55 protein-coding genes, 3 tRNA genes, 3 rRNA genes and 1 pseudogene (2 of these 62 running past the window's edge) are annotated in these 57,671 nt (G+C 43.6%); 8 read left to right on the top strand and 54 right to left on the bottom strand.

The window, feature by feature from the left end; all coding sequences use genetic code 11:
• The 9 genes from INT76_RS10135 to rplK form a co-directional block, all read right to left on the bottom strand.
• Nucleotides 1-565: the 5' portion of a 2-dehydropantoate 2-reductase gene (locus INT76_RS10135; protein WP_212570460.1), read on the bottom strand. The gene continues 356 nt to the left of window position 1, outside the view; 565 of the gene's 921 nt are visible here — the first part of the coding sequence; the start codon lies at nucleotides 563-565; the stop codon falls past the left edge of the window.
• Nucleotides 566-573: 8 nt separating this feature from the next.
• The gene (locus tag INT76_RS10130) at nucleotides 574-1,428 is read right to left on the bottom strand and encodes a CvfB family protein (RefSeq protein WP_212570458.1); all 855 of its coding nucleotides are present in this window, start codon (nucleotides 1,426-1,428) and stop codon (nucleotides 574-576) included.
• A gap of 121 nt (nucleotides 1,429-1,549) precedes the next feature.
• The gene (gene frr / locus INT76_RS10125) at nucleotides 1,550-2,107 is read right to left on the bottom strand and encodes a ribosome recycling factor (RefSeq protein WP_212570456.1); all 558 of its coding nucleotides are present in this window, start codon (nucleotides 2,105-2,107) and stop codon (nucleotides 1,550-1,552) included.
• Nucleotides 2,108-2,123: 16 nt separating this feature from the next.
• Entirely contained in the window at nucleotides 2,124-2,855 is a 732-nt protein-coding gene (gene pyrH, locus INT76_RS10120) for a UMP kinase (protein WP_212570454.1), read from the bottom strand.
• 107 nt (nucleotides 2,856-2,962) lie between these two features.
• On the bottom strand, nucleotides 2,963-4,603 hold the full coding sequence (locus tag INT76_RS10115; RefSeq protein ID WP_212573066.1) for a putative polysaccharide biosynthesis protein: 1,641 nt from the start codon (nucleotides 4,601-4,603) through the stop codon (nucleotides 2,963-2,965).
• Between the two features lie 105 nt (nucleotides 4,604-4,708).
• Complete coding sequence (locus INT76_RS10110; protein WP_212570452.1) at nucleotides 4,709-4,993, bottom strand: hypothetical protein; 285 nt, start codon at nucleotides 4,991-4,993, stop codon at nucleotides 4,709-4,711.
• An 86-nt stretch (nucleotides 4,994-5,079) separates the two neighbouring features.
• The gene (locus INT76_RS10105; protein ID WP_249116151.1) at nucleotides 5,080-7,155 is read right to left on the bottom strand and encodes a DUF2079 domain-containing protein; all 2,076 of its coding nucleotides are present in this window, start codon (nucleotides 7,153-7,155) and stop codon (nucleotides 5,080-5,082) included.
• 164 nt (nucleotides 7,156-7,319) lie between these two features.
• On the bottom strand, nucleotides 7,320-8,009 hold the full coding sequence (gene rplA / locus INT76_RS10100; RefSeq protein ID WP_212570450.1) for a 50S ribosomal protein L1: 690 nt from the start codon (nucleotides 8,007-8,009) through the stop codon (nucleotides 7,320-7,322).
• A 95-nt stretch (nucleotides 8,010-8,104) separates the two neighbouring features.
• Complete coding sequence (rplK, locus tag INT76_RS10095) at nucleotides 8,105-8,530, bottom strand: 50S ribosomal protein L11 (RefSeq protein WP_212570448.1); 426 nt, start codon at nucleotides 8,528-8,530, stop codon at nucleotides 8,105-8,107.
• Between the two features lie 152 nt (nucleotides 8,531-8,682).
• Here rplK and INT76_RS10090 point away from each other — a divergent pair, with 152 nt between their 5' ends.
• Nucleotides 8,683-9,039, top strand: coding sequence for a DUF3397 family protein (locus tag INT76_RS10090; RefSeq protein WP_212570446.1), 357 nt, complete (start codon nucleotides 8,683-8,685; stop codon nucleotides 9,037-9,039).
• Nucleotides 9,040-9,081: 42 nt separating this feature from the next.
• Here INT76_RS10090 and gloA2 read toward each other — a convergent pair whose 3' ends face one another.
• From gloA2 to INT76_RS10045, 9 genes are all read right to left on the bottom strand, one after another.
• A complete protein-coding gene (gene gloA2 / locus INT76_RS10085) occupies nucleotides 9,082-9,468 on the bottom strand; it encodes an SMU1112c/YaeR family gloxylase I-like metalloprotein (protein WP_212573064.1) in 387 nt (128 codons plus the stop codon).
• Nucleotides 9,468-11,816 (bottom strand): DNA translocase FtsK, encoded by a 2,349-nt coding sequence (locus INT76_RS10080; RefSeq protein ID WP_212570444.1) that lies wholly within the window; start codon nucleotides 11,814-11,816, stop codon nucleotides 9,468-9,470. Before INT76_RS10080 ends, gloA2 begins: the two co-directional genes overlap by 1 nt.
• 214 nt (nucleotides 11,817-12,030) lie before the next feature.
• Nucleotides 12,031-13,389, bottom strand: a complete 1,359-nt coding sequence (locus tag INT76_RS10075) for a glycoside hydrolase family 32 protein (protein WP_212570442.1) — start codon at nucleotides 13,387-13,389, stop codon at nucleotides 12,031-12,033.
• A gap of 18 nt (nucleotides 13,390-13,407) precedes the next feature.
• Entirely contained in the window at nucleotides 13,408-15,018 is a 1,611-nt protein-coding gene (locus INT76_RS10070; protein WP_212570440.1) for an ABC transporter substrate-binding protein, read from the bottom strand.
• A 253-nt stretch (nucleotides 15,019-15,271) separates the two neighbouring features.
• The gene (locus INT76_RS10065; protein WP_212570438.1) at nucleotides 15,272-16,159 is read right to left on the bottom strand and encodes a carbohydrate ABC transporter permease; all 888 of its coding nucleotides are present in this window, start codon (nucleotides 16,157-16,159) and stop codon (nucleotides 15,272-15,274) included.
• 9 nt (nucleotides 16,160-16,168) lie between these two features.
• Nucleotides 16,169-17,089 carry an ABC transporter permease gene (locus tag INT76_RS10060; RefSeq protein WP_212570436.1) on the bottom strand — a complete coding sequence of 307 codons (921 nt, stop codon included), beginning with the start codon at nucleotides 17,087-17,089 and terminating at the stop codon, nucleotides 16,169-16,171.
• 151 nt (nucleotides 17,090-17,240) lie between these two features.
• Entirely contained in the window at nucleotides 17,241-18,233 is a 993-nt protein-coding gene (locus tag INT76_RS10055) for a LacI family DNA-binding transcriptional regulator (protein ID WP_212570434.1), read from the bottom strand.
• A gap of 109 nt (nucleotides 18,234-18,342) precedes the next feature.
• The gene (locus INT76_RS10050; RefSeq protein WP_212570432.1) at nucleotides 18,343-18,882 is read right to left on the bottom strand and encodes a hypothetical protein; all 540 of its coding nucleotides are present in this window, start codon (nucleotides 18,880-18,882) and stop codon (nucleotides 18,343-18,345) included.
• Complete coding sequence (locus INT76_RS10045; RefSeq protein WP_212570430.1) at nucleotides 18,883-19,260, bottom strand: VOC family protein; 378 nt, start codon at nucleotides 19,258-19,260, stop codon at nucleotides 18,883-18,885.
• A 156-nt stretch (nucleotides 19,261-19,416) separates the two neighbouring features.
• Here INT76_RS10045 and INT76_RS10040 point away from each other — a divergent pair, with 156 nt between their 5' ends.
• The gene (locus INT76_RS10040; RefSeq protein WP_212570428.1) at nucleotides 19,417-20,214 is read left to right on the top strand and encodes a peptidylprolyl isomerase; all 798 of its coding nucleotides are present in this window, start codon (nucleotides 19,417-19,419) and stop codon (nucleotides 20,212-20,214) included.
• A 103-nt stretch (nucleotides 20,215-20,317) separates the two neighbouring features.
• Entirely contained in the window at nucleotides 20,318-21,175 is an 858-nt protein-coding gene (locus tag INT76_RS10035) for a metallophosphoesterase (protein ID WP_212570427.1), read from the top strand.
• A gap of 361 nt (nucleotides 21,176-21,536) precedes the next feature.
• Here the strand turns inward: INT76_RS10035 and INT76_RS10030 are convergent, their stop codons facing one another.
• The 5 genes from INT76_RS10030 to INT76_RS10010 form a co-directional block, all read right to left on the bottom strand.
• Nucleotides 21,537-22,337: a Fic family protein gene (locus tag INT76_RS10030; protein ID WP_212570425.1), complete on the bottom strand. Its 801-nt coding sequence runs from the start codon at nucleotides 22,335-22,337 to the stop codon at nucleotides 21,537-21,539.
• A 70-nt stretch (nucleotides 22,338-22,407) separates the two neighbouring features.
• Nucleotides 22,408-23,295, bottom strand: coding sequence for a hypothetical protein (locus tag INT76_RS10025; protein ID WP_124777281.1), 888 nt, complete (start codon nucleotides 23,293-23,295; stop codon nucleotides 22,408-22,410).
• Nucleotides 23,296-23,311: 16 nt separating this feature from the next.
• Nucleotides 23,312-23,662 (bottom strand): hypothetical protein, encoded by a 351-nt coding sequence (locus tag INT76_RS10020; protein WP_124777278.1) that lies wholly within the window; start codon nucleotides 23,660-23,662, stop codon nucleotides 23,312-23,314.
• 7 nt (nucleotides 23,663-23,669) lie between these two features.
• Nucleotides 23,670-24,449: a site-specific DNA-methyltransferase gene (locus tag INT76_RS10015; RefSeq protein WP_212570423.1), complete on the bottom strand. Its 780-nt coding sequence runs from the start codon at nucleotides 24,447-24,449 to the stop codon at nucleotides 23,670-23,672.
• Complete coding sequence (locus INT76_RS10010) at nucleotides 24,436-25,845, bottom strand: HsdM family class I SAM-dependent methyltransferase (RefSeq protein ID WP_249116150.1); 1,410 nt, start codon at nucleotides 25,843-25,845, stop codon at nucleotides 24,436-24,438. Before INT76_RS10010 ends, INT76_RS10015 begins: the two co-directional genes overlap by 14 nt.
• A gap of 780 nt (nucleotides 25,846-26,625) precedes the next feature.
• Here INT76_RS10010 and INT76_RS11095 point away from each other — a divergent pair.
• Nucleotides 26,626-27,054: pseudogene (locus INT76_RS11095) on the top strand (IS110 family transposase); the annotation flags it as partial.
• Nucleotides 27,055-27,153: 99 nt separating this feature from the next.
• On the opposite strand, the gene INT76_RS10005 reads toward INT76_RS11095, so the two are convergent.
• From INT76_RS10005 to INT76_RS09915, 19 genes are all read right to left on the bottom strand, one after another.
• A complete protein-coding gene (locus INT76_RS10005) occupies nucleotides 27,154-27,723 on the bottom strand; it encodes a hypothetical protein (protein ID WP_212570421.1) in 570 nt (189 codons plus the stop codon).
• Between the two features lie 77 nt (nucleotides 27,724-27,800).
• Nucleotides 27,801-30,449, bottom strand: a complete 2,649-nt coding sequence (locus tag INT76_RS10000; protein WP_212570419.1) for a valine--tRNA ligase — start codon at nucleotides 30,447-30,449, stop codon at nucleotides 27,801-27,803.
• Between the two features lie 20 nt (nucleotides 30,450-30,469).
• Nucleotides 30,470-31,801 carry a hypothetical protein gene (locus tag INT76_RS09995; protein WP_212570410.1) on the bottom strand — a complete coding sequence of 444 codons (1,332 nt, stop codon included), beginning with the start codon at nucleotides 31,799-31,801 and terminating at the stop codon, nucleotides 30,470-30,472.
• A 2-nt stretch (nucleotides 31,802-31,803) separates the two neighbouring features.
• Nucleotides 31,804-32,562, bottom strand: coding sequence for a DUF4336 domain-containing protein (locus tag INT76_RS09990; protein WP_212570407.1), 759 nt, complete (start codon nucleotides 32,560-32,562; stop codon nucleotides 31,804-31,806).
• On the bottom strand, nucleotides 32,559-32,948 hold the full coding sequence (locus INT76_RS09985; RefSeq protein ID WP_212570405.1) for a VOC family protein: 390 nt from the start codon (nucleotides 32,946-32,948) through the stop codon (nucleotides 32,559-32,561). The genes INT76_RS09990 and INT76_RS09985 overlap by 4 nt, the downstream gene beginning before the upstream one ends.
• A gap of 253 nt (nucleotides 32,949-33,201) precedes the next feature.
• The gene (locus INT76_RS09980; RefSeq protein WP_212570403.1) at nucleotides 33,202-33,822 is read right to left on the bottom strand and encodes a hypothetical protein; all 621 of its coding nucleotides are present in this window, start codon (nucleotides 33,820-33,822) and stop codon (nucleotides 33,202-33,204) included.
• Nucleotides 33,823-33,852: 30 nt separating this feature from the next.
• A complete protein-coding gene (locus tag INT76_RS09975; protein ID WP_212570401.1) occupies nucleotides 33,853-34,107 on the bottom strand; it encodes a DUF1912 family protein in 255 nt (84 codons plus the stop codon).
• A 32-nt stretch (nucleotides 34,108-34,139) separates the two neighbouring features.
• Nucleotides 34,140-35,456 carry a DUF438 domain-containing protein gene (locus INT76_RS09970; RefSeq protein ID WP_212573062.1) on the bottom strand — a complete coding sequence of 439 codons (1,317 nt, stop codon included), beginning with the start codon at nucleotides 35,454-35,456 and terminating at the stop codon, nucleotides 34,140-34,142.
• The gene (locus tag INT76_RS09965) at nucleotides 35,446-35,685 is read right to left on the bottom strand and encodes a DUF1858 domain-containing protein (RefSeq protein WP_212570399.1); all 240 of its coding nucleotides are present in this window, start codon (nucleotides 35,683-35,685) and stop codon (nucleotides 35,446-35,448) included. Before INT76_RS09965 ends, INT76_RS09970 begins: the two co-directional genes overlap by 11 nt.
• A gap of 144 nt (nucleotides 35,686-35,829) precedes the next feature.
• Nucleotides 35,830-36,519: a 5'-methylthioadenosine/adenosylhomocysteine nucleosidase gene (locus INT76_RS09960; RefSeq protein ID WP_212570397.1), complete on the bottom strand. Its 690-nt coding sequence runs from the start codon at nucleotides 36,517-36,519 to the stop codon at nucleotides 35,830-35,832.
• A 9-nt stretch (nucleotides 36,520-36,528) separates the two neighbouring features.
• Complete coding sequence (gene macP, locus INT76_RS09955) at nucleotides 36,529-36,852, bottom strand: cell wall synthase accessory phosphoprotein MacP (protein ID WP_212570395.1); 324 nt, start codon at nucleotides 36,850-36,852, stop codon at nucleotides 36,529-36,531.
• A 9-nt stretch (nucleotides 36,853-36,861) separates the two neighbouring features.
• Entirely contained in the window at nucleotides 36,862-37,407 is a 546-nt protein-coding gene (locus INT76_RS09950; RefSeq protein ID WP_212570393.1) for an NUDIX hydrolase, read from the bottom strand.
• Nucleotides 37,408-37,416: 9 nt separating this feature from the next.
• Nucleotides 37,417-38,796 carry a bifunctional UDP-N-acetylglucosamine diphosphorylase/glucosamine-1-phosphate N-acetyltransferase GlmU gene (gene glmU / locus INT76_RS09945; RefSeq protein ID WP_212570391.1) on the bottom strand — a complete coding sequence of 460 codons (1,380 nt, stop codon included), beginning with the start codon at nucleotides 38,794-38,796 and terminating at the stop codon, nucleotides 37,417-37,419.
• A gap of 135 nt (nucleotides 38,797-38,931) precedes the next feature.
• Nucleotides 38,932-39,939 carry an aldose epimerase family protein gene (locus INT76_RS09940; RefSeq protein WP_212570389.1) on the bottom strand — a complete coding sequence of 336 codons (1,008 nt, stop codon included), beginning with the start codon at nucleotides 39,937-39,939 and terminating at the stop codon, nucleotides 38,932-38,934.
• Nucleotides 39,940-40,073: 134 nt separating this feature from the next.
• Nucleotides 40,074-40,478, bottom strand: coding sequence for a PTS sugar transporter subunit IIA (locus tag INT76_RS09935; protein ID WP_212570387.1), 405 nt, complete (start codon nucleotides 40,476-40,478; stop codon nucleotides 40,074-40,076).
• Nucleotides 40,478-41,296 carry a PTS system mannose/fructose/sorbose family transporter subunit IID gene (locus INT76_RS09930; RefSeq protein ID WP_212570385.1) on the bottom strand — a complete coding sequence of 273 codons (819 nt, stop codon included), beginning with the start codon at nucleotides 41,294-41,296 and terminating at the stop codon, nucleotides 40,478-40,480. Before INT76_RS09930 ends, INT76_RS09935 begins: the two co-directional genes overlap by 1 nt.
• Nucleotides 41,283-42,179, bottom strand: coding sequence for a PTS mannose/fructose/sorbose/N-acetylgalactosamine transporter subunit IIC (locus INT76_RS09925; protein ID WP_212573061.1), 897 nt, complete (start codon nucleotides 42,177-42,179; stop codon nucleotides 41,283-41,285). Before INT76_RS09925 ends, INT76_RS09930 begins: the two co-directional genes overlap by 14 nt.
• A gap of 38 nt (nucleotides 42,180-42,217) precedes the next feature.
• Entirely contained in the window at nucleotides 42,218-42,703 is a 486-nt protein-coding gene (locus tag INT76_RS09920; RefSeq protein WP_212570383.1) for a PTS sugar transporter subunit IIB, read from the bottom strand.
• A gap of 13 nt (nucleotides 42,704-42,716) precedes the next feature.
• A complete protein-coding gene (locus INT76_RS09915; RefSeq protein ID WP_212570381.1) occupies nucleotides 42,717-44,489 on the bottom strand; it encodes a glycoside hydrolase family 35 protein in 1,773 nt (590 codons plus the stop codon).
• Nucleotides 44,490-44,630: 141 nt separating this feature from the next.
• Here INT76_RS09915 and INT76_RS09910 point away from each other — a divergent pair, with 141 nt between their 5' ends.
• Nucleotides 44,631-45,347 (top strand): GntR family transcriptional regulator, encoded by a 717-nt coding sequence (locus INT76_RS09910; RefSeq protein WP_212570379.1) that lies wholly within the window; start codon nucleotides 44,631-44,633, stop codon nucleotides 45,345-45,347.
• A gap of 156 nt (nucleotides 45,348-45,503) precedes the next feature.
• Here the strand turns inward: INT76_RS09910 and INT76_RS09905 are convergent, their stop codons facing one another.
• Nucleotides 45,504-46,235, bottom strand: a complete 732-nt coding sequence (locus INT76_RS09905) for a GntR family transcriptional regulator (RefSeq protein ID WP_212570377.1) — start codon at nucleotides 46,233-46,235, stop codon at nucleotides 45,504-45,506.
• Nucleotides 46,236-46,372: 137 nt separating this feature from the next.
• Entirely contained in the window at nucleotides 46,373-47,737 is a 1,365-nt protein-coding gene (gene rlmD, locus INT76_RS09900; RefSeq protein WP_212570375.1) for a 23S rRNA (uracil(1939)-C(5))-methyltransferase RlmD, read from the bottom strand.
• 96 nt (nucleotides 47,738-47,833) lie between these two features.
• Here rlmD and recX point away from each other — a divergent pair, with 96 nt between their 5' ends.
• The 3 genes from recX to INT76_RS09885 all read left to right on the top strand — a co-directional run bounded on the left by recX (nucleotide 47,834) and on the right by INT76_RS09885 (nucleotide 49,603).
• Nucleotides 47,834-48,610, top strand: coding sequence for a recombination regulator RecX (recX, locus tag INT76_RS09895; RefSeq protein ID WP_212570372.1), 777 nt, complete (start codon nucleotides 47,834-47,836; stop codon nucleotides 48,608-48,610).
• Between the two features lie 79 nt (nucleotides 48,611-48,689).
• The gene (gene ntdP, locus INT76_RS09890; RefSeq protein WP_212570370.1) at nucleotides 48,690-49,223 is read left to right on the top strand and encodes a nucleoside tri-diphosphate phosphatase; all 534 of its coding nucleotides are present in this window, start codon (nucleotides 48,690-48,692) and stop codon (nucleotides 49,221-49,223) included.
• A 62-nt stretch (nucleotides 49,224-49,285) separates the two neighbouring features.
• Nucleotides 49,286-49,603 (top strand): DUF960 domain-containing protein, encoded by a 318-nt coding sequence (locus INT76_RS09885; protein WP_212570367.1) that lies wholly within the window; start codon nucleotides 49,286-49,288, stop codon nucleotides 49,601-49,603.
• A gap of 69 nt (nucleotides 49,604-49,672) precedes the next feature.
• Here the strand turns inward: INT76_RS09885 and INT76_RS09880 are convergent.
• The 10 genes from INT76_RS09880 to INT76_RS09835 form a co-directional block, all read right to left on the bottom strand.
• A tRNA-Glu gene (locus INT76_RS09880) sits at nucleotides 49,673-49,744 on the bottom strand.
• Nucleotides 49,745-49,769: 25 nt separating this feature from the next.
• Nucleotides 49,770-49,842: transfer RNA gene (locus INT76_RS09875), tRNA-Asn, on the bottom strand.
• 5 nt (nucleotides 49,843-49,847) lie between these two features.
• Nucleotides 49,848-49,963 (bottom strand): 5S ribosomal RNA (gene rrf, locus INT76_RS09870).
• Between the two features lie 91 nt (nucleotides 49,964-50,054).
• Nucleotides 50,055-52,958 (bottom strand): 23S ribosomal RNA (locus INT76_RS09865).
• Nucleotides 52,959-53,477: 519 nt separating this feature from the next.
• A tRNA-Ala gene (locus INT76_RS09860) sits at nucleotides 53,478-53,550 on the bottom strand.
• A 196-nt stretch (nucleotides 53,551-53,746) separates the two neighbouring features.
• A 16S ribosomal RNA gene (locus INT76_RS09855) occupies nucleotides 53,747-55,303 on the bottom strand.
• Together the 16S, 23S and 5S rRNA genes with 3 tRNA genes alongside form the textbook arrangement of a ribosomal RNA operon.
• A gap of 339 nt (nucleotides 55,304-55,642) precedes the next feature.
• Complete coding sequence (locus INT76_RS09850) at nucleotides 55,643-56,119, bottom strand: sigma-70 RNA polymerase sigma factor region 4 domain-containing protein (protein WP_212569677.1); 477 nt, start codon at nucleotides 56,117-56,119, stop codon at nucleotides 55,643-55,645.
• A gap of 110 nt (nucleotides 56,120-56,229) precedes the next feature.
• Nucleotides 56,230-56,925, bottom strand: coding sequence for a Bax inhibitor-1/YccA family protein (locus tag INT76_RS09845; RefSeq protein WP_212570365.1), 696 nt, complete (start codon nucleotides 56,923-56,925; stop codon nucleotides 56,230-56,232).
• 39 nt (nucleotides 56,926-56,964) lie between these two features.
• Nucleotides 56,965-57,447, bottom strand: coding sequence for an HD domain-containing protein (locus INT76_RS09840; protein WP_212570363.1), 483 nt, complete (start codon nucleotides 57,445-57,447; stop codon nucleotides 56,965-56,967).
• A gap of 46 nt (nucleotides 57,448-57,493) precedes the next feature.
• Nucleotides 57,494-57,671 carry the final stretch of a TrmH family RNA methyltransferase gene (locus tag INT76_RS09835; RefSeq protein WP_212570361.1) on the bottom strand. It continues 563 nt past the right edge of the window, so the window shows 178 of its 741 coding nt (coding positions 564-741); the start codon falls outside the window, past its right edge — the gene reads right to left on this strand; it ends in the stop codon at nucleotides 57,494-57,496.

Raw genomic sequence — 57,671 nt, 5'->3', positions numbered from 1 at the left:
CACCATTGACACAGGCCTTACGCCAGATAGACTCAATCACATTGTCATCATAAGTTGCATTCAGTCCGGCTTGGTTAAACATCTCTACAATAGAGGCAACCGACTCCCTGTCACCCTGCATATGTTGCAGGAAAATGGAACCTGTTCCCTTGAGATGAGCCTGCCCAGGGCCTTTTAGACCAGCCAACCAAATGGTTACACCAACCATAATACTAGAGTCCGGTACATAGCGACGCATGGTCGTAGCATGCCCTAAGCCGTTCAACAGACTGAGAACCTTGGTTTTCTTACCAATAATTCCCTTAATATCCTGAAGCATCTTGGGCAGCTGATCTGCCTTGGTCAAAAGAATAATCAGGTCAGCTTCTCGAGTAGCCTCAAGGGGTCTCATAATAGGAAGCTGCACCGTTTCTTCCACATCTCCTGTCACCTTCAACCCTTGACTACGAATAGCCTCGATATGTTCTTCCCAATTATCGAGTAAAATAACTTCATTGTCGGTCTTTGACAATTGGTAACCAAACCGGCAGCCCATAGCACCTGAACCTGCTATATAGACTAACATATCCCCTCCTAGATTAACTCTGTACCGCTGGCATCTTGCTTGATTTTTCCAGCTTTCATCAGTCCGCCCAGGGCCTTTTTGAACTGCCCCTTAGAGATGCCAAAGATAGCCTTAATGTCTTCTGGAGAAGACTTGTCATTCAAGGTCATAAATCCACCCTTGCTCTCCAGATAGGTCACTATCATCTGGGCATCATTTTCCAACATCTCAAAAGAACGCGGCTTGAGCGACAGGTTGAGAGTCCGGTCTACTTGACGATAACCGATCACTCGCACCTGTAATTCCTGCCCCAGACGGGGTTCTGTGAATCGCTCATTTGGATGGATAAAGCCCAGCATATTATTGTCAGGCAGATAGACAAAGGTTCCGTTGAGCTTCAAGCGATAGACAATAGCTCGCAGGTTCTGGTTTTGCATATTATCATAGGCGGGGCCGGCCAGCTTTTGAAAATCCTCGTGGAAGGCTGGTAAGGCCCAGAGCCGACCTTTCTTGTCTACATCGTAACGGACATAGAGTTGGTCCCCCTTTTTGGGCCAGAGTTCCTTGATTTCCGGAAGCAAGTCCAGAGACAGAACCACCTCCTTATCAGGCAATCCTGTATTGAGAAAGACTCCCAAGTCTTTACGCACCTCTGTCACCGTTCCCCAACCAAAGCTAGTACGGCTGGCTGCCTGTTCCTTGGTGGTTAAGCGGAGCCGCTGCTTCATGTCTGTGTAGGCAAAACCTTTGACGGAATCTCCCAGTTTGTGAGCTCCCTCTTCCTTAGAGAGAGCATAGGTTACTCCTTCTTTTTGCACAAAGTAAAATTGTTCGTTTTCATCCGTCACAAGACCTGTGAGGAAGCATGCTTGTTGTGTATTCATCGTATCTTTCTATCCATCTGGACCCAAGCCCATCCAACGTTAGATAAACGAATGGCACAGGTTGTTGGTTACACTTTTTAAGGGAAAAAAGGAGAGTTGATTGGTCACTCTCCTGGCTGCGTTAGACTTCCAACAATTCTTTTTCCTTGTCGGCGGTCATCTTGTCGATGGTCTTGATGGCATCATCCGTTACCTTCTGGATATCTTTTTCAAGTGTCTTCAAGTCATCTTCTGTGATTTCTTTTGCTTTTTCAGCTTTCTTGGCTTCATCCATGGCATCGCGACGGATATTACGAATCGCAACCTTGGCATTTTCGCCCACTTTTTTCACATCTTTTGCCAAGTTTTTACGCGTTTCCTCGGTCAAGGCTGGAATAACCAAGCGGATAACTGTACCATCTGATTGTGGCGTCAAACCTAGATCTGAAGCGTTAATGGCACGTTCAATATCTTTCAAGATGGACTTATCAAATGGTGTAATCAATAGCACGCGCGCCTCTGGCACTGTAATACCTGCTAGCTGATTGAGAGGTGTTGGTGCACCGTAGTACTCTACTGAAACGCGATCCAACAAGCTAGCATTGGCACGGCCAGCACGGATGTGGCTAAATTCACGCGCCAAGCTTTGATGGGATTGATTCATACGCTCTTGAGCTTTGGTAACAATTTCTTTTGACATAAAGATTCCTTCTTTTTTATTTTTCCTCTGGGTTGTTTGAAACGGTTGTTCCGATTGGCTCTCCGAAGACAACACGTTTGATATTGCCCGGTTCATTCATGTTGAACACAACCAAATCAATATCGTTGTCCATAGAGAGGGTTGAAGCGGTTGCGTCCATGATTTTCAGACCGCGGTTGATAACCTCGCGATGGGTCAATTCATTAAATTTGATGGCATTGGCATCCTTTTTCGGATCGGCATTGTAGACACCGTCTACACCATTTTTGGCCATGAGGATGGCTTCTGCCTCAATCTCCGCTGCACGAAGAGCTGCGGTTGTATCGGTTGAGAAGTAAGGTGAACCAATTCCCGCACCGAAGATAACGATTCTTCCTTTTTCAAGATGGCGTAGGGCACGACCACGAATATAAGGCTCCGCTACCGACTGCATAGCAATCGCTGTCTGCACTCGGGTATCAACGCCTAACTGTTTGAGTGAGTCTGCCATTACCAGCGCATTCATCACAGTCCCTAGCATACCAGTATAGTCTGCTTGAACACGATCCATACCAGCCTCCGCTGCCGGCTCTCCCCGCCAGAGGTTGCCACCGCCGATAACCAGGGCAATTTGAACTCCTGAAGCTGCCACTTCCTGAATTTCTTGAGCAATTTTTTGAACCGTCTGGATATCGATCCCGACACCACGCTCCCCTGCCAGGGCTTCGCCTGATAGTTTGATTAGAATACGTTCATATTTGGGTTTCATCTTCTAGCTCCTCTTTTTTATCCCTACTATTCTACCACAAAATTCGTTTTTTATGTAGTATAATTTACGGATAAAAAAAGAAAATCTGCAACAGATTTTCTTGTGCCTTAGGAAATTCGGAATTTTTGCCGCAAGACCTGAGCCCGCGCTCCAATCAACTTGTCCAACTGCCGAGTCTTCAAGGTCAAAAGGACAAAAACCACAATACCGACAAAACCGGAAATACCAACGTGAAGGGCACTGGAAATGTAGCCTTCTGCCGGAAGAAACATCGTTAAAATCCATTCAACCAACCAGACGATTCCTCCCATTACCAAGGAGATTAGGCTGATCGTCGCTGTATCTTTGTAAATTAGTTTCTTATCAAACGGCACCACTTGGTTGATACGGTGGTAGAAGAGATAGAGCATGACCAATAAGCCCAAGGCCGTTGAAACAAAACTGCCATACACTTGGAAAAGATAGATGCAGGGCAGTTGCAGAACAATCTTGACCAGCATGCCGATGGTAAAGTAGATGATGGCTTTCTTATTTTCAAAGAGGGCCTGAATGACCACACTCAAGACAGAGAACAGGGCTTGAAGGATGATTAAGAGGAGGTTAGCAATGAAAAGGGGAATCGCCATCGAATCAGACGGTCCATAAAAGGCCGTATAGATTGGCTTAGCCAAGAGCACCGTTCCTACAATCGCTGGAATGGTAAAGATAAACAACATCTGTAAATTATCAGAAATCAAGTCGGCCGTCGCCTTCCAATCCTTTTGGACGAATTTCTCCGTTATCAGAGGGATGGCAACACTGCCTAGACTGACAGAAATGGCGATAATCAGCATGGTAATCTTACTTGGATTGGACACCATGTACGAATAGAGTTTGAGCAATTCCGAATTGCTGTAATCTGTAATTTGCTCCATGACCCGAATAAAGGTTACCTGATCGACAAATTGGATGAGCTGAAGGCCCATACCCAAAATGATAATCGGAACAGCTTCTTTGAGGGTCTCCATAATAACTTCGCTAGCCTTGACAGAAATCGCTGTTTTTTTCGCATGGACGAGTTTGTTCAGATACCCCTGCTTCCATAAGGCATAAACCAAAACCCCTACACTGGCTATCATTCCGACAAAGGCAGCAAAAGTTGATTGGACAACAGCTTCCAAATAATCGCCCGAACCTAGTTTCATGATGTAGAAGGTTGCAGCCAAAATCCAGACAACCCGCACAATCTGCTCAACGATTTGACTGATGGCATACGGTCGCATATCGTGGTGGCCTTGGAAAAAACCACGCAAGATGGACATGGCCGGAAAGATAAAGAGCGGAGGAACCAAACTATACATGACCGGAATCAGAAGTTCCTTGGAACCGGATGCTTCTGCCAAAAAAGGCGCAGACAGGTACATTACTCCCGCAAAGGCAACTCCCATCACCAGCATGAGCTTGAAAAATTCCTTGACTAGGTAGTAAGAAACCTCTTCCTGCTTGAGAACATTGTACTTGGCAATTTGCTTGGCAAGCGCTGTCGGCAATCCAACGGTTGAAATCAATAAAAAGTTGGCATAAATCTGATAGCCCATATTAAAGAGAGCATTTGCCTCCTCACGATGGCTCCTCAGCCACATATACCAAGGAATGAGGTAAACAATTCCCAACAAGCGGCTAATAAAGTTTCCCGCTGTCAACCAAGCCATACCCTTGGCTAACTTTTCCCGTTGGGTCGGCTGTTGCTTCTCAACTGTTTCTGACATAATATCTACTTTCATTTATTTTTTTGTAGCTTCCTTATTATAAACTTTTCCACCGCCTTTGTAAAACGAAAAAACAGCCGCCTTCAAAAGGGAGCTGTTCTCAAACTAGAGGGAGTCTAGGCCGATGGAAAACCGCCGGTAGGTATTTTGCAACTCCTGAAGATAACGGGCTAAGTCTACCAACTCTTTAGGAGCCCGTGCAGTCAGAGCAGTCAACTCTGCTTTGACAAAGACAGATAGCCTGTCTGCCAGTAGGTAAAGATTGTCTGTCTTCTCCAATTCCTGAGCCGCCTCTAGCAGCTTTTCTTTCAAGGCATCTGACAAGACTCCTTGTGGCAAGTCATAGGCTTTTGATAAATAATGATAAAAATCAGAAAGGTTTGCTTTCATATTGCCTCCTTATCATATATGCACTAGTATAGTCCATCGAAGTGAAAAAATCAACACAAAAAGAAGACCATAGGCCTTCTTCTATTTTAATTACCAGGTTTTTCCAAGACAAGGACTTCCTGATTAGACAGTGAACTTTCTTGGTAGCCCGCCTGAAGATAGAGATTTACCACTTCTACCTCTGTTGCTACTTGACCGCCTGACAAACTGGCTTCCATCAGCTCTCTCTTCATGACAAGCACTTCCACACTATCATCCACTTGACGATTATTGTGGTAGAACAAATCATACAATTCCGGAGCTTCTCGCAGCTCAACTGTATAGCCTGTAAAGGCAAGGATTTTCTTGTCTTTAGGGATGGCATCCAAGGTTTCATGAATAACATCCAGCTTTTCTTTATGAATCGCATAATCCTCTACTGAGCGATACCAGGAATGGGTATAGCTATACATCAATCCAGCTGAAAGGATAATACTAGCAAGCAAGAGTGAATATGGAAGCAACTTGGCCTTATGCTGCATACTTCTCTGAAAGAACTGAGTAAGATGTTCCATGGCCATAAAAGTCATAAAGAGCAAAAGAACATTTGTTCCGTAACTATACTGGAAATTGATATCCGCCTGATACACATAATCAGACAAGAGATTGATAACCACCAGAGGTAAAAAGAGGATATAGGCTGCCCAGTCTTTTTGTACCAGAGGCAAGAATAGCTGACTGGCAAATACAATCAAGAGATAATGCAATTTTGACTGGGTGAATAAGGAAGCCAAGGCATAGGTTGGATTGAGCACAATATTGCTCAAAACTGTCATCAACCCTTCCTGTCCTTGTAGCAGGAAATTATCAAAGTGGCTAACCATGGCTCCCTCACCAAACTGGTTGAGCAGATAGAGACACCCTGCGAAATAGACCAGTGGGAATAGAAATTGGGACAAAACAATCCGCAACCGCTGCTGTTTGTCCAACTGAAAGCGCGACTGTACTAGGAAGAAACTCGCGACCGATACCACATAGATAAAGGCATCTTCCTTGACCATCAAGGTCAGCAGGCTAACTAGCCACAGACCCGCCTTCCACTGCTTGATATTGGCGTAAATTAGCCAGAGCAAGAGGGGAGGAAGGAAGCAATTTTCATGCAAGTGATAGGAACCAGCTGTTGTCATAGCTGGAGTTACCACAAAAAGCAAAATCCCCAACCACTTGGCCTTGGCAGGCAGATGCAGCTCCTTGATAATCAAGTAAAGCGGGAAAATTCCAGAAAAAACAACCAAAATCTGCAAAACTTCCAATGTTTCCCCATAAGGAAGAACATAGTAGAAAGGAAGCAAAAGATAGTAGATGGGTGAAATATGAACAGCAAAGTGGGATAAAACCTTATCCCGCTCCAATGTCGTTACAGGAAGCAGGGTTTGCTTCATACCTTCAAACATCTGCGTGAAAATACCAAAGTCAAAGGTAGATACGGAGAAGATTTTAACCTTGTAAGCCACCACCACCGCTAGATAGGTCACATAAAGAGCGACAAGGGCAAGAATAATAGCAGCAAGCCAAGACTCACTTGTTTTACTGGACAAAAATACAGGATACCTTTTGCCCAAAAACTGAAGCAGAACCACAGCCAACACACTATACACTACCAAGATTAAAATAAGCCAGAGCCGACCATAATCCCATCCTTCTGTCTTGACCACAAAACGCTCAACAAGCCCAACAAAGGGATGGTAAATCAAATGCACCACCTTGGGCAGGCTCAAAAGCAGCAAACCCAGAAACCAGCCCCTGACTGGCGAACCATCAAAACAAAGTTTGGCGTAGATACCGCAAGCCAACAATAAAAAGCCAAACACAATCATGAGCGACGGACTTTTTAAAATAACTCCTGTGACATAGCAGCCCAGAAGCAAATGGGTCACCTCCTGCTTTTTCAGAAAAGGAAGCATCCTGCTCCACCAATAAAGAGCACCAGCTAACAGAAGAACAACCACCACAAATAAGGGCAGGGAAAGACTTGGTTCCAACACCAGATACAGTGGGTTAATTGCCAAAACACCTTGCTGCACAATCGCGTAGAGCAAATAGGCATTGACCAGATAAGGCAACCAGCTTTCTCTACTCATGTGCTTCAGTCCTGACAGCCCTTCTTTCATCTTTGAAATCATACTAACTCCTCAATCTTATCAGCCTTCCAGTAAAAATCTGGCTGAAAGGCCCTAACTAGAGTATTTTACCATATTTTTGAGGTCTACGCGACTATCTTTTTTCTATTTTTTACTTCCAGTTCCAGACAAGAAAAAAGACTGCCCGTAGACAGTCTGATTTACGTTTACAGTGAGCTTGGATCAACTTTGATACCCACACCTTGTGTAGTAGTGATGGATACAGAAGTCATGTAAGTACCTTTTGCAGTAGCTGGTTTCGCTTTTACCATTACTTCGTGGAAAGCTTTGAAGTTTTCAACGAGTTTGTCAGCGTCAAATGATACTTTACCGATAAGAGCTTGTACGATACCTGCTTTGTCAGCACGGTAAGTGATTTTACCACCCTTAGACTCTTCAACTGCTTTAGCAACATCCATAGTTACTGTACCAGTTTTAGGGTTTGGCATCAAGTTACGTGGACCAAGTACGCGACCAAGACGTCCAACAACTGCCATCATGTCTGGAGTTGCGATAACAACGTCAAAGTCCAACCAACCGCCGTTGATTTTAGCAACAAGGTCGTCTTCACCAACAAAATCTGCACCAGCAGCTTTTGCTTCTTCAGCTTTTGCACCACGGGCAAATACCAATACGCGAGCTGTTTTACCAGTTCCGTTTGGCAATACCATTGCACCACGGATTTGTTGGTCAGCTTTACGAACGTCAATGTTCAAGTTGTAAGCAACTTCAACTGACGCGTCAAATTTAGCAAAGTTTGTTTCTTTTGCAAGAGCAACAGCTTCTTCTACGCTGTAAAGTTTTGTGCTGTCAACTTTCTCAAGAGCAGCAAGTAAGTTTTTGCTTTTTTTAGCCATGTTTTATTCTCCTTGTAATGTGGTCATATCGATTTTCATCTCCCACGTCACCTATCGAAGCGATGAGGATATGCGGGTCTTGGGTTTGTTACAGATTAGTCAGTAACAGTGAATCCCATAGAACGAGCAGTTCCTTCGATCATACGCATTGCAGCTTCTAAGTTAGCAGCGTTCAAATCTGGCATTTTTGTTTCAGCGATCTCTTGCACTTGTGCGCGTGTTACTGAAGCAACCTTAGTTTTGTTAGGTGTGCCTGAACCTTTTTCAACACCTGCAGCTTTTTTCAACAAAACAGCAGCTGGCGGTGTTTTACAGATGAAATCAAATGATTTATCTTCGTAAACTGAGATAACAACTGGAATGATCATACCTGCTTGATCAGCTGTACGAGCGTTGAATTCCTTTGTGAATCCCATGATATTGATACCTGCTTGACCAAGTGCTGGACCAACCGGTGGAGCTGGAGTTGCTTTACCTGCAGGGATCTGAAGTTTTACAAGTTTTTCGACTTTTTTAGCCATAATATAAAATCCTCCTATTGTGGTTTTGGCGGTAATTTCAGATTTTTACCTCCCACAAGTATGCTTTTCGCATACCTTCCCATTATACACTAATCTCCCAAAAATGCAAGCTTTATATTTACTTTTTAAGGCTTTTTTTATAGAATAAAGCTATGATATTCTTAAAAATCGCATCAATCTTATTTATCTTTCTCATCTTAACCATTTCAATCATTTTGGTTAAGCTTTTTGGTCTGCAGAAAAAGGGGTGGAATTTTGCGGATCTTGCCTTTCCTATGTTTGTTTTTGTCTTCTACCTAATTTCAGACAAGGTTTACTACAATAGTTTGCTGCCGCTTTTAACCCTCTCTCTTTCCTTACTGGCTTTGGCTATCACAAGCTTCTTCCTTTTGAAAAGACGAGACTTCACCTACAAGCGATTTTTCAAGTTCTTCTGGCGAGCAGGTTTTATCCTCACCTTCCTGCTTTATCTGGCCCTAGTCATCGCTGTCCTGACCATGAAAAATTAAGAGAAGACCACCGCCCTATCAATCAGGCGATGGTCTTTTTTTCTACTCGTGTATTTCCAAAGGCAGACCATCTGGGTCAAAGAAGAAGGCCATCTTTTTGCCATCAAAGTCGTCTGTCCGCAACCCCTGATGGGGAATCCCCAGCCTGTCAAACTCCTGCAAACAAGTTGCTACATCCGCCACTCGAAAAGCCAAGTGACGAAGACCTGTATGCTCTGGATTTGGCATGACCGGTCGTAAAGGGGCATCCGGCTTGATAAAGATTTCCAGCACTAACTTCCCTTTTTGAACATTGAAGAGAATATCGCCCTTATCTGGTCGAATATGCTCATCCAACGGTTCAAAGCCTAGCTTGCCTACATAAAATTCTCTGGTTTTTTGGTAGTCGCGGCCTATAATGGCCACATGGTGGATGGTGTCTAACTCAATCATTGTGTCTCCAATACCTTGCGTGGTTTGGTGCCCTCGGCAGGCCCGATGACACCGGCAGCTTCTAATTCTTCCATCAGTCTGGTTGCTCGGTTAAAGCCAACAGATAGGCGGCGTTGAATCATCGAAGCACTGGCTTTTTGGGTTTCGATAACCAAGGCACGCGCTTCATTGAAAAGAGGGTCACCACCGTCATCGCTGCCACCATTGTCCAAGTCTCCTTCAGTAACCTCTCCAGGATCAAAACTCTCATCATAATCGGCATCTGCCTGATTCTTGATAAAGGTGACAATGCTTTCTACATCATCATCGGAGATGAAGGAACCTTGCAAGCGAACAGGATGGTTCTCATCGATTGGCTTAAAGAGCATATCCCCTCGGCCAAGGAGTTTCTCAGCTCCATTTTCATCCAAGATGGTTCGGCTATCGGTTCCGCTTGACACTGCAAAGGCAATACGAGAAGGCACATTGGCCTTAATCAAACCGGAAATGACATCAACCGATGGCCGCTGGGTGGCAAGAATCATATGGATTCCCGCAGCACGGGCTTTTTGTCCTAAACGGATAATGGCGTCTTCTACTTCCTTGCTGGCTACCATCATCAGGTCGGCCAACTCGTCTACAATAACGACGATTAGCGGCAGAGGAATCTGTTTTTCTTCCGAACGGCTGTTAAATTCTTCCACCTTAGCGTTGTAGCCCTCAAGATTACGAACCCCTAAATGACTAAAGAGCTCATAGCGTTTTTCCATCTCATCGACCACTTTTTGCAAGGCACGAGCAGCCTTGCGCGGATTGGTAACGACTGGAATGAGCAGATGAGGGACGTCGTTGTAGACGGACAATTCAACCATTTTAGGGTCAATCATCATAAATTTGACCTGATCTGGCCCAGCCTTCATCAGGATGGAAGCAATAATTCCGTTGACCGCAACGGACTTCCCAGAACCGGTCGAGCCTGCCACTAGCAAATGAGGCATCTTGGCCAGATTGAAGGAACGAACAGAACCATTGACTGCTTTTCCAAGCGGGATTTCAAGAAGCTTGTCTGGGTCTGTTTTTGACTGCTCCCACAGCTCACGGAAAGGTACCGTAGCCACCTCTGAGTTAGGAACTTCAATACCAACCAGGGATTTTCCAGGAATCGGAGCCTCTATGCGGACATCCTTTGCTGCCAAGGCTAGAGCCAAGTCATCTGCCAAATTGGAAATGCGATTGACACGAACACCGACAGCAGGCTTGACTTCATACTTGGTAACGGACGGACCAATCTCTGCCCGCTCTACTACGACCTTGATACCAAAGCTGGCAAAGGTGTCCTCCAAAACCTTGATATTCTGGCGGACAATCCGCTTCTCGTTGGCCTGACTTTTGGCCTTGATTGGGGCAAAAAGGTCAATAGATGGTAACTTGTAAGCCAAACGCTGCTTTGGCTTAAAATCAATATCAAAGTCCTGAGCCATCTCTTCTTCAACTGCCTGCTCTTCTTCTGCAGCTAGCAGTACAGGAAAAGGATCTTCTGCGACGGGTTCTTGATATTGAGAAATAATCGGAACCTCGAGCTCTTCCTCTTCTTCCAAGATTTCTCCTGTTTCAAGGTCATAGGACACTTTTTGTTCGTCTTCCTGAGCCAGTCTGGCCTGCCACTCAGCTTCCTCTGCCTTGAGTCGTTCTGCTTCCTCAGCCTGACGGGCCGCTTCCTCGGCTTGTCGTGCTTCTTTTTCTGCCTGTTTGAGGGCACGTTTCTCGGCTCGGCGTGCTTGAGCTTCAGCCATTTTTTCCCGAGTAGCCGCAAACATATCTGCCAAATCATAGACAGACCACGGACTCATGAAGAAAAGGCCAAAGGCGATGAGCAGGGCACCGATAAAGAAACTGCCGATATTCGCAAAAAGGAAAGAAACAGGGAAATAAACGAGTCCGCCTAACAGACCACCCCCTAAAAAGTGAGTCACCTGAAAGGTAGATAAATCTTCCATGGCCCGCATGAAAGTTTCTCCCCACAAATCCTTTCCTGCATAGGTCCAATCCAAATAGGCTTGAAACTCTAAAAGCATCCCGATAAGCAGAAGCCAAAAACCAGAAATCATTCCTTCACGCTTGGACAATCTCTCCGGTATCAAAATGTAAATAGCCAAACAGGCAATAACAAAGTAGGCACTGCTTCCCACAAGAAGACGGATGAGATTGTAGGCTGTTACTCCAAACACCCCCATTCTGCTTGCCGCAAAAACAAGCAGGACTAGGATGACAAATCGGATGAACAAGGACTTGGTTTTCTGTCGTTGAGCTAACTCAGCCTTGGTAGGACGCCGCGTTGTGCGCCCCTTTTTGCTATTTTTTTTCATATCTTCCTCACAAACTTACTATCTTCTCATTTTATCATATTTTGAATGATTTTTCAGAAAAATAAAACCCTGCTTGAAGGCAGGGTAAGGTATTGTCTTCCAGTGTATATTTAGTTCTGGCATCTGGAGTTGATATTAGAACAGTACCACGATTCACGGAATAGCCGGAATCTAGTAAGCCAAGCTGGCAACAAACTGAATGACTATAGACGAACTAGCGAACTTGAAGGAGGCAAGGACCATCTATGTAGTAGGTTGAAGTCAAACTTTCTTGACCCTTGTTAACAAATATTTCTAAACAGTTGCGGTCAAGGACAACGAATAAGTCCGCAGCTTCAACAGTGACTGCACGACGAACAGTAGTCCACGTTTCTTCCCCAATTTGGTTGATAGACAAGTGACTGCGGTCAACAAACACTTCTTGCGATTCTTTATCATAGCCAAAGAGCAAGTAATCGTCATCATTTCCTAACTGGTAGGTTTCAGAAGTGGATAACTTCAACTGGATTTGTCCAGCTGTTTGAATCTCCTGCCCAAGTGTGAGATTGGTTAGACGAGGGAAGATACTATCTGGGAGGGTTTGAACAAGCCCGTTTTCACCTTGTTTGAGAATGCGGGGAAGGGTCATCTGACCAAACCACTTGTGCCCCAAGTCATTGGTTACGAGAGGACGTCCCCAGGTATGCATCCAGGCAATCATCACGCGCTCTCCAGCCGGTCCTTCCGTTGTCTGTGCAGCATAGAAATCATGACCGTGGTCAATTTCTTTGAAACTGTCTGCTACAAAGACCTTCTTATCCCAGTCCACATGACCGCTCACAAAGATGTTGGAGTTGATATTGACAAAGTCGTTGCCCTCTTTTTGGTAGCGCATAGGAGAAACAATCAGATATTCCTTCCCATCTACTACAAAGTAATCGGGGCATTCCCAAACGTGACCTTGGTGAGCCTCACCTTTTAGGAAGATAGATTCAAATTGCCAGTCGATGAGATTATCAGACCCTAAAAGAACAATACAGCCGACACCATCTTTGTGCTTGGTTGCCACAACAGAATAGTAGTGCCCGTCTTTCTCAAAAATCTTTGGATCTCGAAAGTCGTTGGCAATCACTTCGTCTGGCAAGAGGGCCTCAGTGGCCACGGGGTTTTGCTCCACCTTTTCAAAATGAATGCCATCTGTCGAGTAGGCCATATTCTGCACTTGTCTGACAGAACCATCTTCATTAACGATATGACCGGTATACATGAGCCAGAGGGTATCGTCTTTAACAATGGCAGAACCAGAGAAACAGCCATCCTTATCATAGTCCTTGTCTGGAGCAAGGGCAACTGGAAGGTGTTCCCAGTTGACCAAGTCCTTGCTCTTAGCATGTCCCCAGTGCAGGGAACCCCAGACACTGTCATAAGGATTATATTGATAGAAGAGATGGTACTCTCCACGGAAATAGACAAATCCGTTGGGATCGTTAATCCAGCCGATTTCTGGAACAAAATGAAGTTGTGGCATGAAAGTTGAATTAACTGTTACCTTCTCTGCTTGAATAAATTCATTGGCTTTTTCTACTGTTTTCACAGATAGCCTCCTTTTTGATTACTGATTTTCTTTGTATTGATCGTAGTATTTCTGCTTGATAGCCAGCCAGTCAGACAAGCCATAGCTTTCCAACTCTTTGAGGTAGCTATCCCACTCTTCCTCTACACCACCGTTCACAATCCATTCAGCACGTTTACGGTAGATATAGTCGTTCATATCTGCTTCAACTTGGGCAATCTTGTCCAAATCTTCTTGTTCCATGAAGACACGAGGATAAATATCATCGTTTGTCACATAGTCAAGGTAGGTCGCATGCATCAAATCCAAGCGCCATTTGGCATCATCAGGCATGGTTGTTACAGTACCGTAGTATTCATCAAGAATAGCCAAAGGACCACCTACTTCTGTCTTCTGACGAAGTTCGCCTGGTGCAGTACCATTCAATGGCAAGTGTTTGAGACTGTTAGTGGCCTCATCGTATTCAAAGATGTTTTGTTGGGTTTCATCACCATAAGTACCCCAGTTGTTTTGGACAGACTGGATTGGTTCATACTGGGCATCAATCCACTTAGCGGTCAATTCCAAGTTTTTATTAGCTGATGTGATGACCATGCGGTCACGTTGGAAGCCCATACCGTTGGTCCGTGTGATATGCTTGGTTCCGTCAGGACCTGCCAAGACTGGCAAGATGTCATAGGTATCGTTCATACCAGTGATATTTGCCTTGTCCCAAGTGAAGTAAACACCGTAGAGATTTTCACTTCCCTTAGCCAAGTAAGTATTCCAGTCATGCTCGAAGGCTTCTGGGTCAATGAGGCCTTTTTCTTGAAGGGTACGCATAAATTGAACACCTTCTTTGTAGTCTTCATTGTCCGCTGTAAAGTCAACGGTACCGTCATTGTTTACGACGATATGCTCATCGTTATCACCGACACCAAAGGCACCAAAGAGAATCTTGAAGTCTTCGCCGCCGTTACCGTTGACAAAGGACATTGGGATTTCATCTGCCTTGCCATTTCCATTTGGATCCTTGGTCTTAAAGGCTTCGAGAACCTTAATCAAGTCATCTGTTGTTTGTGGCATTTCAAGGCCTAATTTATCCAACCATTCCTTGTTAATCCAAGCGATGTCGCTAACGGTGTGGATGGATTCTTTTCCTTCACCCAATTCCTCAATCCATGGGAATGAGTAAATATGTCCATCTGGAGCTGTGATCATAGAGCGGTATTCTGGATTCTCATCCAAAATCTTCTTGAGATTTGGCATATGCTCATCAATCAGGTCTTCAACTGGTACGATAACCCCTTGCTTAGCCCAGTTCATCAATTCCACATCAGAAGCCCCATCATTATGAATGGCGTCTGGTAAGTCACCTGAAGCAATATCCAAGTTCCGTTTTTCGCCAAAGTCAGACTGGTAGTTGGTCCATTCGATATGAACTCCGGTCGCTTCCTCCAAGCGTTGGAAAATCAGCTTATCATTCGGATCTGCTGGAGCTAGGGGGGAACTAGCAGTCATGAATTTCAGGGTCACTGATTTTTCCAGAGGAAACTGCACATCTTTTAATTCATAATCGGGGCTTGATGCAGTATTTTTTGAACCACAAGCAGCAAGCAAGGCAGCACTTGCTAGAAGCGTAACAACTGTTTTTCCAAATTTGTGTTTCATCAGAAACAACCTCCTATATTTGTAAATTGATTTTTTAGATTATCTTTCAGTTTCCTTTTATTACTAGCTCTAAAGGTTTTGTAAACCTTTAGAAGTGGGAATAGAGGGAACTACGTTCCTATCAAAAAGCTGAATCCTGTACTGAAGTACGGCATGGCTAGTTCAAATAATACATGATTATTTGAAGCTGGAGATAAGGAAACGAAGTTTCCTCTTTCGTCGGTGTAAGAAAAGAGAAAGTGGAAGACGATTGTTAACCTTTTAATGAACCAGCCATGATACCCTTGTCAAAGTATTTCTGGAAGAATGGATACATGACAATAAGTGGCAAGCTAGAGATGACAATGGTCGCGTATTTAATCATTTCTGCGATCCGTTTCATTTCATTCATCGCGTCTTGCGCTCCAATCATATCCTTGGCTGGCTCACTTTGGATGAGGATTTTCCGAAGGACTAGCTGGAGCGGTTCCAGGTCAGGGTCTTTGATATAAATCATAGCATCAAAGTAAGAATTCCATTGACCGACAAAGGCGTAGAGGAAGAGAACAAACATGATGGGCTTGGCTAAGGGAAGCATGATTTTCCAAAAAATTTGAAACTCGTTGGCACCATCCATAACCGCAGCTTCAACCAGCTCGTCCGGCAAGCCTTGGAAATAGGTTCGAGCCAAGATGATATTCCAAACATTGACAGCACCCGGAATAATGATGGCCCAAACGGTATTTAACATCCCTAAATCTTTCACCAAGAGGTAGGTTGGCACCAAACCACCGCCGAAGAACATGGTGAAGACAAGGAAAGCATTGATCCATTTTTTCCCAACCAAATCCTTCTTAGACAGCGGGTAGGCCGTCATAACGGAGATAGCCACTGTCACAAAGGCAAATGCGAAGGAATAAAAGAGAGAATTGAAGAAACCTCTAAGGATAGATTTGTCTGAAAACACCCGCTGATACCCTTCAACCGTCCAGTCTTTAGGATCAAAACTAATCCCCTTGCTGACCAAAGCCTGCGGATCCATAAAGGAAGCGACTAGAATATAAACCATGGGAACGACGGTAATCAGGACAAGGAATGCCAGCAATATCTTATTAACAACGAGCATACGCTTGTCAAATTTTGTATACATTTGCGTATTCATAAGAACCTCCTATAAACCTTGTCCATCATTGACACGTTTGACAATTTTATTAACAGCAATGAGTAGGATAATATTGATTAGGGCGTTGAACAAACCAACCGCTGTTGAGTAAGAGTAGTCTCCTGAAACCAGACCGATTTTATAAACATAGGTAGAAATAATTTCCGAACTGGTTAGGTTGAGTGAGGTCTGCATCAAGAAGGCTTTTTCATACCCCACGTTCATGATCCCCCCTGCTGCCAGGATAAACTGGATAACCATGACAGGCTTGAGTGCAGGTAAGTCAATATGCCAGATTCGTTGGAAAATATTAGCACCGTCTAGTTTGGCCGCTTCAATCAATGCAGGGTCTACATTGACCAGCGTGGCTGTATAGAGCGTTGAGGCCCAGCCCATTCCTTGCCAGATACCACTCAAAATATAGAGAGGTCTGAAGAAATCTGGATCTGTCAGGAAGTTGGCTTCAATTCCAAAAATACCAAGTATCGTATTGATTGGGCCACCTACTGAGAAAAAGAGGAAAATCATACCGACGATGACAACGACGGAGATAAAGTTCGGAGCGTAGAGTACTAGCTGAATCCGTTTCTTAGCCTTATCGCTCAAAAGTTGATTGAGCATGATGGCTAAAATAATCGGAGGCAGAAACCCTAAGAGCAAGCCGTAGACACTCAATTTCAAGGTGTTAGCAAGGAGAACTCCAAAATTGGGAGAGGAAAGAAACTTGGTAAATTCTGTAAATCCAATCCAGTCACTGCCCAAGACACCCTTCAAAGGATTGTAGTCTTTGAAGGCAATCAAGACACCATACATCGGAATGTAGCGAAAAATGAAGGTTAAAACTAATCCCGGTAGCAACATGAGCAACAGAAGTTTTTGTTGCTTCAGTCTATCCCAGAGGTTCGTTTGTTGAAGTTTTGATGTTTTCATAAGAACTCCTTTTTGAAACGTTTCATATTTTCTTTATATAAGAAAGAGGTTGCCCTCTGCATTTTTGAAACGTTTCATGTTTTCTACAAAAATAAAACCAACTTGTTTTTGCTGATTTCATTTTAACACTGTAACCGCTTTCTGTCAACCCCTATTTTGATCTTTTTGTTGTTTTTCCTTCAACATAGGAAATCGGCAGTATGGTTTGAAGAGGACGTTCTTTCTTTTCAATAATATCTACCAGACAGGCAACTGCCTCTTTTGCCATTTCCTCCAATGGTTGACGAATAGTAGAAAGAAAAATTTTCCGTTCTTCTGCCATTTGAACCCCATCGTAGCCAACGACCTGCACATCTTCTGGCACCCTTCTTCCCAGTTTTTCCAGAATGGAGAGGGTATCTAATGCTGCAAAGTCATTGATTGTAAAAATAGCATCAATCTGAGGATGAGTTTTTAAAAATTCCTCCACTTGCTCTGTAAAATCATCGTAGGGTTCTTCCAAGTCTAAAATGTAACAAGGATAACCTGCCTCACGAATCCGTTTTTCAAAGTATATCCTGCGTTTTTTCGTTTCATTGATGGTCTTATTATGCCCACCAATAAAGGCAAACTGACTCCCGCCTCTTTCAATCAAAATATCTGCTGCCAACTCTGCACCAGCTTGGTTATCTGAACTAACGCAGGCGATCTCCTTGTTTTCATAAGTCCGATCAATGCTAACAAAGGGGATATTAGAAGAAAGATAATCATCAATGGGGCTGTAAGTGATGGCGATAATACCGTCCACCTTGTTTTGTTGAAGCATGGTCAAATAGTCCATTTCTCGCTTTGGCCCGCTGATGTTACAAAGCAACAGCTTGTAGTTGCGTTTGCTGAGTTCAACCTCAACATGAAAAGCAAATTCTCCAAAAAAAGGATGCCAAACTGTTGGAATAATCAAAGCCACTGTTTCTGTCCTATTCTTCTTCATGCCACGGGCGTAAACATCAGGAATATAGTTCAATTCTTTAATGGCTGCATGCACTTTTTGAAGGGTACTTTCTTTAATACCTGATTCATTGTTTATCACACGCGAAACTGTACCGACGCTGACACCAGCCACTCTAGCTACATCCTTCATGGTGATTGATTTTTGTACTTCCATGTCTACTCCTTTCAAAAGCGATATTTGAAACGTTTCATATTTCTTTAAGAATACCATTGTCAGCGTTTTCTGTCAAGAAAAAATAGACCAGCCCGGCAGCCCGGCTAGTCTACATTTTCTTCTTTGGATGCTTATCAATCACTTCAGGATGGTTTTCAAGGGCTGCTCTGCCTTTTTCCGTCAGGGCATAGCCGCGAACTGAAAAATAAGATGCCAACCTGTCTTCCGTCAGATGCTCTCGCAAGGCAGCATCCAAATCAGCCGCCTTCATCTTGGAAAGTCCAGCCACTCCTTCTGCCTTGAGAATGTTTTTCTTAGCGGTCGAAGTGATGTGGTCAAGGGAATCAAAGGCAGACTCCATATAGGCATAGCCATCAGCTAGCAATTGCTCCATGTGGGCAGGGCCATTGATACCATACATGTATTCAAAATACTTGGAATAGGGTGTTGTGGTTTCAAATGTACCGAAGTTAATCCGCCAAAGCAAGATGATGTCCCCGGGCAAGAGGCCTTCTTCTAAGCGAACCATATTGCGCTTGGGTACAGGTTTGGCTTCTAAGAGCCAGCTTTCCAAATCTCGCTCCGGTGAAATATAAGGTTTAACTTCGTGGTCGCGATACATCTCTTCAATACGCTTGTGAGCAGACATCTACTTCACCTCGCGAACAGCAAAGTAATTGCCTTCATTATCACAGAAATTAAAAACCTTCATAAAACCCAAATCCATGACAGGGTTAGCCGTTACACCATTTGCAATATAGGCTTGATAGGTCGCCTCCACATCTTTAGATGTCATCAAGATGGATGGCGTATCCAAATTCATCCCCGGATTCATCCTTGCTACTTCAGCCTTGTCATGAAGAACAAGCTGGACTTCACTATCGATCTTTGGAGCCAAAACATAGGAAACCTGCGGGCCTTGAAGCTGCTTTTCCACGCGCTCAAAACCGAGTTTTTCCTTCCAAAAAACTGCAGCAGCTTCTATGTCATTAACGTAGAGCATCACTTGTCCGATTGATTCAATCACTATCCTTACCTCGTTTTATTTAAATTTACATTGTTCCTTATTATACCTTATTTTTGAACAAATAGAGTCTGACTTGCTCAAACTGCTCTTCACCATTGAAAAAGAAAGAGCTTTCTGGTAAAATGTGCTTACATTTATTGTCAGAAAGGGTATCTTATGAAAAAATTTTTATTTGTAGCTCTAGCATCCAGTCTGTTTTTGGCTGCTTGCTCCAGCAATTCAACTGAGTCATCTTCCAGCTCCACAAGTAGCCAAGCTACCAGCTCCTCTACTGATACCACAGCTTCCAGCAAGTACGCTAAGGATTTAGCCTACGCCATTAACAATCCAAACGCCAGCTTCCCACAGCTTTCTCAGGAAGTAGCTGAAAACGAAGCTGCTGTAACCATCAAAACGAGTGCAGGGGATATTACCCTCAAACTCTTCCCTGAACAAGCTCCCTTGGCCGTTGAGAACTTCCTAACACATGCCAAGGAAGGCTATTACAACGGTGTCATCTTCCACCGTGTCATCAACGGCTTTATGATTCAAGGCGGCGACCCACTGGACAACGGTACAGGCGGAGAGTCCATTTGGGCTGGAAAGGACGATAGTATCGATGCCGGCCGAGGTTTCAAGAACGAGCCTTCTGCCTTCCTCTACAATATCCGTGGTGCACTCGCCATGGCCAATGCTGGTGCAGATACCAACGGCAGTCAATTTTTCATCAACCAAAATCCGACGGATGCGTCGGCTCAACTCTCAACTAGCAAGTATCCTGGAAAAATTATCGAAGCCTACAAAAGCGGAGGAAACCCAAGCCTAGACGGTGGCTACACTGTCTTTGGTCAAGTCATCTCAGGTATGGAAATCGTAGACCTAATCGCTGCTGTAGAAACGGGCAGCAACGACAAACCAACCACCGATGTCACCATCAACAGCATTGAGATTGTAAAAGACTACAAGTTCGACTAATCAACTAGAAAAAGGGCCTACCTAATGTTGTTCCCATTTTCAAATTCGTGAAAAAACAGTCCCTCGGACTGTTTTTTTGCGCCCAATTCGGTATAATAGGGGCATGAAAAAATTGGCCATTATGAGCGACCTGCATATCGACAGCAATCAATTTGGGCAGGCCGAAATCGACACCCTAATTCAGACCCTCCAAGAGGAAGAGGTGGTTCACCTCCACTTGGCAGGGGATATTTCCAACCACCATGAGCGGGCCAGCCTACCCTTTCTGGAACATCTCCGCCAGCACTTGGATGTCAGCTACAATCTGGGCAACCATGACATGCTGGGGCTGGACGAGGCACAGATTGAGGCGGAGAATTTTCAGCTTCTAGACATTGGAGACCGACAACTCCTGGCCTTTCATGGCTGGTATGACTATTCCTTTTCTGACGGGGCATATGATAGGATTCTAAGGCGGAAAAACCTCTGGTTTGACCGCCGTTTGAACCGAAGAAAAAGCGACCAAGAAATCGTGGAGCGAGAACTGGAAGTCCTGGAAAGCCAGCTACAGACCTTGGACAGGGACCGGCTGATCCTGGCCATGCACTTTGTCCCCCACCGCCGCTTTACCATGTGGCATGAGAAGTTTGCCCCTTTCAACGCCTTTCTGGGCAGTCAGGCCTTTCATGAGCTCTTTGTTCGCTACCAGATTCCCGATGTGGTCTTTGGCCATGCCCACCGCTCCTATGGCACAGTCGAAATCGAGGGCGTCCGCTACCACGCAAGGCCCCTTGGCTACCAGCGCGAGTGGGACCTGACCATCGACTTTGTCAACCAAAACCCCCACCTCAACCCCAGCCAGACCTGGAACCTCTCCAAACGCTTCAACCTAGTCAAAAACAACCCCCACTACCTGGCCCACAAAAAAGAGAAGTTCAAAGACGAACTCCTCGGATCGATGACCTTGTTTGAGGTGGGGTAAACATTAACAATAGACCACTTTTCTTTCCAAAGAAGGTGGTCTATTTTCATAAAATGAGCGTCTTCTACTCCTCCAGCAGCCAGTCCAGCAGATTTTTCTTCTGGATCCCATCATAATTGGCATTTGGCTGAATACTGTCCATCGTCAGGAGATATTTAGGATAATGATCTGCAATTTTTTGCAGGGGACGAAGTTCTCTTTTCAGAGTTTCGGAGGGGAATGATATTATTTTCAAATTTTTGGAAATAATCGGTGATTTATAGTGATATTTTAAAATTTTTGGAATTAATTGGTGATATTTTGTTTTATTTAAAAATTTTGAAAACTAAGAACCACGGTCTTTCAACCATAGTTCTTCAAATTATTTCTGAATCCCCAACTCCTCATACATCATCTCGCTAGACAAATCATTCTGACCTTTCAGGAGAAGGTTTTCAAAGAAGGCTGTCAGAAAGTCCGAACATTTGTGAGTTAACTTGGCATTATCCAAAATAAGGGCATCTCGGAAGTATTTTGCATGATTTTGAAATGGTGTAGTGTCCATTTCAAAACCGAGTGAACGGAGATACTTAATCAAAAAAACGGTAATTGTTCTAGTATTCCCTTCACGAAATGGATGGATTTGCCAGATTCCCGAAATAAAACTTTGAATATGGCTGACAATGGCTCTCTCATCTAGTCCGGCATAAGAAAAATCTCTTTCTTGCTGGAAATCATAGTCTAGAGTCGCAGCAATCAGTGGAAAATCAGAATAAATGATTGTGTCACCCCTTAAGACTGATTCATTTTTTGTAATGTTGACGGTACGGTATTTGCCAACTGGAATATTGCTGTCAAAAACATCTTGGAAGAGCTCCCTGTGGATATGGAGTAGGCTTGTCGGTCTCAAGCTAAAACCGTTATGAGAAAGCATTTCAACGATGCGAAGGGAAACAATATCAGCCTCTTGCGTACTGGCGTCCGTTGACTGATGATATTTGGTGATTTCCTCATACACCTGCTCATAGGTATACTCCCCACGCGCCTGCTTGTCAGCCAACTCTTCCATATAAACAGATGGGGTCAGCCCATCCACTTTTTGGAGACCAAAACCTGTCTCCCAAAGCTCTTGCTTGGCTTCGTAGGAAAGATTGGGATTATCGATATTGTAGGTTGGTTGCATGCGGACTCTCCTGATAGGTTTGTTGTGAGCATTATACCAGGACTCGTTTAAAACAATGGATTACCATAAACTATTTATCCCCATAGCCTAGGTCCCTAGCTATGTCTTTCCACGACTCATAATGTTTTCCTCTAATCTCTGGCGGCAACACTGTCGAGTACTCTTCCGGATGAATTGGTTTTCTTTTCTTAGTACTCCGACCTTCCCAATAGAACTTATGAGTATAGTCTGATTCTTTATTTTCTTTCTTCAAGCCATCCAAAAGTTCTTCTGTATAGCTATTAAGTGCTTGTTCCTTATGGCGGACTCCAAACCCTATTTGTCTAAATTCATTTGCCCATATTTTTATCTGGTGTTCCTTTTTCCAAAAATCTTTGTTTCCCGAATTATACTTTCTTAAAAATCCATCTCTCATATTAGGATGTGCCCAATCAATATTTTGAATAGGTATATCCAAAGTTTTAAGAAGATTTGCAATGTCAATCACGAGATACCAGTTATTTGGAATTTCAATGTATACTCGATGTTTATATTTTTCAAAATAATAATTACTACGCCGAATGTATGCTGTAACATCACATAGCCCTTTTAAAAAATACTTTCGCTCCAGTTCCGTAGCCGAAAAAATATCATTAGGAATCCTCATATTTTTCCTTGAAGTTGAACCACCTAACAATCTCATCATTTCTCTAATCGTATAATCTTGATTGGGCTTAACAAACGTTATTAATGTAACTTTTTGCAACTGAACTATTGATATATGTGTACTTAACAACGGCGCTATTATTTTATTTATATCATCAAGACTGGCCTTAACATACAATTTAACATCGTGAAATTCATCCGTCCGAAGTTTTTTGTGAGGGATTGAAATTGAAATTTTAGTTTCATTTTTATTTTTTTCGACGGTGCCATTACCACAAATCATGCCAAGTAAATATGCCATTTCAGTATTCATCAATAACTACCTCGTTTTAGTTGTATCCAATTCTGTACCCATTTTCAAATAGGTATCTTACTAGTCCTTTATCATCGATTCGATACTTAAATTCATTAGACCTATATTTTTTATTATTGTACTTTTTATTATTCCAATATTGAGGTATGCCAGCTATAACATTTAAATATATTCTATATTCTACACCCCATTTATCAACATTTGGATTTAATACACAAATCCCCTCCGAATAATGACTTATTTTAGAATAATTCTGAGAATACTCTCTAACAAATTTATCAATGCTCTCTGGACGCCCCTCTACTTCTATGAAAATTTTTTGGTTATTCTCTTGTAAAAAATTATAGAAATCAATATAATCATGCATGTCCTCATTACTCCTTTACAAAAATCAATATATACTCATGGACCTTATTAATTCTGAACTTATATGGGTATCCTAGAGGTCTCATGTTATTGTAATCTGACTGTCTATCCCAAATTATCAAATCGTCAAAAATATATCCATGTTGTTTTAATTCAGTCGCTAAATCCATATGTAGTGGATAAAAATTACTTTTCTTTCGTATGTCCATTACATTCACAAGGCAGTATGAACCTGATTTTAATACTCTACCAACTTCACCAAATAGACTTCCTAATTTAGAAATAAAAACATCATAGTCAATTTCATTTCCAAGATCTATATCTTTATCGGAATAATTCATCGCCTCTTTTTTATCGGCACTTCTGTGCATATTAAGAATATCCCAGTAAGGGGGAGAAGTAATGCAAATATCGACAGTGTTATCTTCTAACATTTTTATTAACTCGAAAGAATCACCATTAAAAACCTTGATGTTGTCATTCCTATCAATTCTACTTAAAGATACTTTGTAAAACTCCTCAGAGAGTTCTATTCCAATCCCTTTCCTATTTGTGTTAATCGCTCCAACCATCGTTGTTCCAACTCCATTAAACGGATCCAACACAATTTGATTTTGCTTAGAAAATGTTAATAATAGCTTTTCTACTAATGAAACAGGGAAAGAGGCCGGATGCCCCAAATCTTTTTCTTCTTTCGTTTTTCTTAAATCTCTCCAAATACTAAATGAATTTTGCAACCATTCCTTTCCAGATAAATCATTACATCGTTTATTATTATTCACTGGCATCCCATTTCTCCGACTGTATTTTTTTCATCTCACTATCAATGTATCTAGACTCTGCAGGTGTAATTTTATACATTTTGTAAACTAAATCATTTAAGGCTTCCAAAAATTCAAACCATGTGCTACTCATATATTCTACTTTTTCCAACTGTCTAACTACGTTGATTACCTGATTAAATGTCTCTTCTTCTCTGACCAAAGGTACCTTTTTCAAATACCTTGCATCAGTATGCATTGTTAGACTAGAATTATTAAAACAAAATTTCAACAAATAATAATTACATAGTCTGGAGTGCAGTATGCCCAAAATATATCTACACATTTTTTCGTCACCATCAGTAAGAACGGTGACAGTTTCTGTTGCTAATAAATCACCACCGAAAGAGGCAATCACTCCGGCTTCAGCACTATATATATTCTGTATAAATACTTTATTCCCTTTTCGAGGCACATTTCTATTTTTGAAACCAAACTTCCGTATATCTTTTCCTGCAACCGAACCTTTTTCTTTGCTTTTCCCCCTTCCAACATAACCTGTACAAATATCTTGAAATTTTTGATAATTTTGATTCATTTTTTTATAAAGTTCATAAGATTGATTGGACTCAAAAAAAAGTATTTCGTTCGAATAAAAACTTTGCTTCACTTTTGATAACTCTATTATCTCTAAATTATCACTTAATCGGCAGAATTTAATTTCATTTCCAATAGGACGCTTGTTTATAAATGTAAACACAATTTGCTCACCGCGAACTCCTTTAAAATACTTACCTAAATCAATAATAGAATGAATTGTGAATTCTTTTAAAATCCTTTTTCGAAGCATTCCATATGACATAATATGTAAAAAGTTTTTAGGAATAATAAAACTAACTTTTCCTTTTTCTGCTAAACTCTCTATAGCTCTGTATATAGCTGCTACAAACAGATTGTTTCCTGAATCTTTTACATCTCTTAAAAAGAAATAATCGTCACTCTTTATCTTTATGTTTTGTGTTAGTGGAACATATGGAGGATTTCCTACAATATAGTCAAATTTTTCTTGAACACCAAACTTTTTAAGAATGACATGAGATGAATTTCCAATAGTATCTAATGTTTTAATTTGGTTTGCTTTCAATCCAGTCATTTTTCTACAAATTGATGTCATTGTTTTGTCTATATCAGCACCATAAAGTTTTTCAAAACCGTAATATTTTGCTGCATAAATAAAACTACCGCTTCCGCAATTAGGTTCGTAAAAGGATTTTGTAGGATCAAGTTTTAGAAACTCGATAATTTTATAGGACAAACGTACATCTGTATAATAAATTCCTTTAGATTTTTTATACTCCTTCTCTAAATTTTTTTCAAAATCTCCACTAATTTGTAAAAAATTATCAAAATTATTTATATTCACAATATTTTCTCCTATTTCCTAACCACTCCATTATATCACAGATTTATACTATTAACTAAAAATGTATTATGAAATCAAGTAAAATACATCTTCTACCAGTTTAGTTTATTTCTAAGTTCGCATATTCAATTACAAAGTAGTGCAAAATAATCCGATTCGAAAATCTTTTACAAACATACAATTTCTATGTTAAATAGTAACTCCAATGAAATTAATGACTCCTTGATTACTGAGTTTTTGTAAGTTTTATACACTTATTGTATTCATTATTTTCTCAAATAACCTTATATATGATTATCAGTGAAGAATTCTCCGATGGGAGAGAATGGTTGCTTATATTCTATAGGTTAAAATATAGATATCTTATCAAATCCTAGATCTTTTTGATTTTAGAAACAGTAAAACAAATCGGCAACATATCTGTTTGAGGGATATTTTTATCAAAGCATACGGGACACTTAATGTTAAGTATTGAAGATGAGGTCAATAAAACTAGGAATTACTCCAGACCAAAAGACGAACATTAGGTGGACAATTTTGGGGAATTGATGCAAATAAGATAAACTAAGTGTAACTATTTTTATCAATGGTCAAAATATTGTGTCTAACATTGCTATTGGCTTCCGTCATCCTCAGACTTTTTACTTTTCCACGTCTTAATCCTTTAGAAACCAAAAAGTTATTCGACAGTCACCCCTAAGTGAATCTCTGAAACTCTAATCAAATAATTAGCTGGAAAGTCACTTGACCCTGCAAAAAGTCTTATCCTACCTTTATTAATATTATGCAAAGAAATTTCCTAGACTGACAAATTGTAGAGAACAAGCTTACCAAAGATAGCTGTTCTAGCTGAGCTATTGACAGAATACAAAATTTTACTCTCCGCAGAAACCACTACAAAAAGTATTATTTCGGAAGATAGTCATCAGTTTCAGTCCGCCAATCAAATCAATGCCTTTATCGCTTATAGATCTCAGCTTAGCTCAAGAACACATTACCGAACGTGAGGATTCTTACACTAGAAAGATTCTGTACAAGGGCAGCCACAACTAGTCCCACCTGTCACACTACGGACTCTCATGAGATACAAAAAAGACAATCGTAGGTGACTTCAACCAAGCCACATACGATTGCCCCCTACATCGTCTCATCATGACAACGTATTGCCTTATAACACCTAACAAACTTTACGGCTATACTTCTACCTAAACTCATTAAAGTCGTTTATATACTTATCATAAAATATTTAACGTTGAACAATTGCTTCATCTTTGACAAAGGGTAGAAAATAATCGTTCTATTATATCATTATAAAAAAGGGCTTAGAATAGTAATTATATTTGCTGCAAAGCCAGCTAATTCTGAAGTTGATCTTGCAACTGTTCTAAGAAATTTTAGATTTTCATCAGATGGATTTTCTTCCCCTTCTAATTCCTCTAGGATCCGATTTAATACATTAAGTAACTGAGTATTTTCTAAAGAATTCAGTTCATCTGAATATATAAATCTCTCAGCTTTAATTTGTGCAATTGAATTACTATAAATCGTCACTTGAGCAGCAGAAACCGTTACTTCATCAGCCAATACATTAATATGGGGGAGTTCTTTTAAATATGCTTTAGCATAATGATCACTCAAAAAATTATCAAATATTCCACCATTATGATAACCATACCTTCCATTAATGACCTTATATTGGACATCATTATAATAAACTAACTTTCCATGTTGACTAAAAATTAAATCAAAAGCTCTGAGAAAATCCTGTCCCTTCCTACCAATAGGAAAATATTTATACTCTATTACAAACTGACCATCTTCTGAGTAATATTGATTTTCATGCCTATTTAAAATTTGATACGCAATATCTTCATTCACTTTTTATTTCCTCATTTATTCTACCAAAAAACGTTAGCATCTATCTTAACGTTTTCTTAGTTCAGCCCATATAGACCTCACCCCACCAACTTCCTCATCTCTTCAATCCGCGCTACTGTGGCGTCGAATTTGGCTTGGTAGTCGGCTTGTTTGTCTTTTTCTTTTTGGACGATTTCTGGTTTGGCGTTGGCGATGAAGCGTTCGTTGCTGAGTTTTTTGCCGACCATGTCCAGTTCTTTTTGCCACTTGGCCAGTTCTTTGTTGAGGCGTTCCAGTTCTTCCTCGACATTGAGCAGATCAGCCAGGGGCAGGAAGATTTCGGCTCCTGTGATGACGGCTGACATGGCCAATTCTGGCGCGGTCAGGTTGCTTGCGATTTCCAATTTCTCTGGATTGGTGAAGCGGCGGATGTAGTTGATATTAGCCTTGAAGAAGGCTTCTAGCTCAGAATCTGCCGTCTTAATCAAGATGGTAATGGGCTTAGATGGGGCAACATTGACTTCGCTTCTAGCATTTCGCACCGCACGGATCAGGTCCTTGAGGCTTTCCACTCCCTTGTGGGCTTCCGCATTTTCAAAGGCAGGGTTGACCACAGGATAAGCAGCTGTCACGATGGTACCATCAGAGATTTGACCGAAGATTTCCTCCGTCACAAATGGCATAATCGGGTGAAGCAGGCGGAGAATCTGGTCTAGGGTGTAGAGGAGAACCGAGCGGGTGATGACTTTTTCAGCCTCATTGTCGCTGTACAGCACCTCCTTGGTCAGCTCCACATACCAATCCGCAAACTCATCCCAGATAAAGTTGTAGAGGATATGCCCCGCCACACCGAACTCAAACTTATCAACGTTCTCCGTCACCTTGGCGATGGTCTCATTGAGATTGTGGAGAATCCAGCGATCGGTCACATTGCCAGCCTGACCGCTAGCTACCTTGGCCACATTGTCACGCGCCGCCTCCAGCGTCAAGCCCTCATTATTCATGAGGATATAGCGGGAAATGTTCCAGATCTTGTTGATGAAGTTCCAGCTGGCATCCATTTTTTCATAGGAGAAACGGACATCCTGTCCTGGGGCAGAGCCATTAGACAGGAACCAGCGCAGAGCGTCTGCACCGTATTGGTCGATGACATCCATTGGGTCAATCCCGTTGCCCAGCGACTTGGACATCTTGCGGCCTTGCTCATCACGGATGAGACCATGGATGAGGACATTCTTAAATGGCTGACGGCCTGTAAATTCCAGGGATTGGAAAATCATCCGAGACACCCAGAAGAAGATGATGTCGTAGCCAGTGACCAGGGTTGAGGTTGGGAAATAGCGCTTGAAGTCAGCCGCCTCTTCATCCGGCCAGCCCATGGTAGAGAAGGGCCAAAGGGCAGAGCTGAACCAGGTGTCCAGAACATCCTCATCCTGCACCCAGTCATCGCCTGCTGGCGCTTCTTCGCCGACATAGATGTCGCCTGCTTCATTGTACCAGGCTGGAATTTGATGCCCCCACCAGAGCTGACGGGAAATCACCCAGTCGTGGACATTTTCCATCCATTGCAGGAAGGTGTCGTTGAAACGAGACGGATAGAAGTCTACCCTGTCCTCTGTCGCCTGATTGGCAATGGCATTCTTGGCCAGCTCATCCATCTTGACGAACCACTGTGTGGACAGGCGAGGCTCCACCATAACCCCTGTCCGCTCAGAGTGGCCGACCGAGTGCACACGGTTTTCGATTTTAACCAGAGCGCCCAGCTCTTCCAGTTTCTTGACTGTTGCCTTGCGGGCTTCAAAGCGGTCCATGCCGACAAATTCCCCAGCTAGCTCGTTCATAGTGCCATCGTCATTCATGACATTGACCTGTGGTAAATTGTGGCGCTGGCCGACCTCAAAGTCGTTGGGGTCATGGGCAGGGGTGATTTTTACGACACCCGTTCCAAATTCTGGGTCGGCATGTTCATCGGCTACAATCGGAATTGGCTTGTTAACGATAGGCAGGATGACATTTTTGCCAATCAAGTCCTTGTAACGAGGGTCTTCTGGATTGACCGCAACCGCAACGTCACCAAACATGGTTTCAGGCCGGGTAGTGGCTACCTGCAGCCCTTGAGATCCGTCCTCCAACATATAGGTCATGTGGTAGAAGGCCCCATCAACATCCTTGTGGATGACCTCGATGTCAGAAAGGGCTGTGCGGGCTGCTGGATCCCAGTTGATGATAAATTCACCGCGGTAGATCCAGCCTTTTTTGTAGAGATCCACAAAGACCTTGCGAACGGCTTTTGACAAGCCTTCGTCCAATGTGAAACGGTCCCGCTGATAGTCTAGGGATAGGCCCAGCTTGCCCCACTGCTCACGAATGGTGGCCGCATACTCGTCTTTCCATTCCCAAACTTTCTCCAGGAATTTTTCCCGACCCAGGTTATAACGGGTCACGCCCTGCTCCCGCAAGCGCTCCTCCACCTTAGCTTGCGTCGCAATGCCTGCGTGGTCCATACCCGGCAGCCAGAGGGTATCAAAGCCCTGCATCCGCTTCTGACGGATGATGATGTCCTGCAAAGTCGTGTCCCAGGCATGCCCCAGGTGCAATTTCCCCGTCACATTAGGCGGCGGAATCACGATGGAATAGGGCTTCGCCTCCGCATCGCCCGACGGCTTGAACACATCTTGGTCCAACCAAGTCTGATAACGCCCAGCCTCAACCTCGGCTGGATTGTATTTTGGTGATAATTCTTTCATTTTAGGTTCTCCTGTTCTTTTTACAATGGTCTAACTGTGCCATCTTCTATTCCTTCTTTTAAACTACCAAACATACATTTGGCCATTGATTCATTTTTCATACCCTCAAAATATTTTTCTTCTGACTGCTTAACAAAATTTTGAAAATACCAATCAACATGATCTTTTGCCTTAATTGACGTAAACTGCTTAAAATTGTCAAATGAAGCGATATAACCTATGTAAACTTGAAGTGACAAAGATTCATCAAAATAAGCATCGTTTACAAAATGATAATTTGTCTCTTTATCCAAAAGAAATTTATTTAACTCTGTAATTAAGTTATATTGTTGCTCATCTAAGTTAAAATATTCCTCATCTAATAATACTCGCTGGTCAGACTTAGTAAAGTCATATCTCGTATTTGCTGTTATTTGTGAAACCAACTTTCCTATCAAAACAACAATCATATCTGTTATTTGTAATCCGACATGGTCCCTAGAGTCGCAGCCTTCAATAATTCTTGAAATCTCTAAACCATTAAATGTGCCACTAGGTATTCCTTCATCTAAGAACAGTATCCATTCAATATGGTTAGCAGGAAATCTTTGTTCAGTCATCCACAAATCAAATGCCCATTTTACTTTATTCCAATCAAAAGAAATATCTATCGTTGGCTCAGAAAGTCTAATTCTATGGCTTAGAATTACCCTATCCATTGCTGTTATCAGTTGTTTATAGATATCAAGTTGTTGAGCCATCCTCAAATTACCTTGATTATTATTAATAATCCGCTTCAAATCCTCTTTTATTAATTTAAGCAAGGGCCTTATTGGCAATGTTTTATCTAATAGAGCTTCAATAACCTTTTTTGAGGCTTCAATTTCAGCATACTTGGTCAAAACGTATTTCGCAATAAATGGCGAGAAGTCCGTATTTTCATCTAAAAAGTAAAAGAAATTGGATAATCTTGATGAAGTAATAATTGACATCTTACTAATCATAAACAGTAAGTTATCAACACTGTGTCGGTTTAACATTCGAAAGAGCGATGTATAAAACTGAACTTCATTATCTTTCATGGAAGCAATCCCATAATCAAAGTTTGTCTTTAGTAAATCTAAACCTTTAAGTTCTTTATTTTTATTTTTTAATGACCATTGTAACTGTTGTCTAGTAGATAAATATGTTTCAACTATTTGATGATACTCTTCTTCAATAAATTCATAATCTGTTTTTTCAATTTGAATTACATTAGCAACATAGGAGTGCATATTATCGTTAGCATAAGACAACTTATTTTGTTTATCAAAGGGCTTTGTAATTTTGAAAGAATTCTGTGGACCTTTTTCGTCCATAAATAGATAATACATACTTATTTCTCCTCCCCCACCCACTGAAAGGCTCTCTTCAGTTCTTCCTGTCCATTTTCCAGAAAACACTGGCCATGGGCTAGGATAATTTTTTCTGGTTTCCAGTTTTTCAGGGTTTCAAAGCTGGTGCGGGCTGCTTTTTTCTTGCCGACAAAGGTCAGGCGCAAATCTCTAGGCGTTTTGCCATTGGGATAGGCATTGTCGCCTAGCTTGTAGAGCAGGCGCTGATAGGGTTTCATCTGATGGGTTTCGATATTTTCAATCATATCGGTCAAAATCAGGGTTTTGCTGTCCTTGTGGAAAAAGACAACTTCCTGCATAAAGCGGCTCCCCTTGAAGAGAACTTGGTCCAGTTCCGCCGACCAGGCAGAGGGCGCTTGTTCTGTCAATTTCTGCCCTTGTGGCAGAGGTATTTTCTGGGCACGGGCCCGCTGGTCAATTCCTGGAGCCAGCCAGACTTGCGCCTGCGGATAGATGTCCTTCCAAGCTTGGAGATAGGCATAGTGAAGCTTATTGGGCCCAATCAGATAGGCCACCTCTCCCAGCTGGGCCAGACTGTCCAGCAAGGTCTGATTTGGCTGAATGGGCGAATGGCACCAGAGTTTGCCATTTGCCAGTCTGACGACGGTCATTCTAGTGGAAAAAGGCACCTTGGCTAAACCAAAAGGCATCTCAATAGCAGGCCCATCCACTATCCAGATATTCTCTGCAATGGGTTTGAGCTGGTAAAGGGGTTCGTAAAGTTTGATTGGAATGGTCATTTTTCCTCCCCCACCAACTCAATCTTAATCCCATCGGGATCTTCCAGATAGAGGGCATAGTGGTCTGGCCCTCCTGCATGAGGATAGCGGTCGTCGTAGAGCAGTTTGACTCGTCTGGTCAAAAATTCTTTCCGCCATTGGTCAATGTCATCAGGTGTTCCCGCATGGAAAGCTAGGTGGTTGAGACCCGTACGGCAACGGTGATAACCTTCCTCTAAGAAATCCTTGGGCGTTTGGACAAAGACCAAGTACTGCTCTGCTTTTTTAAAGGATACCCCTTCCTCCCATTCTTGATAGAGAGAGTAGCCCAGTTTGGTCAGAAGAAAGTCATAAAATTCGCGCGATGTTTTCAAATTGGAAACATAGGTTTCAATATGATGCAGCATGTTTTCTCCTTTCCAAATAAATAATCCCCGCCTAGACTTGCTAGACAGGGACGAATTTCTTTCGATTTCCGCGGTACCACCCAGATTCGGATGACAGGGCATCCGCAACTTCAGTTATTCATTTTTTCCATCAGCAACCAGTTTTGACATTTGTGCGGATTTCTCAGTAACGCCGCTTCCTGTGACAAATGGGCTTCAAAACACCTCTGAATACTCCTATTTTAACAGAGATGGCGCTAGATTGCAATGGATTTTATTTTGTTTCTGACCAAGTTCCCTCAATAAAAGGAAGGACCTTGTAGAAGGTTTCAGTGTCACCCTCCAAGGACACCAAGTAGACCTTGTCGCTTTTTTCTGTCCTGAAGACCCAGGCACAGAGGATTTTCCCATCAGACTTAGTGATACCATAGATCTGGTAAGCCCTGTATCCGACAACTTCGGTCATGGCTCCCGTCACATTTTCAAAAATCCCCTGCTCCTCCATCATATAGGCATAGGAATTTGCGGCCTTTTCCACCGCCTTGTCATCAATCGCCTCGACCTGCAAGTCTTCCTTGCTGTAACTAAACAAGGTGACGATATTGTAGCCTGCCAAATCAGAATATTGGTAAGTTTCTCCGCCGTCCAAATCATGGAAGGCTACCCAATCTTTGGGAACATAGACGTAACCATACTGTTCATCACCAATTTGTTGGGATTGGGATAAATCCAGCACTTCATCGCTAGAATCGGTGCTGGTAGCACTTGTCTGCTCGGTGGTTGTTTCCTTTGAACTGGAAGAGGTTCCGGTCTGCCCGATTTTTGAACCGCAAGCTGACAATAAGCCTAGAACCGCACATAAACAAAGCAGATTGAGCATTGATTTCTTTTTCATCTTGTTTCTCCTTATTGACTGACGCAACAACTAATACCGCTTCTCTCCAAACAAGCCTTCTGGCAAATCGTGGAACCCCTTGCCAGCCTTGTAATTGGCAAATTTCCCTTGGATAAATTGATAGGCATCCAGCTTGCTTTCATAGCGGATATAGGCATCTGCTGCCCGCTCATCCCTATCTTCCTCAAGGACTCGGCGGCTTTCATTCATAGCCAGTTCGTTGACCATCACCTGGGTCTGCACCCATTCTTCAAAATCTTTTAAAAATTCCTGTTCGTAATTCATCTTTCTTTCTATTCTCCTAACTGTGAGCTGGACTAATCCTCAATTTCTCTATAAAAATCCGTATCAATGGCCCAATAAGGTGCAATATCTTGGACATATTCCAAAACTCCTTGAAACTCACCTTGGGCATCCCGTACGGCTTTATAGGTGACATGGACAAACTGACCACGACTCTCTGATTTGAACCACATCTCAAACTTGTCTTTTTCCCCACTGCGCAGGGCGGTAAAAATCCTTTTCACCTTGGGCAGCAGCTTAGGCGGATGACAGAGTTCGACATTGCGGCCAATCTGACTAGGTGTCCGCGGAAAAATCATCTCTTCCGTAGGAACCGCATCATTGTAGTACTGGAAAACGTCCTCTTTGTTGACAAAGGTAATTTCCATTGGCAGATGATTGAGTATCAAATCAGCCTGTTCAAGGGAAAGGTAGCCCTTTCCAAAGGCCTGGGCTGTTTGTCTGTCCAGCTTCTGCTGACCCTCTTTTGGCTGAAAAGAGATGGTCAGATAGCCGTCCGGTGTTTCAATTATCTGCGACTGTTCAGCAGTTGGCTCTGCCTTTTCCACTCCGAACCCTTCTCGGTGAGGCTGCCAGACTTGACTAGGCTGGATAATCGCATAACCAAAGGCAGGACTCTCTTCCGCAATTTTCAACCAGTCATCTTGAGTAAAGGTTTCTAGCAAGATCATCAGCAAGATGGACTCTTCTTTGAAAATCATACTTTCAAACTCGACTGCGAATGCCTCAAAGTCTTCCCTAACCTGTGATGGATTACTGCTTAGCTTGTCTTGAAGCGATTGCTTGGCCACAGCAAATAAATCCCGAATCTGGTCATCCACTCCCCACATAACCTTAGGCGGTGCATCATGACCATATCCTTCCATGACGGGAAAGAAAAGCTCCTCCTTGCGGCGATAGTGGCGCTCAAACTGACCGAGTAAGCCATATTGACGCTCTAATCCCTTACTCAGCTCTGCTCTGACTTCATCATCACTGGTTTCTGCATAAGTTTCCAGAAGCCGACGAATCCGCAAAAGAGTTGCCCGCAAAGCAAGATTTTCCTCTTTAAACAGCTTGACAGGATGACCGGGATGCTCCGCATCGGCCAACTCCACCCCTTGAACGGCTTTTTTAAAAAGATTAGCATGGACGTCACAAAGCTTCATTACATCCTCAAAAGTGATACCAGTATCTGCCCCTATGAGTTCGTGTTCCATGAGAGAAATTTCAAGGGCCGATACACCTGTAAAATGCGCTTCAAACCTCTCCTGTATGGACTCCGGACTAGCCCCATGATGCAGTTCGAGGAGCAATTCTTTTAACAGTTGAATTCGTTGGTCATCTTTCATCATTTCCTCCAATCACCTGATAGCCGTTGTATTCCAAGGTTTGGCAAATCCGCTGAAGATCAAACCCCTGCAGTTTGGCCCCCTGACGAATGGAAACCTTTCTCCCCAGTGTCTGACGCATCAAAGGATTGGCAAGCGGCTTAAATCCCAACTCTATCAAAAGTTCCAAAATTTCAGGATGGGCCTCAACAACCTGAGCTACCGGAAGGTTTAAGTCTATGGTATTCATAACAACTCCCTTCACCTATTTTCTCTATTATATCATAGTTATCGTCATAAAATGAAAGATAGAGTGAACCCCTGTCACTTCCTGCTGCCTGACGGTAAAAAAACGGTTGGAGCTATGTCCAACCGTTCACCTAAACCACCTTCTTTAGATGGCTTCTAAGAAAGCTAAAAGCATGGAAGCAGAGCGTTTTCCAGCTTCCACGATAAACTCGTCAAAGCTCATCGGAGCATCCCCCTGGGCAGTATCGCTCATAGCACGAATCACCAAAAAGACCTTCCCCGCATTGATGGCTGCTTGGGCAATGGCTGCTCCTTCCATTTCAACCGCCAAAACCGATGGGAAATGATGTTTAATCTGGGCAATCTTATCCTCTCCAGCAATAAAACTATCTCCCGTAGCAATAAGCCCCACATGGCTTGTTATTTCCTGCTCTGCTAAGACCTTTCTGAGCTTGCTCAGTAGTTCTGAATCTGCCGGAAAATAAAGTTCTTGACCAGACATCTGGCCATACGGGTAGCCAAAAGCTGTCAAATCAACATCATGGTAGACCAATTTATCTGCAACAACCACATCGCCGATAGCAATTCCTTCTGCCACTGCCCCGGCCGACCCAGTGTTGATAATAGCATCCACTCCAAAGGTCTGAGCCAAGATAGCCACTGACATGGCCGACATGACTTTTCCGATTCCTGATTGCACAAGAACTACGTCTGCTTGTCCTAGTCGCCCCTGATAGTAGGTTCTACCAAGAATGACTTCTTCTGTTGCATCCTGTAACTGCTCAACCAGAGTCTTGATTTCCTGGGGCATGGCTGCAATGATACCAAACTTCATTTGTTCTCCTTAAATAAACAATACAGCTAAAACGAGTAGGATAACCAAAACAACAACCCAAAAGAGGATCTTATTGATTTTCCCGCGAAATTCTTCCCGTTTGACAGTTTCAATCCGACGGCTTTTGACAATGGAGGCATCAACTGGGATTCGGACCGTTTCACCTTCCCTATATCCCTCATACTCCTCATCTTCCCATTGCTGGTGAAATGCAGCTTCATGGTCAGACAAATCGCTATTTGGATTGTAATAGCCAAATTCCTGTTTATCTGTCAACCGTTCGCCTCGTCTGGCTCGTTCTAAAATATCATCTGTCAACAAGGGCTTGCCCATTTTGCTGTCCTACTTTCTTAATAATTGTAAGGCTTGAATGGCCATAATCGTCTTGGCATCACAAATATCACCTGATGCAATCAAACTCAAGGCTTCTTCCAAAGAAACCTCCATGAGTTCAATAAATTCATCCGCATCTTTGGGACGCGGATTTTCAACCCGAACCAAGTCATCCGCCAAATAAAGTCGAAGGCGTTCATTACAAAAACCGATAGCAGAATAAAAATCATAGAGCAGAGTCAGGTTTTCCGTGGTGTAGCCTGTTTCTTCCTCCAACTCACGCAAGGCTGCAGCTTCCTCACTACCAGCCTCCCCAATTTCCAGCTTGCCTGCTGGAATTTCAATACTCAGACGTTCAATAGCCTTGCGGTACTGCTTGACCAGAATGAGTTTTCCTTCCGGAGTCAATGCCAATACGCAGACAGCCCCCTTATGGAAAATTAGCTCGCGCTTGGCTAAACCGCCATCTGGCAGCTCAACATCATCTACGGCAACTTCAAAGATATGGCCTTTGAAAATTGATTGACGCTGGATGGTTTTTTCTTCAAATTGCATCGCGCTCTCCTATTTCTTATCTGGATGATGAGGCAACCGCTTAGCGTAGCCTTCCTTGTTCTCCTGACGACAACGCCCAATAGCAACCGCATCTGCTGGAACATTCTTGGTGGTGACAGAGCCCGCAGCTAACAGGGCATTGTCACCAACCTCAACTGGTGCAATGATAGTCGAATTAGACCCGATAAAGACATTATTTCCAACGATTGTAGGATACTTGTTTTGCCCATCATAATTAACAGTGATGGTACCTGCCCCAAAGTTCACATTGCTACCAACTGTTGCATTGCCAATATAGGTCAAGTGCCCTGCCTTGGTATTTTCACCCAGGGTTGACCCCTTCACTTCTACAAAATTACCGACATGGACATCTTTCTTCAAAACACTTCCCGGACGGATATGTGCATAAGGCCCAACCGTCACACCGTTTTCCACGATAGACTCTTCAATATCTGAATTTGTGATAACTACATCTGCAGCAATCTGCGCATCACGCAAGCGGCTGCCGTTGGTCACAACCGTACGTTCACCGATACTGGTCTTGCCTTTTAAAACAACATTGGCTTCGATAAGGGCTTCTGCGCCAATCTCCACATCCACATCGATATAGGTCGCTTCTGGATTGGTAAAGGTCACACCATTCAGCATGTGATACGCATTGATTCGCTTGCGCATGACACTTTCTGCTGTTGCCAAGGCAATCCGATCGTTAACGCCCAGACTTTCATCAAAATCACGCAAAATGTAGGCGCCGACTTTCTCACCCGCCTGACGGAAGATGGAAATAACATCCGTCAGATAATACTCCCCTTGAGCATTGTCTGTGTTAATGTCTTTAAGGGCTTCAAAAAGACGCTTGTTGTCAAACAGATAAGTACCTGTATTGATTTCCTTGACCTGTTTTTCAAAGTCATTGGCATCTTTTTGCTCCACAATCTTGATAACCTCGCCATCTGCATTACGGATAATGCGTCCATAACCAAATGGATTGTCTGCTTGAGCCGTCAAAATAGTGGCAACATTCTTATGGCTGACATGGAAATTAATCAGGTTTTTCAAGCTTTCTCCAGTGATTAAAGGCGTGTCGCCTGCAATCACCAAGGTTTGCCCTTCTAAGCCAGCAAGCGCTGCTTCCGCCATCATAACGGCATGACCAGTACCCAACTGTTCTGACTGAAGTGCAAAGTCTGACTGACCTTCCAAGACTGATTGAACCAGCTCCGCTTTGTGACCTACAATAGTCACCGTTTTCGCCGGTTCCATCGCATCTACCGCGCGCTTTACATGCTCCAACATGGTAATACCAGCCACCTTGTGCAAGACTTTCGGCAAGTCTGACTTCATGCGAGTTCCCTTGCCCGCCGCTAAGATAATTGCATAATTTGCCATATCAATTCTCACTTTATTTTTTTGATTCCCTACCATTATAGCAGATTTTGCCTTTTTTGGAAAATGGCAGGGCAGCTACGCTGGCTGTTAAAACCAGAGAAAAAAGCATGAAGATTACCTCTCCATGCTTGATATTCACTCTTCTACCCAGTCAAAACGATAAACAGTCTGCGACAGAAAGTCTTCGTTTGCCACCAATAAAATCGAACCAAAACCATCTATATTGCAAGCGTTTGGCAAGTGTTGACACTCCAAACTAAAGACACCATGGTAGGCAGCTAATTTTTCCTGAGGATAATTGTAGGTGTAGATGACCACTGCCGGCTGATTCGTTGTCACCTGCACGCGCACACTGCCATCTGGACTGACCACTTCTACTGGAAAATCTGCCGGTTCCAACAGCCACGGATGGTCATAGCCTTTCGCTAGAACAAGCTGAGGATGTTGACTGTCAAAACCTTGTTTGAAAGGAGCAAACTCCCTAAAATCAAACGGGCTACCTTCCACTGCTTCCAAAATACCGGTCGGCAAATTGTTTTCACTCAGCGGAGCATAGCGTGTCGAATGGATTTTTAACCGGTGTTCTCCCACATCCCTGTTAAAATCACCCGTCAGGTTTAAATAAACATGATTGGTTGGATTAAAGAGAGTATCCTGTTCAGAACGAGCGCGATAATCCACTCTAATTTCGTTATCTTCCGTCAACTGATAGATTGCTTGGACAAGAACCGGTCCAGGAAAACCATTAAATCCATCTGGCAACTCCAGCGAAAAAGTGACCTGATTGAGTCCTTCATCCAGCACAGTTTGCCAATAGTGTTCATTAGCCGTATTCGTTCCTCCATGCAACGTACGGTCGGGCTCGTTTTCTGTAAACTGATACTGCCTGCCGCTAATCATAGCTTTTGCCCCTGAAATCCGACCTGCAACCGGCACAATGGTCGCCCCTACATAGTTGTCAAGTTCCAGATAGGACGTATCTGAAGGGCAGGACAAACTAACGTTACGCAAGCCTTCTTCTCCTACCGGCAAATAGATCCCGACAATGCGAGCCCCATAATCTGTTACGCTCAGCTTCATTCCCTTACTATTCGATAAAATATAGCATTGGGCCTTCTTCCCAAATGGTTCAATCTGAATCATCTTTCCTCCTTTCTGCTAAAAAGCCAAAGAGGACTCGAATACCTTCCGAGTCACTCTAAGGATACTTAAAGCCTGTGTTTACGCCGCTACTGCTTACCTTTCAAGTAGCTGGCTAAAAGCTCCGCTGGAACTTTTCACTCGTCTTCATCGTCATCAGAGCTGGTTAACAAGCTGTTGACATGACGAATATTGCTTGCACCGAATTCAATATAGTCCACATCCTCACCGAGCAAGACACCGTTTAAAAATCCGATAACCATTGGCATGTTCATGCCAGCATATACATCGAATTGTCCGCCCTCTAGGATCAAACGCGACACAACATTGGCAGGAGTTCCGCCAAGTAAGTCTGCAAAGACTACAAACTCATCAAGCGAAGCAGTAACTTCTTCAAACTTTTTCTTAAATTCATCTGGCCCTTCTTCTGGAAGCAGTGCTACTGTATGGATTGCTTCTTGCGGCCCCATAATCATCTCAGTAGACTTTTTCAACTCCTCACAGAAGAGACCATGACTCACTAATACTAAACTTTTTCCCATTAAGCCATACCAAATCCAAAGTGGCCAATTGCAGAGAAGAGAAGTGCCAAGACGATGATAATCAAGATGGCTTTAGTGGATGTCATACCACGACGGCCCAACAACCAGAAGACGAAGCCTGTGAAAATAGCTGGAACCAAGCGAGGGAAGATGGTGTTCAACAGATCTTGAATATCAATAACCTTTTCACCAACAGTAGGCATCCATGATACTTCAAAGTTAATCATGGTCGCAATCAAGGCACCCATCATGAAGACACCCATGACTGAAGCTGCATCAACAAGCGCTGTCAAGCGATCACGCATGGTCGTCAACAATTTAGTACCTTCGCGGTAGGCAACTTCCAACTGTTTCCAACGGAAGATGTCGTAGAGAACCGCTACACCAACCCAGAGGAAGATACCCCAAGGCTGACCTTGAGCAGCCAATGTTGCTGCTACCGTACCCATAATCGCTGGCACAAGAGAGCCAAAGATAGAGTCACCGATTGGGGCAAATGGACCCATCAAACCAGTCTTAATACCGTTAACCGCATCTTTAGAAGCAACACCGTCGCTTTCTTCAAGAGCAAGATCAATACCAGTGATAATCGTGTGGAAGAATGGAGAAGTGTTGAAGAATTGAGTATGCAATTTCATCATTTCTTTCAACTCAGGTGTGCCATCTCCATACATTTTACGAAGCTGTGGCAAGATCATGTAGAGATAACCTGAACCCTGCATCCGCTCATAGTTCCAACCAAGCTGGTAGGTAAACATGCTACGTTTGTTGATTTGATTAAAATCTTCTTTTGTTAATTTGTAATTAGATTTCGTCATCTTCAATTTCCCCACTTTCTGAATGTGTTGGAGCAACCACAGTTACTTTTTGACCGTTTTTATAGTGAAGCACTGAAAGGAATGCGCCTACAATTGCGATACCAATCATTGACAAGCCCTTGAAGTTGTTCACAAAGCTTACGCCTGCATCTTCAGGAAGAGTGCCAACGATACCAGCAACAGCACCACCCAAAGCTGATACGTTACCGTAAAGAACAGTCAACATAGCTGTAAGGGCAAAACCAACTGCCAAATAGTGAAGGTTGCGTTTAAGTGGAAGGTAGTGGAGCAAGATTGCAAAACCAAGACCTGGAAGCATACGAGCTGCAAGAGTCAAACCGTTGGCTATCCATTGGTACTCAGCAATTGTATTAACCATTGCTTCTACGAACTCACCACCAAAAGCAAGAGCAAGGAAAACTGGAAGCGCACGAGAAAGTGCCCAAGGAATCGCACCAAGAAGATAGTTGCGCTCGATACCAGCATAGTCAAAGCGTTCTACGGCAGCATCTACGCAATGCGCAAAGAAAGTAGTTGAGAAACGACCAGCAATATCAGTATAGACAAGAAGTGCCGCTACTGGTACCGCGATTGTTGCCACGGCCAATTCTGGGTCAATGTTTTGAGAAACTGAGAAAGCTGTTGCCAAGACTGCACCAGAAGTTGCGTCAATACGAGATGCACCACCAAAGGTACCTACACCTAGCACCATCAGCTGCAAGCTAGCTCCAATGGCCAAACCAGTAGCCATATCTCCCATGACCAGACCTGAAATGAACCCCGCAAATACAGGCGAACCTGCTGACGAAACAATTGTCAGCTCATCACAAATCTGATAAGCAGAATAGAGCGTGAGAAGTAATATTTGCCACCATTGCATAATAGTGATCCTCCTTTAAATTTTTCAAAAATATCCAAAATTTATCTAACTTTATCCAACAATGGCATAAAGTCTCTTGGGCTGTCCCCAGGCACCATTTGGGCAATGAGTTTCACTCCCTTAGCTGCCAAGGCATCAAAATCTTCAACGTCCTTATCAACAATGTTGATTGTACGAGTTACAGGGCGAGTTTCAGGCGACTGAGACATATTTCCAACGTTGAGTTCTGGAATCATTACACCATACTCTACCAAGCGTAGGAAGTTCTCAGGACGACGTGCTACAATCAAGAGGCGTTGTGTATCATACTTCCCTTCTTTGATATTGTTTGCTGCTTTTTCAATCGGCAAAATGGACAATTTAACCCCTGGAGGGCAAGCCAACTTCAAACCTTGCTTTTCAATATCATTTTGAGCAACCGCATCGTCGATAACCATAATCCGAGTGATGTTTAATTTGGTTGTCCACAAGTTTGCAACTTGACCGTGAATCAAGCGACCATCAATACGCGTAGCAATAATTGCCATAAGTATCTCCTTTTCATAAATCTTTATAAACGTGTTTCTGTGAAAAGACCAATCGTTCTCTATATTTTCCTTCCGTTTCAAAAACGGTAATCGTATTTACTCCTTTCTTTAGGTATCCTTTAGGAACATAGAGGGAGCAGATTGGCCCTTTCTCCCAGAAACGTCCGATATTGACATTATTAACAAATACGACACCCTTGCCAAATCCAGTCATATCTACATAGGTGTCCGTAGGTGTTCCCAGTTCAAACTGGTAGCGATAGAAGGCTGGTTGCCCTTCTTGCCATTCTCTATTGAAATCAAGACTGGAAACATCTTCTAACGGCAGCGGGAACATTTCCCAATTTCCGATATAATGCAAATCAGCCATGGCTCCTCGTCCCAAACCTTTGGACTGAGTAGGGGCCGTTAGCTTGTGTCCGTAGTTGACACGACCCATATTTTCTACCAAAATCTGAAGTTTTACAGGAGATTGAGGCATCTCAAGCGAAATGTCCTCTCCTATTTCCTCCTGATATTGTGTGGCAATCAAATTGCCATCAACATAGACTTGAATCCGATCACGCGCATCAATAATCCGCAATCGCTCCGCCTCTAGCTTATCTTTTTCAATTCTGGTCTGATACAAAATATAACCTGTCGATTGATTCAATTCCTCCATATTCTGAGGATAGAAAGCATCTATTCGATGGCTGAAGAGGTCCACGACAGAGAACAAACCAACCTTATCTGTCAGCTCAACTGCTAACGGTGCCGAAGCTTCTTTTACGAGCGGATCCTTGTAGTCTAACTCAGGGTATCTTTCCTTCATCAGGGCCTGCAAGGCATAGAATTTCTTGCTCGGATTACCAGCCTCGTCCAGAATCGCATCATAGTCATAAGAGGTAACCTGCGGCAAATCTTTTTGCCCCCTTGCCGAGCAACCGTTCATGAAACCAAAATTGGTACCGCCATGAAACATATAGAGGTTGATACTGCCAAGTTCTAAGGCTTCCATAACAGCTTGAGCCAGCTCGTCCGCATCTCTGCGAATAACTTCTTCTCCCCAGCGATTGAACCAGCCATCCCAAAATTCCATACACATGAGCGGCCATTTTTTACCGTACTCATCAAAGAAATCTTGCATCTGAGCAAAGTTCTCATTCGCTTTTGAACCGAAGTTCCCTGTTACCAGGATGTCGTCCTCAATCAGACTTCCCGCCCGCAAGGTTGCTCGCCACGGACCATCGGAAGTGAAGAACGGAGCAGTCAGCCCATGCTTTTTCATTAAAGCCGTAACAGCCCTCAAATAGGCTTTTTCCTCGCCGTAGGATCCATATTCATTCTCAACCTGAAACATGAGAATGTTGCCGCCGTGGGAGAGTTGGCGCTTGACTAATTTAGGAAGAAGAAAAGCGTAATAATCATCTAAATGCTTCAAGTAAACCTGATCACTGGATCGTACTCGAAGATTTTCCTTCATTAACCATGCTGGCAAACCACCCCACTCCCACTCGGCACAAATATAGGGGGACGGACGAACAATTGCGTATAGGCCCAGACTGTGAGCCAAATCCAAGAAAGCGCCTAAGTCCAAAATTCCTTCAAAATTGAACTGACCTTTTTGAGGCTCATGCAGATTCCAAGGAACATAGGTTTCCACTGTATTAAAACCTAGTGCTTTCAAATTATACAAAGAATGATACCAATCATCCGGATGAACCCGAAAATAATGTATCGCTCCAGATAAAATTTTAAATGGTTTTTCATCCAGATAAAACTGCTCCTTAATTTGAAATACCTTCATGGGGCCTCCTTTCTTTGCAATCGCTTTCTTTTCTATCAATATATTAACACGTTTTAGTGGTTATGTCCAGTAGTTTTTTATAAAAATTTTTCCTTTTTTTAAAATAATTTAGTATAATAAGCATAAAGAAAGGGGGCTCTTATGAAAATACCTAAGTACCAATTTATCCAAAACGACCTTCGCCAGCAAATTATCTCTGGAAAATTTGAAAATGGTGACAAATTCTACACGGAATCTGAGTTAACAAAACTATACAATGTCAGTTCCATCACAGTCATCCGCGCTGTTAACGAACTTGTCAAAGATGGATACCTTGTTCGCCAGCAGGGAAAAGGTACCTTTGTTTCTCGTGCCCGTAAAGGAAAACTTGTCGAGTTTTCTGACATCGAAGCCTTTCCATTCGGCGTTGACACGGTGACAGTCTTAGCTTGTGAAAAAGGCAATGACCCCCATATTTTAGAAAAGCTCAAACTAGATAAAAACGACCATTACTACAAAATTGTTCGCCTAAGAACGGTTAAAGACACGCCTTACATCTTCCATCAATCCTATATTCCAAGCCGTTATCTCCAACTTCCAAATGCTGAGTTGGAACACTACCAGTCCATCTATCAGCGTTTCAAGCTGGACTACAATATCCATATGTCAGAAGAACCCTACATAGAAACCAACGAAATCAGTTTTCCTACCCCTGACTTTGTAGCGGAATCTTTACAATGTGAACCAACAGTTCCCACCATTCTGCAAGTCAAAACAACCTATAAGAGTGGCAGCAACGAAAATGAAGTTCTTGAATATGTAGAAACCTATAAGCACTGGAAATTCTACAAATTTGAGATTGCTGCCAACCGTCGTTAGCCTATTTTCAAAAGAACTTCTCCTTTGCTCTGAGATTGAAGAACTGATTTCTTCAATCTTTTTTTGCGGTAAAAATCCATTTTCTCCCAAAAAAAGAAGATCACATGGATCTTCTTAAACTCTAATACACCAAACCAGCTGGCGCCACTACTGGTATTAGTCTCCTCGCTTGTGGCTAATTTTATAGCGGAATTGATCCGCACGAGCGATACTAAAGGTATATTCAATTATTCTATTTTTATCATTGTAAGTCTTGCGCAAGAGGTGCAGAACCGGGCTATTACTCTTAATTCCTAATAACTTCGCCTCATTATCCAGAGCGATACTTGCGTAGAACTCTTCTTCTGCCAAACGAATCGTTTGGTCATAATCATCCGCAAAAATATCATAAAGTGGCTTTTGTCGAAGTCGTTCCTCACTTAAATTTGGGAAAGATGCAGCCGGGACATAGGTTCGCTCCAACATCATCGGTACCCCATCAGCAAGACGCAGGCGCTCCAACTCATACACCGCATCACCAATACGCACTTGCAATTGTTTTGCAATAAACTCTGATGCAGTAATCTCTTCAAAAGACAGAATCGTTGTTTTGGGAACTTTTCCCATTTTTTTCATCTGCTCTGTAAAACTGTAGGCTGCCGATAAATCAACCGCAGGTTCACGAATTTCAGACACATAGGTTCCCTTACCATGCTTTCTGTAAACCAGTCCCCGCTTTTCCAACTCCTGCAAAGCCAATCGAACCGTAATTCGACTGACACCATACAACTGTGTCAACTCACGTTCAGAAAATAGTTTGTCATTCGGAGCCATCGACTCTCGAATTTTTACTTCAAGCGCATCAACCATCTGAAGATAAAGTGGTTTATCACTAGAGGCATCAAACATTAGATTCCCTCCTCTTTTGGTTATAACCACTTTTAGTATATGCCATTCTCGTTAGAAAATCAAGTGAGGATTGTCACATAAGGGCATTTTCTTTAAAGAAATGATAAAATCATACCCCTACAATACCATTAGCAGGTTCAGAACCTATCGCTCTTTCTACGCAACTTCACAACCGCCTCCGTTCTAGCCGTATGTGGAAACATATCGACGCTCTGGATATAGTCGATATCATAGACCTGAGCCAGCTTGACCAAATCTCTGGCCAGAGTTGAAACATTACAGGACACGTAGACCATCTTCTCAGGCTGATAGCGCACTATGGTCTCCAAAAGCTGATCATCCAAACCAGTCCGCGGCGGATCCACCACCAAGGCATCCGCCCGATAGCCTTCCCTATACCATTTAGGAATAATTTCCTCTGCCTGACCGACCTCATAGTGGGCATTATCAAGACCCAAACGACTAGCATTTTTCCTAGCATCCTCAATCGCTTCCGGAATGATATCCATCCCCCGCACCGAAGCCACCTTGCCCGCAAAGGCAAAGCCAATGGTCCCCACCCCGCAATAGGCATCAATCAAGTGCTCGCTTCCGTCCACATCCAAGGCCCGCACAGCCTCCCCGTAAAGAACCTGCGTTTGCTCGGGATTTAATTGGTAAAAAGCCCGAGGTGATAAGTCGAAGTCGTAACCAAGAACGGATTCGCGGATACTATCCTGACCCCAGATAATTTCCGTCTTCTCCCCATAAATCTCACTGGACTTGCTCCGATGATGATTTAGGGCCACCGTCACAATGTCAGGATACGCCCCAACCAATTCCTCAATCAACTTCCCTAAATTCACCTGACGGGAGGTCACAAAAATCAACTGAATCTGACCAGTCTTACGAGAACGCCGCACCATGACCGTCCGAATCCCCTGCTGCTTTCGCTCATCATGAATGGGAATTTTGTGCTTGGTCAACAACTGGGCCACCTTGTTGATAACAGCCTGAGTCACCCGGTCCTGAACAATACAGTCCTGGATGGCCACCAAACGATGACTCCCCTGAGCGTAAAGCCCAGCCTGAACCTGGCCCTTGACAAATCGCGTTTGGAATTGCAGCTTGGCCCGGTAATATTCCGGCTCATCCATCCCAAGTGTTGGCCGTAATTCATAGGCCTCATAACCAGCCGGCTGGTATTTTTTCAAGGCCTGACGCAGTAAATCCACCTTAAAATCCAGCTGCTGATCATAGCGCAAATGCATAAGCTGGCAACCGCCACAGGCCTCATATATCGCACACTTGGGCGTAACCCGAAACTTGGACTGCTTTTTGATGGTCAGCAACCTAGCCTCTGCAAAATTACGCTTGACAGCCGTCACCTGACAAAAAACATCCTCACCCTTGAGGGCTCCCGGCACAAAGACCAAGGTTTTCTTATAAAAACCAATCCCCTCGCCATTGATGCCCATCCGCTTAATTTTCAGCGGTATTTTCTGTTTTACTTCTAGATTCATACCCCCATTATACCACGCTTCCCCAGAAATTTTTACAATATGGTACAATGAAAGAGCCTGAAAATTCCTCTATCACCTTCGGCTAGAAAGACAGATATGAAAATTACCAAACTTGAAAAGAAAAAAAGACTCTACCTCCTCGAAACAGACCAAAACCAGAAAGTCTACATCACAGAAGACACCATTGTCCACTTCTTTTTATCAAAAGATAAGGAGATCACGGAGGAAGAACTAAAGGAAATTCAAAACTTTGCCCAGCAGTCCTATGGCAAAAACCTAGCCCTCTACTACCTCTCTTTTAAGCAACGCAGCAAAAAAGAAGTGGGCGACTACCTCCTTAAACATGACATCGCACCCGAACTCATTCCAATTATCCTTGACAACCTAGAAAAAGAGAAGTGGATTGACGATTTGACCTACAGCCAAAATCTCCTCTATCAAAATATCCTTTCCGGCGACAAAGGCCCTCAAGCCATCCGCCAAAAACTACAAGCCAAAGGAATTTCCCAAACCACCATCTCTCAGGTACTTTTTCACGAAGATTTTTCCCCAGTAGCCAAGAGACTTGCGGAAAAATTATTGAGAAAATACCAAGATAAACTCCCTTACAGAGCTTTAAAAGACAAAATCCTCCAAAACCTAATCGCAAAAGGCTTTGATTATTCAGAGGCCAAACAAGCCCTCTCACAGCTTCGCTTGGAAGAAGACCAGGAACAGACCCAAGAACTCATCTACAAAGAATTGGAGAAACAACACAGGAAATACAGCCGAAAATACGACGGATACGAACTCAAAAACCGCTTGACACAAGCACTAGCTCGCAAAGGATATGACTATGATACAATTAAAAGCGCTTTACGCGACTTTCTCTAAGTAAAAATATCCCCATTCGTAACAAAAATATGGTATAATACTTGGGATTAAACTTAAATTGTAGAAAGTTGGTAACCAAGTGAAATTACCAAAAGAAGGCGACTTTATTACAATTCAAAGTTATAAACATAATGGTGAACTCCACCGTTCTTGGCGAGACACCATGGTACTAAAAACAACAGAACATGCCCTCATCGGTGTCAACAACCATACTCTGGTTACCGAAAATGACGGTAGAAGATGGGTGACACGAGAACCCGCGATTGTCTATTTCCATAAAAAATATTGGTTCAATATCATTGCCATGATACGAGATAATGGTGTTTCCTATTATTGCAACCTAGCCAGTCCATTCGTTCTAGATAACGAGGCCCTGAAGTACATTGACTATGACCTGGATGTCAAAGTCTTTGCCGATGGTGAAAAAAGACTGCTAGATGTCGATGAGTATGAAAAACATCGCAAACTCATGAATTATCCTGCCGATATTGATTTCATTCTCAAAGAGAATGTCAAAATTTTAGTAGATTGGATTAACAACCAGCGTGGCCCCTTCTCACCCGCCTATGTAAATATTTGGTACAAACGCTATTTAGAACTGAGAAATCGTTAAAGTTGCATATCTGAAAAAACCTGTTCAACAGGCTTTTTTCATAGAAAAGAAAGGAAATTCCCATGGCATTTACAAATACCAGCGGACGCTATGCCAGTTTTGGAATCGTTACCTCCTTACCCGGAGAAGTTATTGATAGTTTCTGGTATATTATCGATCACTATCTTAAGGGAGTCGTACCACTCCGACCTATCATCCGTTTCAATCTCAAAAACCGTAAAGGAAAAATCACCTTAGTATTTTCACAAGAAAACTATCGCAATTCTCTAGCAATTGATCTAATTATCCCTTACGTCCCCTTTTATCCCTCAACCATTTTAGTTATCGATAAAAATGGCAAAGAAACGATTACCCTTCCTGATGAAGTCAATCTCATCTGACAGTATCTGGCGTTTACTCTCCAGATACTTTTTTTCAAACAAAAAAGGAGGAAATATTCCTCCAAACTACAGTCCGTACGGGATTCGAACCCGTGTTACCGCCGTGAAAAGGCGGTGTCTTAACCCCTTGACCAACGGACCATATCCATTTAAAGATTTCTCTTTACTCCGCCAACAGGGCTCGAACCTGTGACATCATGATTAACAGTCATGCGCTCTACCGACTGAGCTATGGCGGATAAAAGCTAAGCGACTACCGTATCTCACAGGGGGCAACCCCCAACTACTTCAGGCGTTCTAGGGCTTAACTGCTGTGTTCGGCATGGGTACAGGTGTATCTCCTAGGCTATCGTCACTTAACTCGTTACTGTCTGAGTATAAAATATTCTTCCATATTTGTCAACTCAAAATTGAATATCTACCTACAAGATAACCGATGCTGGACTTTTCTTCGGATAAGTCCTCGAGCGATTAGTATTGGTCCGCTTCACATGTCGCCACGCTTCCACTCCCAACCTATCTACCTGATCTTCTCTCAGGGCTCTTACTAACATAAAGTTATGGGAAATCTCATCTTGAGGTGGGTTTCACACTTAGATGCTTTCAGCGTTTATCCCTTCCCTACATAGCTACCCAGCGATGCCTCTGGCGAGACAACTGGTACACCAGCGGTAAGTCCACTCTGGTCCTCTCGTACTAGGAGCAGATCCTCTCAAATTTCCTACGCCCGCGACGGATAGGGACCGAACTGTCTCACGACGTTCTGAACCCAGCTCGCGTGCCGCTTTAATGGGCGAACAGCCCAACCCTTGGGACCGACTACAGCCCCAGGATGCGACGAGCCGACATCGAGGTGCCAAACCTCCCCGTCGATGTGAACTCTTGGGGGAGATAAGCCTGTTATCCCCAGGGTAGCTTTTATCCGTTGAGCGATGGCCCTTCCATACGGAACCACCGGATCACTAAGCCCGACTTTCGTCCCTGCTCGAGTTGTAGCTCTCGCAGTCAAGCTCCCTTATACCTTTACACTCTGCGATTGATTTCCAACCAATCTGAGGGAACCTTTGGGCGCCTCCGTTACCTTTTAGGAGGCGACCGCCCCAGTCAAACTGCCCGTCAGACACTGTCTCCGTAGATGATAAACCTACCGGGTTAGAGTAGCCATAACACAAGGGTAGTATCCCAACAGCGCCTCTGTCGAAACTGGCGTCCCGACTTCATTGGCTCCTACCTATCCTGTACATGTGGTACAGATACTCAATATCAAACTGCAGTAAAGCTCCATGGGGTCTTTCCGTCCTGTCGCGGGTAACCTGCATCTTCACAGGTACTAAAATTTCACCGAGTCTCTCGTTGAGACAGTGCCCAAATCATTACGCCTTTCGTGCGGGTCGGAACTTACCCGACAAGGAATTTCGCTACCTTAGGACCGTTATAGTTACGGCCGCCGTTTACTGGGGCTTCAATTCAGATCTTCGCTTACGCTAAACCCTCCTCTTAACCTTCCAGCACCGGGCAGGCGTCACCCCCTATACATCATCTTACGATTTAGCAGAGAGCTGTGTTTTTGATAAACAGTTGCTTGGGCCTATTCACTGCGGCTCAGCTTAGCTGAGCACCCCTTCTCCCGAAGTTACGGGGTCATTTTGCCGAGTTCCTTAACGAGAGTTCTCTCGATCACCTGAGGCTACTCGCCTCGACTACCTGTGTCGGTTTGCGGTACGGGTAGAGTATGATACAACGCTAGAAGCTTTTCTCGGCAGTGTGACGTCACTAACTTCGCTACTAATCTTCGCTCCCCATCACAGCTCAATGTTACAGAAATAAGCATTTGACTCATTTCACACCTCACTGCTTAGCCCAGCACTTCCATTCGCTGGGTTTAGTTAGCCTACTGCGTCCCTCCATCACTTCATACTCTAGTACAGGAATATCAACCTGTTGTCCATCGGATACACCCTTCGGTCTCTCCTTAGGTCCCGACTAACCCAGGGCGGACGAGCCTTCCCCTGGAAACCTTAGTCTTACGGTGGATGGGATTCTCACCCATCTTGCGCTACTCATACCGGCATTCTCACTTCTATGCGTTCCAGCACTCCTCACGGTATACCTTCTCCACACATAGAACGCTCTCCTACCATAACACCTAAGTGTTATCCACAGCTTCGGTAAATTGTTTTAGCCCCGGTACATTTTCGGCGCAGGGTCACTCGACTAGTGAGCTATTACGCACTCTTTGAATGAATAGCTGCTTCTAAGCTAACATCCTAGTTGTCTGTGCAACCCCACATCCTTTTCCACTTAACAATTATTTTGGGACCTTAGCTGGTGGTCTGGGCTGTTTCCCTTTCGACTACGGATCTTAGCACTCGCAGTCTGACTGCCGATCATGAATCGTTGGCATTCGGAGTTTATCTGAAATCAGTAAACCGAGATGGCCCCCTCATCCAAACAGTGCTCTACCTCCAAGATTCTTACATATCGACGCTAGCCCTAAAGCTATTTCGGAGAGAACCAGCTATCTCCAAGTTCGTTTGGAATTTCTCCGCTACCCACAAGTCATCCAAGCACTTTTCAACGTGCCCTGGTTCGGTCCTCCAGTGCGTCTTACCGCACCTTCAACCTGCTCATGGGTAGGTCACATGGTTTCGGGTCTACGACATAATACTAATCCGCCCTTTTCAGACTCGGTTTCCCTACGGCTCCGTCTCTTCAACTTAACCTCGCATCATATCGTAACTCGCCGGTTCATTCTACAAAAGGCACGCTCTCACCCATTAACGGGCTCGAACTTCTTGTAGGCACACGGTTTCAGGTTCTATTTCACTCCCCTTCCGGGGTGCTTTTCACCTTTCCCTCACGGTACTGGTTCACTATCGGTCACTAGGGAGTATTTAGGGTTGGGAGATGGTCCTCCCAGATTCCGACGAGATTTCGCGTGTCTCGCCGTACTCAGGATACTGTTAGGTAGATAGACTATTTCGAATACGAGGCTCTCACTCTCTTTGGCTGACCTTCCCATGCCATTCTTCTATACTCTATCCGTCCACGTTACAGTCCTACAACCCCGAGAAGTAAACTTCTCGGTTTGCCCTCCTGCCTTTTCGCTCGCCGCTACTAAGGCAATCGCTTTTGCTTTCTCTTCCTGCAGCTACTTAGATGTTTCAGTTCACTGCGTCTTCCCTCCGCTACCCTTAACAGGTAGGGATACTAGCCAGTAGCTAGTGGGTTCCCCCATTCGGACATCTCTGGATCAATGCTCACTTACAGCTCCCCAAAGCATTTCGTCGTTTGTCACGTCCTTCATCGGCTCCTAGTGCCAAGGCATCCACCGTGCGCCCTTATTAACTTAACCTTATTACTAGTTTTTTCTAAACTAGAAATTGTACTCAGACTAAAATCCTAGTGAAAATGATAAACTGACTTGTGTGCAAGACACACTGCGTTAGTTTCCTATTTTCATACGGATTTCTTAACGTCTTCGTAACTTGTTTAAACTCATTAAATAGTCACAGCGTTTTCGGTTTATTTTCTTGTTACTATTCTTAATATATCTTCTCAGATATATCAGGATTGTTTGATAGATATTCAATTTTCAATGGACAAATACATGATATTAAGAACCGGTGCGACTTGCGCAAAACTTGCGTAGAATAAGGAGTGAACCAGCGACGTGTCCATAAGACACTAGATGGTTTCGACTTATTCCTAGAAAGTTTAGGTTCGTATTCAAATATCATCTTATCTAGTTGAACACGAGATTCATTTCTTAGGAAAAATGATGAACTGCCTTGTGTGTCAAGCACACTGCGTCAGTTCCCTATTTTTCTACAGAAATGTCGGCAAGCCGAACATCTCTTTGTATCCTAGATAATGGAGCCTAGCGGGATCGAACCGCTGACCTCCTGCGTGCAAAGCAGGCGCTCTCCCAGCTGAGCTAAGGCCCCGTACATGTTAATGTACCTGTTAACGTATTTAATTGTTTCGATATAATATCATTTCTTGAGACGCTGGTCCCTGTCGTGCACTAGCTCCGCTAGTTTCGACAAAGCTTCAACCTAACGGTTTCGCTTAGCTGAGCTAAGGCCCCACAAGACCTCTCAAAATTAAAGAAGACTAACGTACAGGTTTCCATTTCCTTAGAAAGGAGGTGATCCAGCCGCACCTTCCGATACGGCTACCTTGTTACGACTTCACCCCAATCATCTATCCCACCTTAGGCGGCTGGCTCCTAATAGGTTACCTCACCGACTTCGGGTGTTACAAACTCTCGTGGTGTGACGGGCGGTGTGTACAAGGCCCGGGAACGTATTCACCGCGGCGTGCTGATCCGCGATTACTAGCGATTCCGACTTCATGTAGGCGAGTTGCAGCCTACAATCCGAACTGAGACTGGCTTTAAGAGATTAGCTTGCCGTCACCGACTTGCGACTCGTTGTACCAGCCATTGTAGCACGTGTGTAGCCCAGGTCATAAGGGGCATGATGATTTGACGTCATCCCCACCTTCCTCCGGTTTATTACCGGCAGTCTCGCTAGAGTGCCCAACTTAATGATGGCAACTAACAATAGGGGTTGCGCTCGTTGCGGGACTTAACCCAACATCTCACGACACGAGCTGACGACAACCATGCACCACCTGTCACCGATGTACCGAAGTAAAACTCTATCTCTAGAGCGGGCATCGGGATGTCAAGACCTGGTAAGGTTCTTCGCGTTGCTTCGAATTAAACCACATGCTCCACCGCTTGTGCGGGCCCCCGTCAATTCCTTTGAGTTTCAGCCTTGCGGCCGTACTCCCCAGGCGGAGTGCTTAATGCGTTAGCTGCGGCACTGAGTCCCGGAAAGGACCCAACACCTAGCACTCATCGTTTACGGCGTGGACTACCAGGGTATCTAATCCTGTTCGCTACCCACGCTTTCGAGCCTCAGCGTCAGTTACAGACCAGAGAGCCGCTTTCGCCACCGGTGTTCCTCCATATATCTACGCATTTCACCGCTACACATGGAATTCCACTCTCCCCTTCTGCACTCAAGTTTGACAGTTTCCAAAGCGTACTATGGTTAAGCCACAGCCTTTTACTTCAGACTTATCAAACCGCCTGCGCTCGCTTTACGCCCAATAAATCCGGACAACGCTCGGGACCTACGTATTACCGCGGCTGCTGGCACGTAGTTAGCCGTCCCTTTCTGGTAAGTTACCGTCACTGTGTGAACTTTCCACTCTCACACTCGTTCTTCTCTTACAACAGAGCTTTACGATCCGAAAACCTTCTTCACTCACGCGGCGTTGCTCGGTCAGGGTTCCCCCCATTGCCGAAGATTCCCTACTGCTGCCTCCCGTAGGAGTCTGGGCCGTGTCTCAGTCCCAGTGTGGCCGATCACCCTCTCAGGTCGGCTATGTATCGTCGCCTTGGTGAGCCGTTACCCCACCAACTAGCTAATACAACGCAGGTCCATCTCATAGTGAAGCATTTGCTCCTTTCAAGTATTTACCATGCGATAAATACTGTTATGCGGTATTAGCTATCGTTTCCAATAGTTATCCCCCGCTATGAGGCAGGTTACCTACGCGTTACTCACCCGTTCGCGACTCATGATGAATGGTGGAGCAAGCTCCGGTATCCACCATGCGTTCCACTTGCATGTATTAGGCACGCCGCCAGCGTTCGTCCTGAGCCAGGATCAAACTCTCATTTAAATAATCGTTTGTCCGGCTAAGCACTCTGGCTTATCCGTTTATTGTTTTGTCATTGACGATTTATCTCTTAGATAAATCACCCTGCACGTTTGGTTCGTCTTCTTTAATTTTCAAAGGTCTTGTGCTCGCCCTCATCAGGCGACAACTATATCAGTATATCAGATACCTACGCACCTGTCAACTACTTTTTCTCCTTTTTTGAATTTTTTTCGTGATTTTTTTCGTGACCGCTTCTGATGCCCCTCTATTGCTTGGAGAAGCTCCTTATACTGCATGTTAATAATGGGACTTGTGCTTTCTTCATTCAATAGCAGTTTAGGAAGAAGGCACTCCTTCTTCCTAATTAGGTTTGTAGTCACTGAGGTAGCTTTTTAAATCCGATAGCATTGTTCTGCGGCCTTTGAAGCGGCCGCCGCTTATCAGCTGATCATAGTTGGCTTGTTGGGAGGCCGGAAGTTGGTGGCGATAGTCGCGCAACATCCCGCGAAGAATGACCAAGTCGTCGTTCATAAGGCCGGGACTGGCTACTAGGTGGGAGAGAGTGTCTAGGTCTTCGTGAGCCATGCGGTCAAACCGGCGTTTCTGACTTTCTTGTTTGCGAATGACATCTTTGATGTGATTCCTGAACTTAACCTTGTAGTAGCGATAGAGGCTGGAATCATCGCTGGCCAACTGGGGATGTTGCCTCAGCAGTTGATGGAGGACCAGCATCCCTTCCTGGTCCCAGTCGTCTTTTTCCCAGAGCTTAATATAATAGTCCTTGCGGGCACGGTGGACGATGCCGGACACTTTCCGATAGAGTCTTGAAAATTCCATATGTTCTCCTTTCCTCTTTAGTCTACTATTTCTCAACAAAAGACAACAGGACTTCTTTGTCCTGTTGGGAATATGAAAAAAATCCACCTTTCGGTGGATGATAGAACTCGTTAATCTCTTGAACCAAAGATTCGTAAGAGGTTCAGGAAGAGGTTGATGAAATCTAAATATAGGTTAAGCGCCATAGAAACAACCCAGCCTTGTCCTACTTCTCCGCCCGTTTCTTCAAATACATAGCGAATTCTTTGGTTGTCATAAGCAATCAAACCAGCAAAGACAATAACTGAAATAATGGAGATAATGAAACTCATGCCTGAGCTTCCCAAAAATAGATTGACAACACTAGCAATAATAATCCCGATAAGGGCTGCCATCAGGGCCTGCCCCATCGCAGACAAATCTTTTTTAGTTGTCGCCCCAATAACAGCCATCACAACAAACATAAGCGCTGCCGATAGAAAGGCTGTAAAGATGGTTTGTCCGGTATAAAAGAGCAGGATAAAACTCAAGGTAAAGCCGTTCATCACTGAGTAGAGTAAGAAAATCGGCAAGGCCATCGGACTATTTTTTGCCGCCATAGCTGATGCAGCAAATACCAATCCTACCTCGGCCAACATGAGCAACCAAAGGAGAAGGGTGCCGCCCGATAAGATAAATGCCATGAGCGGTTGACCGACAGTCAGCGTCAAAAATGAGACAAGTGCTGAAATACCAATCCCTAGTGCAACAAAACCGTAAATCTTCGCAAAGAAACGATTTAGAGCTAGTTGATCAACTTGATTGAGAATAAATGGATTATTGTTCATGATAAAACCTCCTAAAACTTCTTTTCTACTATAGTACTGTTAGGTCCACCGAAATAGTTTCCGATTTTTCCATCTGTCTTGCAAGGGTAAGGTGACCTCGCGAATGGCCCAATACTTATCTACACAGGTGACAATCCAAGACTCTTTATAGCGAGGGGGTGCAATGGTTGCACCAAACATATGTTTGATGATGATATCTTCTTCTATCTTATTTAACTTGGTAATTTTCTGAGCATTGCGCTTGGCAATCCGCGGGTGAATCCAAGCATGGCTTTTACTGAACTGAGTATCACGCCAGTCATAGAAGAAGAGGTCATGAAGCAAACCGCCTCTGGCTGCTGAACGGGCATCCCAGCCAAATTTTTTTGCGATTTTATAACTGGTATAGGATACATTGATTGAATGCTCCAGGCGTGTCGAATGGTAGTGATGGGTGATGGTTCCTAGGCGTTGAACCTTAGGAGTCTCCATCAAGTGACCCACATAGTGCATAAATTCTTTGTCGGATTGATAAGCTGTCATTTTGTTTCCTCGTTTCGTCATTATACCACAGTTTAGCTTGTTTGACTTAAATAAAGCTAAATAAAATGATACCTGCTGCAACCGCAACGTTGAGACTCTCAGCTTGACCAGGCATAATGATATGAACCAGCTTGTCTGCCTCCTGGGCAACTAAATCAGAAATTCCTTTTCCTTCATTTCCCATCACCAGAGCAAAACTGCTACTAGCCTGAACAGCCTTGTAG

Origin of the sequence: Streptococcus oriscaviae, from assembly GCF_018137985.1 — a bacterium.
Classification (GTDB): domain Bacteria; phylum Bacillota; class Bacilli; order Lactobacillales; family Streptococcaceae; genus Streptococcus; species Streptococcus oriscaviae.
The sequence above is the reverse complement of the archived record's forward strand: the minus strand, read 5'-3'. Positions and strand labels throughout refer to the sequence as shown.

Coding starts and splice junctions, on each gene's coding strand:
- INT76_RS10090 (WP_212570446.1), top strand. CDS start 8,683: ATGATATTCTTAAAAATCGCATCAATCTTATTTATCTTTCTCATCTTA.
- INT76_RS10035 (WP_212570427.1), top strand. CDS start 20,318: ATGAAAAAATTGGCCATTATGAGCGACCTGCATATCGACAGCAATCAA.
- INT76_RS09940 (WP_212570389.1), bottom strand. CDS start 39,939: ATGATTCAGATTGAACCATTTGGGAAGAAGGCCCAATGCTATATTTTA.
- INT76_RS10110 (WP_212570452.1), bottom strand. CDS start 4,993: ATGAAAGCAAACCTTTCTGATTTTTATCATTATTTATCAAAAGCCTAT.
- INT76_RS10000 (WP_212570419.1), bottom strand. CDS start 30,449: ATGAAAGAATTATCACCAAAATACAATCCAGCCGAGGTTGAGGCTGGG.
- INT76_RS10055 (WP_212570434.1), bottom strand. CDS start 18,233: ATGGAAGTACAAAAATCAATCACCATGAAGGATGTAGCTAGAGTGGCT.
- INT76_RS09845 (WP_212570365.1), bottom strand. CDS start 56,925: ATGAACAATAATCCATTTATTCTCAATCAAGTTGATCAACTAGCTCTA.
- INT76_RS09850 (WP_212569677.1), bottom strand. CDS start 56,119: ATGGAATTTTCAAGACTCTATCGGAAAGTGTCCGGCATCGTCCACCGT.
- rplK (WP_212570448.1), bottom strand. CDS start 8,530: ATGGCTAAAAAAGTCGAAAAACTTGTAAAACTTCAGATCCCTGCAGGT.
- INT76_RS09985 (WP_212570405.1), bottom strand. CDS start 32,948: ATGCTGCATCATATTGAAACCTATGTTTCCAATTTGAAAACATCGCGC.
- INT76_RS09905 (WP_212570377.1), bottom strand. CDS start 46,235: ATGTTTGATGCCTCTAGTGATAAACCACTTTATCTTCAGATGGTTGAT.
- INT76_RS10080 (WP_212570444.1), bottom strand. CDS start 11,816: ATGAAAAAAAATAGCAAAAAGGGGCGCACAACGCGGCGTCCTACCAAG.
- INT76_RS09885 (WP_212570367.1), top strand. CDS start 49,286: ATGGCATTTACAAATACCAGCGGACGCTATGCCAGTTTTGGAATCGTT.
- INT76_RS10105 (WP_249116151.1), bottom strand. CDS start 7,155: ATGATTTCAAAGATGAAAGAAGGGCTGTCAGGACTGAAGCACATGAGT.
- INT76_RS09920 (WP_212570383.1), bottom strand. CDS start 42,703: ATGGCAATTATTGCTACGCGTATTGATGGTCGCTTGATTCACGGTCAA.
- INT76_RS09915 (WP_212570381.1), bottom strand. CDS start 44,489: ATGAAGGTATTTCAAATTAAGGAGCAGTTTTATCTGGATGAAAAACCA.
- INT76_RS10065 (WP_212570438.1), bottom strand. CDS start 16,159: ATGAATACGCAAATGTATACAAAATTTGACAAGCGTATGCTCGTTGTT.
- INT76_RS10070 (WP_212570440.1), bottom strand. CDS start 15,018: ATGAAACACAAATTTGGAAAAACAGTTGTTACGCTTCTAGCAAGTGCT.
- recX (WP_212570372.1), top strand. CDS start 47,834: ATGAAAATTACCAAACTTGAAAAGAAAAAAAGACTCTACCTCCTCGAA.
- rlmD (WP_212570375.1), bottom strand. CDS start 47,737: ATGAATCTAGAAGTAAAACAGAAAATACCGCTGAAAATTAAGCGGATG.
- macP (WP_212570395.1), bottom strand. CDS start 36,852: ATGGGCAAGCCCTTGTTGACAGATGATATTTTAGAACGAGCCAGACGA.
- frr (WP_212570456.1), bottom strand. CDS start 2,107: ATGTCAAAAGAAATTGTTACCAAAGCTCAAGAGCGTATGAATCAATCC.
- INT76_RS10030 (WP_212570425.1), bottom strand. CDS start 22,337: ATGCAACCAACCTACAATATCGATAATCCCAATCTTTCCTACGAAGCC.
- glmU (WP_212570391.1), bottom strand. CDS start 38,796: ATGGCAAATTATGCAATTATCTTAGCGGCGGGCAAGGGAACTCGCATG.
- INT76_RS09980 (WP_212570403.1), bottom strand. CDS start 33,822: ATGAAAAAGAAATCAATGCTCAATCTGCTTTGTTTATGTGCGGTTCTA.
- INT76_RS09950 (WP_212570393.1), bottom strand. CDS start 37,407: ATGCAATTTGAAGAAAAAACCATCCAGCGTCAATCAATTTTCAAAGGC.
- INT76_RS10040 (WP_212570428.1), top strand. CDS start 19,417: ATGAAAAAATTTTTATTTGTAGCTCTAGCATCCAGTCTGTTTTTGGCT.
- INT76_RS09935 (WP_212570387.1), bottom strand. CDS start 40,478: ATGGGAAAAAGTTTAGTATTAGTGAGTCATGGTCTCTTCTGTGAGGAG.
- pyrH (WP_212570454.1), bottom strand. CDS start 2,855: ATGAAACCCAAATATGAACGTATTCTAATCAAACTATCAGGCGAAGCC.
- INT76_RS10115 (WP_212573066.1), bottom strand. CDS start 4,603: ATGTCAGAAACAGTTGAGAAGCAACAGCCGACCCAACGGGAAAAGTTA.
- INT76_RS10060 (WP_212570436.1), bottom strand. CDS start 17,089: ATGAAAACATCAAAACTTCAACAAACGAACCTCTGGGATAGACTGAAG.
- rplA (WP_212570450.1), bottom strand. CDS start 8,009: ATGGCTAAAAAAAGCAAAAACTTACTTGCTGCTCTTGAGAAAGTTGAC.
- INT76_RS09975 (WP_212570401.1), bottom strand. CDS start 34,107: ATGAATTACGAACAGGAATTTTTAAAAGATTTTGAAGAATGGGTGCAG.
- INT76_RS09960 (WP_212570397.1), bottom strand. CDS start 36,519: ATGAAGTTTGGTATCATTGCAGCCATGCCCCAGGAAATCAAGACTCTG.
- INT76_RS09995 (WP_212570410.1), bottom strand. CDS start 31,801: ATGTATTATCTATTTATGGACGAAAAAGGTCCACAGAATTCTTTCAAA.
- INT76_RS09965 (WP_212570399.1), bottom strand. CDS start 35,685: ATGAATACCATAGACTTAAACCTTCCGGTAGCTCAGGTTGTTGAGGCC.
- INT76_RS09990 (WP_212570407.1), bottom strand. CDS start 32,562: ATGACCATTCCAATCAAACTTTACGAACCCCTTTACCAGCTCAAACCC.
- INT76_RS10050 (WP_212570432.1), bottom strand. CDS start 18,882: ATGTCTGCTCACAAGCGTATTGAAGAGATGTATCGCGACCACGAAGTT.
- INT76_RS10020 (WP_124777278.1), bottom strand. CDS start 23,662: ATGCATGATTATATTGATTTCTATAATTTTTTACAAGAGAATAACCAA.
- INT76_RS09910 (WP_212570379.1), top strand. CDS start 44,631: ATGAAAATACCTAAGTACCAATTTATCCAAAACGACCTTCGCCAGCAA.
- INT76_RS09970 (WP_212573062.1), bottom strand. CDS start 35,456: ATGAAAGATGACCAACGAATTCAACTGTTAAAAGAATTGCTCCTCGAA.
- INT76_RS10015 (WP_212570423.1), bottom strand. CDS start 24,449: ATGCCAGTGAATAATAATAAACGATGTAATGATTTATCTGGAAAGGAA.
- INT76_RS09840 (WP_212570363.1), bottom strand. CDS start 57,447: ATGACAGCTTATCAATCCGACAAAGAATTTATGCACTATGTGGGTCAC.
- INT76_RS10025 (WP_124777281.1), bottom strand. CDS start 23,295: ATGAATACTGAAATGGCATATTTACTTGGCATGATTTGTGGTAATGGC.
- INT76_RS10130 (WP_212570458.1), bottom strand. CDS start 1,428: ATGAATACACAACAAGCATGCTTCCTCACAGGTCTTGTGACGGATGAA.
- INT76_RS09930 (WP_212570385.1), bottom strand. CDS start 41,296: ATGACGAAATCTAATTACAAATTAACAAAAGAAGATTTTAATCAAATC.